Below are 56,877 nucleotides of genomic sequence, written 5' to 3'. Positions count from 1 at the left end.
ACCTGCTCGTGGCTCCGGTCACGCACGCCGGAGCCGTCTCCCGACGGGTCTACCTGCCCGCCGGGGCGCGGTGGACGGAGCTCTCGACGGGCGCCGAGCACGAGGGCGGGCAGTGGATCGTCGCCGACGCGCCCCTGGCCGTCATCCCGGTCTTCGCGCGCGACGGTCGGCAGGCGCACCTCGTCGGGCAGCTCTGAGCGGAGGCTCCCCGCTGACCGGCGGGTTCCGCCGCGAGGAGCGCCCCGCGTCAGCCCGTCCCCGCGAGCCAGAAGTCGACCGCGTCGGGGGACGGGCGCCCGGCGACCCGGACGACGTCGCCGAACTCGAGCACGCTGTCCGGATCCTCCTGGACGGCCGGCCACCGCTCGCGGCCGGCGGCGTCCGGATCGCCGTGGGAGACGAATGCGAGCCAGCGCGCGGTCATCTCCTGCTCGAGCCGGCGGTCGACGTCCGTGTAGTCGGCGTCGCCGTCCGCCCCGAGGTTCCCGTACGCGTACATCACCTCGGCGCCGTGGTACGCGCCGAACCGCTCGAGTCCGCTCTCCGGGGGAGTGCGCGTGAAGATGTAGGCGTGGACGCCCGCCCGCCCGGTCCGGGCGGCCGTCAGCGCCCAGAGCCGCATCGGGGCGGTCATCGTCCGGTCGCTGCCGGCGCGCAGCCGGGAGTCGACGACCTGATCCTCGACGGCACCCGGGTACAGCGCGAGGAATCGGTCCGCGTCGTCTCCGTGCTCCCGGCGCACCTCCTGCTCGTAGGCGTCCGGATCCGAGTCGACGCCTCCCAGCAGATCGAGCGAGGTCTCGTCGGAGTTGCTGCCGAGCAGGAGGGGGACGTCGTTCTGCCGACCGGCCTCGTAGACGGCGAGCGGCGTGTCGGGGAGGACGACGCCGTCGATCGAGGGCCACCAGTGCTGCGAGAGGCCCGCGGCGGCCGAGACGATGCGCTCGGCCGGCAGGGCCCTCATCTCGGCGAAGCTCGCCCCGCCGAGCGCCTTGCTCAGGCGCGCAGCCGCCTCCCGTGCGGTGGCGGCGTCGTCGTAGAGGTCGCCGTCCTCGCGATCTCCCGCCGACCCCAGGCATCCTCCGCTCTCCCCGATGATCCCGTGGAGGAGGCCGGCCGCGAGGGGCGAGGCCCCGAGGATGCAGGCGCTGCCGGAGCCGGCGGACTGGCCGGCGACCGTCACCCGCCCCGGGTCCCCGCCGAAAGCGGCGATGTTGTCCTGCACCCACTGCAGAGCGGCGACCTGGTCGAGCAGTCCCTGATTCCCCGGGGTGCCGCCGCCGAGCACATCACCGGCGAGGAATCCGAGGACGCCCAGACGGTAGGCGACGGTGACGACCACCGCGCCCCGGGAGGCGAGCGCCGCGCCGTCGTAGGCGGGGAGGGCGCCGGACCCCGAGACGAACGCGCCGCCGTGGAGGTAGACGAGGACCGGGCTGGAGTCGCCCGCCCCGCCGGCCGGCGTCCAGATGTTCAGGCGGAGGCTGTCCTCGTCCGTCGCGTACCCGCCGAGGAGCGTCTCCTCCAGCGGCAGGTCGAGCACGCGGGTCGCCGCTCGGGAGAGGAACGTCGGCTCCGGCTGAACGGCGGAGGGGCCGAAGTCGTCGGCCACGAGGGTCGCCGACCGCTGCGGGGCCGGGCGGGGCGCCTCCCAACGCAGCGGGCCGACCGGGGGAGCGGCGTAGGGGATCCCCGCGAAGGCGTCGACCCCGGCCGCGGCGTCGTGCACACCGACGACGTCGCCCTGCCGGGTCGTGACCGGGGCGGTGTGCGGACCGGCGAGCGTCCGCGTCGCCGGGAGAGGACCCGCGGCGAGGGCGACGGCTCCGACGAGCCCTGCGGACGCGACCCAGGCCGCCGTACGCAGCATCCAGTGCCGGTGCCGCCAGCTCCTCGAGACGGCCGCGATCAGGACCGCGGCCGCCGCGACGACGAGCCACCCCCACCACTCCACCCGGTTCAGCCAGGCGAGGACCGCCCCGATGAGCACGACGGTCGCGGCCGGCAGCCACCGGGACCGTCGCCGACGCGGTGCGGGCGTCTCGGTATTCGATACGGTATGCATTGAAAACGAAACGTACTGAAAAGGCTCACCCTGCGCAAGGATCCGCCTAGGCTGGTGGCGTGGTCACAGGCGAGCAGGCTCCGGTCCGGCGGAGGAGCGAGACGCGACGACGTCTCCTCGCCGCGGCCGCCGAGCTCTTCGAGAGCACGGGCACCATCGGCCAGCGCGTCGAGGACATCTGCGCGCAGGCGGGCTTCACCCGCGGCGCGTTCTACTCGAACTTCGCCGGTGTCGACCAGCTCTTCCTCGCACTCCACGAGGAGCAGGCCGCGAGAGTGTGGGGGAGCCTGCAGGAGGCCCTCGACGTCCAGCTGCAGGAGGAGCACCGCGCGGCGACCCTCGACGGCGCCGTACGCTCCCTCCTCGACGCGCTCCCGTCCAGCCGCGAGTGGTTCTCCCTGCGGTCGGTGCTCCTGGCACGCGCTGCCGCGGACCCGGAGTTCGCCGAGCGGATGATGATCGACGACGACCGCGTCTCGCGCGAGCTGGGCGAGCGCTTCGCCGCCCTCGCCGCCGTGCACGGCCGCGTCCCCGCCGTCGAGTCCGCCGTCCTGGCGAAGGCGGTCGTCGCGGCGCACGTCGGGTCGGTGAGCCAGTGGCCCGTGGACACCAGCGCCGCGCTCACGCAGCGCCTGGTCGTCGCCGCGGTGATCCGAGGTCTCACCGTTGAAGCGCCCGGTCTGTCACCGGAGCCCGACGGCGATCGATGACGTCCTGGCGCAGGAGCGATGAGAGGAGCCGATCGCCATCCCTACAGAACGGGACTTCGGTCGAACTGACATAATGTGCATTATCGGATAACGGCGGAAGGGCCGGACGGACCGGGACCGAGGCCGCCCGACGGTCCGGCACGTCATCAGCGGACAGGCGAATGCTCCACCCACGGCTCGACGTCCTCGTACCAGCACGTCTCGGTTGGAGTGTCGAAGCGCGTGACCAGCCGCAGCTGCGGATCGACGGTCATCGTGCCGCGGACGCCGTCGTCGGCCTGGTCCTCTCGGGCGCCCGCCGGAACGAGCGTCAGAGGTCCTGCGAGCGCTCCCGCAGGTTCACCATCACCGCGGCTGCATCGAGAAGGATGCTCACGACGCCCCGGTGTCCGCCGACGGACGGACTGCGCCCACGACGGCATCGGACTCCCCTGATGCCGGTCCGCTGCCGTCGACCGGGGTCATCCGTCGAGGAGCGCAGACCCGTGCGCCGGCGTCAGCCCCTGGTGAGGATCAGGCGAAGTCGGAGATGTCGCCGACGAGGCGGGTGTTGTCCGCGGGGATCGGCTCGACGGCCGCCAGAGCGACCTCGGCCGCGAACTCCTGCACGTTGTAGAGCTTCCCGGCCGACTCGCGACGCGAGCTGATCGCGCCCGGGTTCGCACGCTCCAGCAGGGTCGCGGTGATGGTGCCCTCGATCATGTCGCCCGAGACGACGACGAACTCGATCCCGCGCTCGGCGAGCTCACCGATCCGCTCGCGCAGGGCGTCCTCGCCGGCGCGCTTGGAGAGCGCGACGGGCTCGTACTCGGGCATCGTGGGCGTGGTCCGGATGAAGTGCGCCTGGTGGCTCGTGACGAACACGACACGGGAGCCCTCGGAGAGCAGCGGCAGCGCCGCCTCGAGCACGGCGACCTGCGAGTCGCGGTTGAGGACCATCGCGTAGTCCTCCCCCATGTTGCTCTCCATGCCGCCGGAGGCGTTCAGGACGAGCACGTCCAGACCTCCGTACTCCTTCTCGATGCGCGAGAAGAGCTCGGCGCGCGACTCGGCGTCGGTGAGATCGGCGCCGACGGCGATGGCGGTGCCGCCGGCTTCGACGATCTGCGCGACGAGCTTGTCGGCGCGCGGCGCCTTCGAGCGGTAGTTGACGACGACGCGGGCTCCGGCCTCGGCCAGGTAGCGGACCGTGTCGGCGCCGATGCCGCGGGACGACCCGGTGACGAGAGCGCGCTTGCCGTCGAAGGAGCCGGGGGCGAGGGGATTGGACACGGGTATTCCTCCAGAACGCCGGCTCGGAGACCGGATCGGGCACGATGACGGGCCACGGCCCGACGGAGGAGTCTACCAAGGGCCCCGAGACGGTCGGCGCACCCGCTCTCCCAGCCCTCGTCCGGGGGGCGTTGATAGCCTGGGAATGCTCGTCGAGGGGAAGGAGCACACAGCATGGACGCTGTCACCCAGTACGCGTGGATCCTCTGGCTCGCGCTGATCCTCATCTTCGTGATCGTCGAGATGATCACTCTCGAGTTCACCTTCCTGATGCTCGCCGTCGGCAGCATCGGCGGACTGCTGACCGGTCTGGTCGGGGCTCCCTTCTGGGTTCAGGTGCCCGCCGCGGCCGTCCTCGCCGCCCTCCTGCTGTTCACCGTCCGTCCGCCGCTGCTGCGGCTGCTGAAACGGGGCGGCGATCCCACCCCCAGCGGTGCGGACGCTCTCCTCGGGCTCTCCGGCAGCGTCGTCCTCGCCGGCCCCGGAGCCGGCCAGGTCAAGCTCGCCAACGGCGAGACCTGGACCGTCCGCCTGTCCCCGCTCGTCGAGGACCGCACACTCGGAGTCGGCGAGAGAGTCGTCGTCACCGCCATCGAGGGCGCGACCGCGGTCGTCGTCCCCGCCGAAAGGAGCACACCGTGACACCGTCCTCCGTCGTGACGATCGTCGTCGTCGCCGCCGTCGTCCTCTTCGCCCTGGTCGTCCTCTTCCGAGCGGTCCGCATCATCCCCCAGGCCACCGCCGGGGTCGTGGAGCGCCTCGGCAAGTACCACAAGACCCTGCTGCCGGGCCTCAATCTCGTCGTGCCGTTCATCGACCGGGTCCGCCCGCTGATCGATCTGCGCGAGCAGGTCGTCTCGTTCCCGCCCCAGCCCGTGATCACGGAGGACAATCTCGTCGTCTCGATCGACACGGTCGTCTACTTCCAGGTGACGGACGCCCGCGCGGCGACCTACGAGATCGCCAACTACCTCGGCGCGGTCGAGCAGCTGACCACCACCACGCTCCGCAACGTCGTCGGCGGCCTGAACCTCGAGGAGGCGCTGACCTCCCGCGACAACATCAACGGGCAGCTGCGCATCGTCCTCGACGAGGCCACCGGCAAGTGGGGCATCCGCGTCGGACGCGTGGAGCTCAAGGCCATCGACCCGCCCCTCTCCATCCAGGACTCGATGGAGAAGCAGATGCGCGCCGAGCGCGACCGTCGAGCCGTGATCCTCACCGCCGAGGGCACCAAGCAGTCCCAGATCCTGAACGCCGAGGGTCAGCGCCAGGCCGCGATCCTCGCTGCGGAGGGCCAGGCGAAGGCGGCGGTCCTGCGGGCCGAGGGTGAGGCCAAGGCGATCACCACCGTCTTCCACGCCATCCACGAGGGCCGCCCCGACAGCGAGCTCCTCGCGTACCAGTACCTCCAGACACTCCCCAAGATCGCCGAGGGCAGCGCGAACAAGCTCTGGGTCATCCCGAGCGAGCTCACCGAGGCGCTGAAGGGCATCGGAGGCGCGCTCGGCCAGCGCGGCCAGTCCGCCCCGGCGGTCCGCCCGCAGGACGCGGCACCCCCGTCGGCGCCTGCGGCGTCCGCGCCTGCCGCATCCGGGTCCGTCGGCTCCACTCCTGTCGAGCCCGGATCCGACACGTCCGCCCCCGTGGCGCCCGCGACGACCGACGGAGCCCCCGGCTCGGCGCCCACTCCCCCGCCGCCGGCCGTCTAGCCGCGGACCCGGTCCGCGATGCGCACCCCTGAGCGACCCCTCGCCCTGAGCGGGCCGACCCCCCGGGTGATCGCGCATCGCGGGTTCGGCCCGCAGGCCGAGGGCAACACGCTCGCCGCCTTCGAACGCGCCCTCGCCGCGGGTGCGGACCTCCTCGAGACGGACGCGCGCGCCTCCCTCGACGGGGTCGCCGTGCTCGTCCACGACGCCGAGGTGATCGACCGCTCCGGCCGCCGCCACGTCGTCGCCGCCACCCGGTGGGAGGAGCTCGCCGACCTCCGACTGGTGGGCGGCGCCCGGCTCGCCTCTCTCGAGCAGGCCCTCGCCGCACTCCCCCGCGCGCACTTCAACATCGACGTGAAGTCGCGGGACGCGATCGACCCGGTCGTCGTGGCGGTGTCCGGCGCCGCCGCCGCGGAGCGCGTCCTGATCACCTCGTTCTCCGAGATCCGTCGAGCAGCGGCCCTCCGCCGTCTTCCCGGCGCCGCGACCTCGGCGTCGGCGGTCCGCTTCGTCGTCGCCCTGGTCGCCGCCCACCTCGGCGCCGCCCTCCCCGTGCGTCTCGCTCTCCGCGGCATCGACGCGCTCCAGGTGCCCGAGCGCGCGCTCGGCCTCCGCGTCGCGGAGCCGCGGATCCTCGCCCGGCTGCGGGTGACCGGCTGCGAGATCCACCTCTGGACCATCGACGATCCGGAGCGGATGGAGCAGCTCCTCGCACTCGGGATCGACGGGCTCGTGACCGACCGCACCGACCTCGCCCGAGCGGCCGTCGACGCCTTCCTCAGCGCCCGTCAGCCACGCCCTCAGGAACCGCGGAATACGCCTCCGACCTGAGGATTCTCTGGCAATGGCAGGGACGGGAAGACCACCTCCAGGTACGACGTTGACACTGGGGAAGCACAGCGAGAGGAGACCACACAATGGCAGATCGAAGCCTGCGAGGAATGCGGCTCGGATCCCAGAGCCTGCAGAGCGAAGAAGGCGTCGTCTTCTCCCCGCGATCGACGTACGAGTACCACTGCGCGAACTGCGGCCACGACACCGACATGGTGTTCTCGGCCGATGCGGAAGCGCCGGAGACCTGGGAGTGCCGCTCCTGCGGTCACGAGGCCACTCTGATGGTGGACTCGAAGCCGGTCGTCGTGGACAAGGGCGAGCAGAAGGCTCCGCGCACCCACTGGGACATGCTGCTCGAGCGCCGGACCCGCGCGGAGCTGGAGGAGCTGCTCGAGGAGCGGCTCGCCTATCTGCGCGCCAGGCGCGGCGAGCACAAGATCGGCGCGTAGCGCCGGTCAGCGGGAACGGCGTCGCGGCTCGCGCGTCCTGAGGACGAACGAGACCATGCCGATGAGACCGGCGGCCAGGAAGTACCAGCCGAGGTCTCGCGCCCACACCAGAGCCGGGGTCGTGGTGGAGCTGAGGGGGACCTCGTCCACCATGGCACCCGGCTCGAACCATGTCAGGGAGTCGATCGTCCCGCCGTCCGGCCCGATGATCGCACTCGTCCCGACGGTCGAGATGTTGACCACGCTGCGCCCGGTCTCGATGGCCCGCAGGCGGGCGATGGCGAGCTGCTGGACGCTCTCGTCGGTCCGGCCGAAGTCGGCGTTGTTGGTCTGCCCGAGGATGACCTGGGCTCCCCCGTCGACCATCGCGTTCGTCAGCGCGTCGTCCGAGATGTCGAAGCAGATCGCGATGCCTGCGAGGACGCCGTTCACGTCGAAGACGTTGGGACGGGTGCCGATCGAGTAGTCGCGGCTCACCAGGTCGACCAGGTCCGGAGCGAACATCCGCCAGAACGCCCGGTCCGGCATGTATTCGGCGAACGGCACGGGATGCACCTTGTCGTAGACCTGCGTCGCCCCCTCCCCCGCCTTCCAGAGCAGCGAGCTGTTGTAGAAGACGTCGTCCGAGGGGTTCGTGATCGTGCCCACGATGAACGGCGCGTCCATCGTCCGGCTGAGGTAGTCGAGGACGGCGGCCGACTGGGCGTTCCGGGTCGGATCGATGTCGACGCCGTTCTCGGGCCACACCACCATGTCGACGTCCTGGTCGAGGATCGGCAGCGTCGCCGAGGTGTGGTCCTCGAGGATCTGCCCGCGGTAGCTCTGCGAGAAGAGGCCCGCATCGGAGTCGCCCTGGACGGCGGCGATCCGGGTCGTGCCCTCCGTCGGTGCCGGCCAGGCGGGGAACACCAGCGCCACGATCGCGAAGCCCGCGAGAGCGCTGACCCGGGCGGAGGCCGGGACGGACGTCTCGCGGACGGCCTGCGCGAGCACGGCGGCGAGGAACGCGACCACGAAGCCGAGGCCGGCGAAGCCGATCCACGCCGCGAGACCGGCGAGCGGGCCGAGGGACTGCGAGATCGCGAGGCGGCCCCAGGCGAAGCCGCCGTAGGGCCAGACGCTGGTGATCGACTCGCGCCCGATCCAGAGCGCCGCCAGGAGGACGGGGAGGCCGACCATCCGGCCGAGCGGTCCCGTCCAGACGCGGTGGCCGCGCGTGGAGACGACCGCCATCAGCCCCGCCGAGAACGCGAAGAAGATCGCCTGCAGGCCGGCGAGGGCCGCCCACGGGACCGGGCCGAGGTAGAGGGTCAGCCACTCGATGTGGACACCCCAGAAGACCGCTCCACCGACGAGGCCGACGAGGGCCCCGCTCCAGAAGCCGCGCCCCGCCAGCGCGAACAGGATCGCCGCGGCGCCCACGATCGCCAGCGGCCAGACATCGGAGTCGGGGAAGCCGCGGTCGAGCACGGCGCCGCCGAGGGCGGCGAGGGGCAGCGCCACCCACAGCGGAACGGTCCGCCCGTCGGGCGGAGGAGCGACCGGCGTCATGCGACGGTCGAGTACGCGACGATGCCGCGGCGGACCAGGTCGAGGGCGGTCCGGGCCGCGCGGCCGACCTTGCCCTCGGCGACGACGGAGAGCTGGTCGAGGAGGTCGATGGTCTGCTTCGCCCAGCGCACGAAGTCGCCGGCGGCCATGTCGGACTCGCGGAGCACCATGTCGAGCGGCATGCCCTTGGCCCACATGTTCATCGACAGCGCCAGGCTCGTCGAGATCGGGTTGCTGCCCGGCAGGCGGTGCTCCCGCTCGACGTCGTCGAGCCGGGCCCACAGAAGCTGGGTCCTCTCCAGCGCCTCGGGGAACGCGCCGCGGGGCAGGAACTGCTCGCCGAGCGTCCCCTCCTCGCGTCGCGGCTCGAAGACCAGGCAGCACGCCATCGCCGCGAGGCCGGCCGGATCGAGCTCCGTCCACGCCTGCTTCCGGAGGCACTCGGCGACGAGCAGGTCCCGCTCCCCGTAGATCCGGCGGAGCGTGCGACCGTTGGGCGTCAGCGAGAGCTCGCCGACCTCGTCCCGGCGGAAGTAGCCGAGCTCGAGCAGCACGTCCGTGATGTGGTCGAAGATGCGGGCGACGGCGCCGGTGCGCGAGCGGATCTGGCGCTCGATCTCGTCGGTCTCGCGGCGCAGCTTCCACCAGCGCTCGGCCCAGCGCGCGTGCTGCTCGCGGTCGGAGCAGGCGTGGCACGGGTGCGCCTTCATCCGGCGCCGCAGGCTCGTGAGCTGTCCCTGGCGCTTCTCGCGCTCGGCGTGGGACGCGGACTCGCCGCGCACCGCGCCCCGGCGCTCGAGGTCGCCGATCTCTCGGCGGATCGCCGCGTACTGCTCGAAGTCGCCCAGGTGGCACTGCATCGCCGTGACGTAGCCCGCCATCGACTCCTCCTGCTGGCGGACCCGGCGGGCGAGATCGACGACGGACCGGTCGGCCTGGAACTGCGCGAACGACGACTCGAGGATCTCGCGCGTGCGCACCCGCCCGAACTGCTCGATCAGGTTCGCGGCCATGTTGTAGCTGGGGCGGAAGCTGGAGTTGAGCGGGTAGGTCCGCCGGGAGGCGAGGGACGCGACCGCCTGGGGGTCCATCCCGCCGCGCCACTGGATCACCGAGTGGCCCTCCACGTCGATGCCGCGACGGCCCGCCCGGCCGGTGAGCTGGGTGTACTCCCCCGGTGTGATCGGGACGCGCGCCTCGCCGTTGAACTTCTCAAGCTTCTCGAGGACGACCGTGCGGGCGGGCATGTTGATGCCGAGCGCGAGCGTCTCGGTCGCGAAGACCACGCGCACGAGCCGGCGCAGGAACAGCTCCTCCACGACCTCCTTGAAGGCGGGGAGCATCCCGGCGTGGTGGGCGGCGACGCCCCGCTGGAGTCCGTCGAGCCACTCCCAGTAGCCGAGTACCGCGAGGTCCTCGTCGCGGATCGTCCGGCACCGCTCCTCGACGATCGCGCGGATCTCGTCGCGCTCGTGGCGCTCGGTGAGGCGCACGCCCGACCGCAGCACCTGGCGCACGGCCTGGTCGCAGCCCGCACGGCTGAAGACGAAGAAGATCGCGGGGAGGAGGTTCTTGCCGCGGAGGATCTCGACGACCTCCGAGCGCAACACGAGCTCCTCGGTGCGCTGCTCCGGGTAGCGGCCGCGACCGCCTCGGCCGTTGCGGCCGCCCCTGCCGCCGCGCTCGACCCGGGAGCCGCCCTGGGCCATGCGGGCGAGCTCGGGGTTCACCCGGTTCGTCGCCGCCCGACCGGAGGAGTCGAAGAGGTCGACCAGCTTGCCGCCCACCAGGACGTGCTGGTCGAGCGGGACGGGCCGCTCCTCGGAGACAATGACCTCGGTCTCGCCCCGGACGGTCTGGAGCCAGTCGCCGAACTCTTCGGCGTTCGACACGGTCGCGCTGAGCGAGACCAGCCGCACGCGCTGCGGGAGGTGGATGATGACCTCCTCCCAGACGGCGCCGCGGAAGCGGTCGGCGAGGTAGTGCACCTCGTCCATCACGACGTAGGCGAGGTCGCGCAGGAGGTCCGAGTCGGCGTACAGCATGTTGCGCAGCACCTCGGTCGTCATCACGACGATGCGGGCGCGCGCGTTGACGTTGGAGTCGCCGGTCAGCAGACCGACCTCGGAGGCTCCGTAGTCCTCGACGAACTCCTGGAACTTCTGGTTGCTCAGCGCCTTCATCGGCGTCGTGTAGAAGACCTTGGCCGTCGGGTCCTGCATGGCCAGGTGGATCGCGAACTCGGCCACCGCCGTCTTGCCGGCGCCGGTGGGCGCGGCGACGAGGACGCTGTGGCCGTCGTCGAGAGCGCTGCAGGCCTCGTACTGGAAGGGGTCGAGGTCGAACGCGAGGGTCGAGCGGAACGCCTCGACCCTCGCGTGGCCCTGGCGCGTCCGGAACGCGGCGAACCGCTCGGCGGGAGACGGTCCAGTCACGCGGGCAGGTCGGAGGGGCTGCCGTCGAACACCAGCTGGCGCTTGGCGGCGCGCCGGTCGTGCAGGATCGCGATCCCGCAGGCGAGGAAGAACAGGAAGATGATCGGGATGGCCAGGAGGAACATCGAGATCGGGTCGGCCGCGGGGGTCGCGATCGCCGTGAAGAGCACGATCGCCATGATCGCGATGCGCCACGACTTGAGGATCAGCATGCCGGGGAGGATGCCGAGGAAGTTGAGGAGCACCAGGAAGACGGGCAGCACGAAGGCGATGCCGACGACCAGCACGAGCTTGAGAACGAACTCGTAGTAGATCTTGGCGTCGAGGAAGCTCGCCGCGTTGCTGCCGGTGAAGCTCGTCAGGAGCTCCACGATGTGCGGGAACACGAACCAGCCGGCCGCACAGCCCGCGAAGAACAGCGGGATGGCGGTGAGGATGAAGCCGAGGCCGTACCGCATCTCCTTGCGGGTCAGGCCCGGGACGAGGAACGCCCAGATCTGGTAGAGCCAGACCGGGCTCGCCAGGACGATGCCCACCGTGATGGCGATCTGCAGCCGCAGGTCGAAGGCACCGGCGATCGTCGGGAAGTTGAGGATCGCCTCCTTCCCCTGGGTGGAGGCCACCTCGGAGATCGGAGCCTTGAGGGCCTCGAAGACCCACTCCGAGACGAACCATCCCGCGACGCACGCGATGACGATCGCGATCGCCGACTTGAAGAGCCTGTTGCGAAGCTCGACGAGGTGCGCCCCGAGCGACATGCGCCCGTCGGGGTTCTTCGTCCGCTTCGTCCGTGGCTTCTTCGGTGCCACGGACGTCATTACTTGAGCGGGGACTCGGGCGGCGTGGTGGTGCCGGTGCCGGTGGTCGTGCCGGTGGATCCGGCGACGGTGCCGGTGGTCCCCTCGGTCGACTCACGGCGCTCGGTGCCGTCCTCGTCCTTCATGGTCTTGACCTCGCTCTTGAAGATCCGCATCGACTGCCCGACACTGCGGGCCAGCTGCGGGAGCTTGGGCGCACCGAACAGGAGGAGGATCACGGCGAGGATGATGAGGAGGTGCCACCCCTGGAGGCCAGCGAACATTGCAGACTCACTTCACTTGTCGGTTGCGGTGTACGAGGAGCTTACCCCGTTCGACCCGTCCTGACCGGCGGAGATCGATCCTGTCGCGACGTGCGTCACGCCGGCCCTCGTGCGCACGCCTCACGTCGTCGCGATCGGCGAACAGCGACGAGGGCGGACGGTGCGGCAGGTCGTCCGTCACTCCAGGACTCAGTGTCTCGAGTTTCGCGGTGACCTCGGACAGCTGTCCGAGGAGCACCTTCCCCTTGCGCCAGTAGGAGAGGGCGAAGAGGACCAGCATCGCCAGAGCGCCCAGCGCGAGGCCGAGCCAGATCAGGATCCACGACCACCAGGTCACGACGGCTCCCCCTCGTTCGCGGCGAGCGCGGAGGCCGCCCAGTGCGCGACCGCGGTGCGCGCCTCGGGGGGTGCCACCACGGTGACGAGACCCGCCAACGACGCCACCAGGCGCGTCAGTCCCTCCAGATGGGCGACGCGGAGACGGACGAGGACACCGTGGTCCTCCTCCCCCGGCACGGGATCGGGGAACTCGGCGTCGGCCGCGTAGTCGCCCAGCAGCACGACGGCGCTGGGAGCGACGCGCAGGTCCACGACGAGATCGGAGGCGGAGGCCTCGAAGAGCCGTTCCGAGAGGGTCACCTCGTTGCGGCGCCGGACGATCGGCGTCCCCGTGTCGCGGAGGGAGCGCATCCTGTCGACCCGGAACGTCCTGACGCCCTCGCGGAGGTGGTCCCATCCGCGCAGGTACCAGTCCCGGTCGACCGATTCGAGCACGAAGGGGTCGACGAGCCGGGACTCGGTCTCGCCGCGGGCGCTGCGGTAGTCGAAAGCGACCTGCGTCGCCGAGCCCATCGCTGTCCGCAGGAGCGCCACAGCGCTGTCCGCGCCCGTGCCGCGCGAGACCGCGACCGCGCTCGGGGCCGAGGAGGCGCCGCGCGCGAGCTTCCCCATCAGCGAGGCGATCCGGTCGTTGCCCTGGTTCTCGGGCAGCGCTGCGAGGTACTGCATGCCGGCGATGAGGGCGGCGGCCTCCCGCGCCGAGAACCTCGGCGAGTCGTCGATCGCGACCTGGTGGGTGAGGACGACGTGGTCGTTCTCCTCGAAGTCGTCCCAGCCGATGTCGAAGAGGTCGTTCGCCTGGTACTGCGCGGTCTCGCCGGGGATGCCCGAGACGGCGATGAGGCGCACCGCGCGGCGCACCTCCTCCTCCGGGATCTCGAAGTGCGCGGCGACCTCGGCGACGGAGACGCGACCCCGGTCGAGCAGGTAGGGAACGAGGGAGAGGAGGACGGCCAGTCGGTCGCGCGCCTGCAGGGAGCGGGGTCTAGCCACGGGGATCCCCTCCATGGTCGTCCAGGGTGCGGCGGAGGCGGTCGAGGACGCGGCGGCGGAGCTCCTCCGGCTCGAGCACCCGCACCTCAGGACCGTGACCGGCGAGCTCGTCCGCGAGCACGTCCGGGTCGGTGTAGTGCAGGCGCAGCAGGCCCTGGCCCTCGCCCTCTGCCTCGGCACGCCCGCCGAGACGGAGGGCGGCGTCGGAGTCGGGGGCGACGCGCAGGAGCGCGCTGTTGCGCTGCAGGATCTCGTCGAGCTGGGCGAGAGCGGTCGCCGCGTGGTCCCCCTCCGCGGGAGGCGCGGTGCGGCCGGTGGACGCGACCGGCCCGACGATCCGCGACAGGAGGAAGGTCCGCGTGCCCTCGGCGCCCTCGTCCCAGCCGTGGAGGTGCCAGCGCCCCTGGTGGTTCACCAGGGCGCGGGGCTGCACGGTGCGCACGCGCGGCTCCTCGCCGCCTGGCTTCAGGTAGGGGAAGCGGACGACCTGGCCGCGGTCGAGCGCGGCGTTGAGCGGCTCGAACGAGGCCTCGCGGACCCGGATCGAGGGGCTGATGCCGATGACGGGGTCGACGGACTCGACCCCTATCGAGCGCAGCTTGATCAGCGCGCGCCGCGACTCCGCCGAGAGCGTCCCCTCGCGCCAGACCGCCCCGGCCAGGCGGAGCAGCGCGAGCTCCTCCGGATCGAAGGTCAGGTCGGCCGGGAGGTCGTAGCTGCGCTTCGCGATGCGGTACCGGACGGTCTGGGTGTTGCCCGGGTCGCCCGGGGCGTCGACCGTCTCGATCGGGATGCCCAGCTCGCGCAGGTCGTCCTTGTCGCGCTCGAACTGGCGCTCGAGCGAGGTCCGGTCGCCCCGGCCCACCCGCTGCCGGTAGCCCTGCACCGTCGAGAGGACGTCGGCCTTCGTCAGTCCGTTCTCGGCCGCGACGAGCGCGAGCACGAGGTTGAACAGACGCTCCTCGGCCGGGACGCGGCTCGAGGACGGGGCGTCGGAAGGCACGCCCTCCAGTCTAGGGCCGGGCCCGGTCAGACCTTTCCGAGGATGTCGGCGACGAAGATCAGCGTCGCGCCGCCGGGGATCCCGCCCTGGGGGGAGCCCTGGTCGCCGTAGCCCTGGTCGGGCGGGATGACCGCGATGACCTGGGATCCGACGGGCTGGCCGATGAGGGCGTCGGCGAATCCGGCGATGACTCCGCCCTGGGTCGTCGAGCCGTCGGCGGCCGTGAAGACGGCGGGAGCGCCCTTCTCCCAGCTGGAGTCGAACACCTTCCCGTCGCTCCACTGCCAGCCGGTGTAGGCCACGACGACCTGGTCGCCCTCGGCGACGACGTCGCCGTCGCCCTTCTTGAGCTGGGCGATGCGGAGGTCGGTCGGCGCGTCGCCGGAGGGCTTCGCGAGCCCCGGGCGTCCGTCGTCGCCGAGCGTCACCGTCGGGAAGCCGTCGGGCGCGGGCTGGGCGGCGCCGTTCGCTCGGGCCAGGGAGGCCTCGCGGACGTCCGCGACGAGCACGAGCGTGTCGTCCTCCGAGATGCCGAGCTGCGACGAGGACTGGCCGAAGCCGTCCTCGGGGGCGATCGCGATGGCGACGCGCGAGCCGACCTGCGTGCAGAGGAGGCCCTCGTTCAGGCCGACGAGCCCGGCTCCGCCGACGCCGAAGCGGGCGGTGCTCGACCCGTCGTAGGGCGAGGTCTCGAGGACCGTGCCGTCCGCGCCGTTGACCAGGGTGTAGTCGATGGTGACGAGCTGGCCCTTCTCGAGCGGTGCGCCCGAGCCCTCGATGAGGGTGCTGACCTGCGTGCCGTCCGCCTTCAGCGGTGTCGGGACGCTGACGTCCGGCTTCGCTCCGAAGTCGCCCGTGGCGCTGACCGCCGCCGAGGAGTCGCCGGAGGAGAAAGGAGCGTCGCAGTCCGCCTGCGAGGAGGACGCGGTGCATCCGGTGAGAGCGGCGACGATGCCGATGCCGGCGATGAGCGCGGTGGTCCTGCGCACGGGTCCTCGATTCGAGAGAAGGGGAGCGGTGACGCCCGGGGTGGAGACGGCCCGGAGGCCGGGAACAGCTTAGAGGATGCCCTCGTCGTCGGGCTCCGCGGTCTCCTCGCCGAACCCGCGGGCCCGGGAGAGCTCGGCGCTGGTAGCGGACTCGCGGACCCGCTTGCGCAGGCTCTTGGGGCTCACGGCGCGCTCGCCGAGCGCGCCGGGGGTCCAGGCCTCCACGTCCTCGTCGCTGAAGTCCGTCTTCGACGGGCGGCGCTTGAGCTCGGGGAGCACGGTGTCCGGAGCGAGCCGGCGAGCGGTGATGAGGAAGCCGGTGTGGCCGATCATCCGGTGGTCCGGCCGGACCGCGAGGCCCTCGACGTGCCAGCCGCGGACCATGGTCTCGTTCGACGACGGGTTCGTGAACAGGCCCGAGGCGCGGATCGCCTCCGCCGTCCGCGAGAGCTGCGTGACGGTCGCCACGTAGCAGAGGAGCACTCCCCCGGGCGTGAGCGCCTCGGCGGCGACGTCGAGGCACTCCCAGGGCGCGAGCATGTCGAGCACGACGCGGTCGGCTTCGCCGGACGGGACCGTGCCGGGCAGCGCCTCGACGAGGTCGCCGACGGTGACGCTCCAGTTGTCGGGCGTGTAGCCGAGGAAGGTCTCGATGTTCGCCCGTGCGACATCCGCGAACTCCTCGCGCCGCTCGAACGACGACAGCCGGCCGGTCGGACCCACCGCCCGCAGCAGCCAGAGCGAGAGCGCGCCGGAGCCGACACCGGCCTCGACCACGCGGGCGCCGGGGAAGACGTCGGCGAGGGCGAGGATCTGGGCCGCGTCCTTCGGGTACACGATCGCCGCGCCGCGGGGCATCGACATCACGAAGTCGGCGAGGAGAGGGCGCAGCGCGAGGTGCTCGACGCCGACGGTGTTGGTCACCACCGAGCCGTCGGGCAGCCCGATCACCGTGTCGTGCTCGATGCCGCCCCGGTGCGTGTGGAACACCTTGCCGGGAACGAGCGTGATGGTGTTCATCCGCCCCTTGGGTCCCGTCAGCTGGACGCGGTCCCCCGCGCGGAAGGGTCCGGAATGCTGCAGTGCCTCACCGGTCATCGGCGGGCCTCCGTCTCGGTCGTGGCCGGGCCGGAGCCGCGGTGCTCGGAGGACACCGTCGCGAGGTCCGCGACGGTGCGGCCCGCGAGAGTGGGCCAGAGGGCGTAGGGGGCGGCGGGGTCCAGCTCCAGCTGGTGCGGGACGCCGATCGCCGCGGCTCCGGAGGCGACGGCCGCGCCGAGGCCCGTGAGGGAGTCCTCGATCGCGACGCAGGCGGCGATGTCGACGCCGAGGGTGCTCGCGGCGAGGAGGTACGCCTCGGGGTGGGGCTTGCTGCGCTCGACCATGTCGCCGCTGACGACGGCGGCGAAGGCGGGGAACGGGATCCGGTCCACGACGGCCGCGGCCATCCGCGAGATCGACATCGTGACCAGCGCCTGCGGCACTCCCGCCTCGGACACCGCGCGCAGCAGCTCGAGCGCGCCCGGTCGCCACGGGATGCTCACGGCCAGCTGGTCTACGACCTCGTCGGTCATCCGGTCGATGATCGCGTCGACGGAGAGGTCGACGCCCTTGCCCTGCAGGATGCGGGCGGCGGCGGGCAGGCCCGAGCCGACGAGTCCCATCGCGTCCTCGTGGGTCCACACTCCGCCGAAGGAGGAGACGAGCGCGTGCTCCGACGCCATCCAGTACGGCTCGGTGTCGACGAGCGTCCCGTCCATGTCCCAGAGGACGGCGGCGGGGGCGGACGCTCCTCCGAGCGGCTCGGAGGACAGCGGCCGGGCGGAGGTCTCGGGAGTCACGAGCGACCATGGTACCGGCAGGGCCGCGCCCTTCCCCGGCCGCGGGCCGAGAGCGAACAGGGCGGCCGATCCCGCCGGACGGGACGGGCGGGGCCGGGGGCGGTCCTATCCTGGTCGGAGGGACAGGCGCGGTGTGCGCTCCCCGCACATCGAGCCGAACGCGGAGATCCTGCCTATGAACGTGATCACGGGGAACGTCCTGGTCGTGGCCTTCGAGGGCTGGAACGACGCCGGGGACGCCGCCAGCGGCGCGCTGCGGCTGGTCAAGGACGCCGGGGAGTACGTGCCCCTCTTCGCCGTCGACGCCGAGCAGTACTACGACTTCCAGTACACCCGCCCCATGCTCTCGATCGGCGAGGACGGCCGCCGCAGCCTCGCCTGGCCCGGCACCCAGATCTTCGGCCCGGCCGACACCTCGGTCGACGCCGAGAGCGCGCTGTACCTCATGATCGGCACCGAGCCCTCGCGCAGCTGGAAGAGCTTCGCCGCCGAGGTCGTCGACGCCATGCTCGCGATCGACATCTCCGCCGTCGTCTTCCTCGGCGCGATGCTCGCCGACGTCCCGCACACCCGGCCGATCTCGATCTTCGCCTCGAGCGAGAACGCGGAGCTGCGGAGCTCGTTCGAGCTCGAGCGCTCCAGCTACGAGGGGCCGGTCGGCATCCTCAGCGTGATCGGCGAGGCCGCGCAGAAGGTCGGCATCCCCGCCGTCTCGATCTGGGCCTCCGTCCCGCACTACGTGCACAACGCGCCCTCGCCCAAGGCGATGCTGGCGCTGCTCGAGAAGCTCGAGGAGGTCGTCGGCCTGGCGATCCCCCGCGGCGACCTCGTCGAGGAGGCGGAGGAGTGGGAGCGCGGCATCGACGCCCTCGCCGCCGAGGACGAGGAGATGGCGTCGTACATCGCCCAGCTCGAGCAGGCGCGCGACACCGTCGACTCGCCGGAGGCGAGCGGCGAGGCGATCGCCCAGGAGTTCGAGCGCTACCTGCGCCGCCGCGGCGACGGCCGCTCCGGCGAGGAGCCCTGGCGGCCGTAGCCTCCACCGGCGCCCGCTCGTCCGAGACGGTCGTCGATCACTGGACTGTTCCCGACCGATGACACTCCGGGCCGCCCTGACGGGACCCTGACGGGACTCGAGCCGTACGGGACTCGAGCCGGACGGGACTCGAGCCTTAAGGGGTTCAGGCCGGGCGCACCCCGAGCAGGGCGTCGACCGCGTCGCGCAGGAGCGACGGGTCGTCCACGCCCTCGGTCAGTGCGGCGTCGACGACGGCGAGGGCGGCCGGAGTGCCGAGGTCGTCGGCCAGCGCCTCGCGCAGCTGCGCCAGCACCTCGAGCGCCGAGCGCGGTCCCACGGCGGCGAGGGCCGCCTCCCAGCGCACCAGGCGCGCCTCGGCCGACGGCAGGTCCTCGGGCAGCCACTCCCAGTCGGAGCGGTAGTGGTGCGCGAGGAGCGCGAGGCGGATCGCCCGCGGGTCCGCGCCCTCGCTCCGCAGACGGGAGACCAGCACCAGGTTCCCGAGCGACTTGCTCATCTTCTCGCCCTGGTAGGCGACCATCCCGGCGTGCGCGTAGGCGCGGGCCAGAGGACGGCCGGACAGCGAAGCGGCGTGGCCGGCGCTGAACTCGTGGTGCGGGAAGACCAGGTCGCTGCCGCCGCCCTGCAGGGTGAACTCGGGTCCGAGCCGGTCGAGGGCGATCACCGAGCACTCGATGTGCCAGCCCGGACGGCCGCGGCCGACCTCGGCGTCCCAGGCGGGCTCGTCGGCGCGCTCGGCCCGCCAGAGCAGCGGATCGAGGGGGTCGCGCTTGCCGGCGCGCTCCGGGTCGCCCCCGCGCAGCGCCGAGAGGCGGGCCATCGACTCCGCGTCGAGCCGGCTCTCGCTGCCCAGGTGCCAGACGGCGCTCTCGGCTGCGGCGATGTCGTAGTAGAGGTCGCTCGCGCCCTCCTCCGCCGCGTCCGGAGCAGCGACGCGGTAGGCGACGCCGTCGCGCTCCAGGCGGGCGACCGCTTCCGCGATGGGATCCACGGTCTCGGTGACTCCGACGTAGTGCTGCGGAGGCAGGACGCGCAGGGCGGCCATGTCGCCGCGGAACAGCTCGACCTGCTCCTCGGCGAGGTCGCGCCAGTCGACGCAGGTGGCCGTCGCACGCTCGAGCAGCGGGTCGTCGACATCGGTCACGTTCTGGGCGTACTCGACCGTGTAGCCCGCGTCGAGCCAGACGCGCTGGACCGTGTCGAAGGCGAGGTAGGTCGACGCGTGCCCGAGGTGGGTGGCGTCGTAGGGCGTGATGCCGCAGACGTAGAGGCTCGCGACTCCGCTGGGCGCGTCGAGCTCGACGGGGCCGGCGGTCGCGGTGTCGTGCAGGAGCGGTGCGCTCCCCCGGCCGGGCAGGGCGGGGACGTCGGCGGCGGTCCAGGCGCGCATCTAGGCGGCGATCAGGCCGGTGGCGAGCGCGACCATCAGGACGACGCCGAGGACGATGCGGTACACGACGAACGGGAGGAAGCTGCGGCGGGAGATGTAGCTCATGAAGAACGCGATCACGACGAAGCCGACCACGAACGCGACGATGGTCGCCACGAGGGTCTCGAGCCCGCCGACCTGGACCTGGTTCGGGAGCACGACCGGGTCGCTGATGCTCTTGTACAGCTGGTAGAGACCGCTGCCGAACACCGCGGGGATCGCGAGGAGGAAGGAGTAGCGCGCCGCCGCCTTGCGCTCGTAGCCGAGGAAGAGGCCGGCGGTGATGGTGCCTCCCGAGCGCGAGACGCCGGGGATCAGGGCGAGCGCCTGCGCGCCTCCGAAGATCAGGCCGTCGCGGACTCCCAGGTCGCGCAGGCGGCGCTTCTTCGCGCCGACCGCGTCGGCGATGCCGAGCAGGATGCCGAAGAGGATGAGGGTGGTGGCCACCACCCACAGGGAGCGGAGGGTCGTCTCGATCGCGTCCTGGAAGACGAGGCCGAGGACGATGATCGGGAGGCTGCCCAGGATGATGAGCCAGCCCATGCGGGCGTCCGGGTCCGAGCGCGGGATCCGGCCGACGAGGGAGCGCGCCCAGTGCGACACGATCCGCACGATGTCGCGCCAGAAGTAGATGATGACGGCGGTCTCGGTGCCCAGCTGCGTGATCGCGGTGAACGCGGCTCCGGTGTCGCGGCCGCCGAGACCGGGCAGCAGCTCGCTGACGATCCGGAGGTGGGCGCTGGAGGAGATGGGGAGGAATTCGGTCAGACCCTGGACGAGTCCCAGGATCAGCGCGTCGAGCAGGCCCATGCGTCACTTTCGAGGAGGGCTGGGGCGTCGTCGGCCAGCAGTCGGTCGGGATCGGTCGGTGCTGACCCCGTCCGCGGCGCCGTCAGGAGCTCAGCAGGAGATCGGTCAGGACCTTCCTGCCAAACACTAGTGCGTCCAGTGGAACGCGCTCGTCGACCCCGTGGAACAGCGCCGGGAAGTCCAGGGAAGACGGCAGCTGGAGCGGCGCGAACCCGTATCCGGTGATGCCGAGCGTCGAGAGCGCCTTGTTGTCGGTGCCTCCGGAGAGCAGGTACGGGAGGACCTCGGCGCCCGGATCGAACCGGCGGATCGAGGCGGCCATGCTCTCGACGAGGGGGCCGGCGAAGGGCACCTCGAGTCCGATGTCGCGGTGCTGGACGAGGATCTCGACGTGCTCGCCCGCGAGGACCTTCAGCCGCTCGAGCACCGCATCCTCCTCGCCGGGGAGGACGCGCACGTCGATGGTGGCCTCCGCGGTGTCCGGGATGACGTTGGCCTTGTAGCCGGCCGACAGCATCGACGGATTGGCGGTGGTGCGCAGCGTCGCGGCGATGAAGCGCGAGGCGGTGCCGGTGGCGAGTGCCAGCTCCTCCGGAGTGCTGCGCTGGGGGTCGTGGCCGAGCAGGCGGGCGACCTCGTCGAGCAGCTCGCGCGTGGTGTCGGTGAGGCGCGTGGGCCACTCCTCGCTGCCGATGCGGGCGATCGCCTGCGCCAGCCGGGTGACGGCGTTCTCGGAGTTGATCTGCGAGCCGTGCCCCGCCGTGCCGTGCGCGCGGAGGGTCAGCCACATCAGCGCCTTCTCGCCCGTCTGCACGAGGTAGGCGCGCTTGCCGGCCAGCTCGATCGAGTAGCCGCCGACCTCGCTGATCGCCTCGGTCGCTCCGGCGAACAGCTCGGGCCGCTCACGGGCCAGGAATCCCGATCCCCGCACGCCGCCCGCCTCCTCGTCGGCGAAGAAGGCGATGACGAGGTCGCGGGAGGGGCGCCGCCCCTCGCGGAGGATGTCGCCGAGCGAGGCGAGGATCATCGCGTCCATGTTCTTCATGTCGACCGCGCCGCGGCCCCAGAGCATGCCGTCCTTGATCTCGCCGCCGAACGGGTCGACGCTCCAGTTGTCGGCGACGGCGGGCACCACGTCGAGGTGCCCGTGGACGACGAGGGCGCCGCGCTCGCGGTCCTCCCCCGCGACCCGCGCCACGACGCTCGTGCGTCCCGGGTCGGAGTCGATCAGCTCCGGCTCGAGGCCGAGGTCGCGCAGCTTCGCCGCGACGTACTCCGCGGCCGGGCGCTCCGGCTCCGCCTTCCCGTCGCCGTAGTTGCTGGTGTCGAAGCGGATGAGATCGCGCGCGATGAGCGCCGTCTCGTCGAGGGTGCTGTCGGTCACGGGCGCGCTGTCGATGCTGTCGGACATGCGGGCAACGGTACCGGCGCGGGCTCGACGGCGCGCGGAGGCCGGTGGGCCGCGAGGTGGCGTGAGAGGCTCCGGAACCGTGCTAATGTCTTCTTCGGCCGCGGAAACGCAGGTCAAAGGAAACACTCGTCCGGGTGGCGGAAATGGCAGACGCGCTAGCTTGAGGTGCTAGTGCCCGTATAGGGCGTGGGGGTTCAAGTCCCCCCTCGGACACACTGATCGGAACCCCTCGTCTCTCCTCGGAGAGGCGGGGGGTTCCGTCGTTACCGGCACCGTCCCCTCCTCGCGCCGGCGGGAGGGATGCTGTGGGCGGAGTGTGCAGACGCCCCGGCTCCTCACGAGGAGACGGGGCGGCTGCTGCATCGGACGGGCGCTTCTGCAGCGGACGGGCGCTCCTGCACCGCAGGGCCCTCCCGCACGGACCGAGCCTCGGTGTCAGACGCCCACTGCTGCCGGCGACCAGCCGAGAGCCGGAGCGATCGATTCCACGACAGTGCGCAGGAGCCGCGCGTTGTACTCGACCCCGAGCTGGTTGGGAACGGTGAGCAGCAGCGTGTCCGCCTCCTGCACGGCGGCGTCCGCAGCGAGCTCGGCGGCGACGGCGTCCGGCTCGCCCGTGTAGCTGCGGCCGAAGCGGGCGCGGACGCCCCCGAGGGTGGCGACCTGGTCCTGCTCACCGCGGCCGCCGAAGTACAGACGGTCGAGATCGCTCGTGATCGGGAGGACGCTGCGCGAGACGGAGACGCGCGGGGTGCGCGCCCAGCCCGCCTCGCTCCACGCGGCGCGGTACTCGCGGATCTGGCGGGCCTGCAGCTCGTCGAAGGGCACGCCCTCCTCCTCCAGCAGCAGCGTCGACGACTGCAGGTTCATGCCCTGCTCGGCCGCCCAGCGCGCGGTCGCGAAGCTGCCGGCACCCCACCAGATCCGGTCCTCGAGGCCGGGCGAGCGCGGCTCGATCGAGAGCGGGAGCGACTGGCGCGTCATCGCCGGATCCGACTGCGCGACGGGTGCCCCGGCGAGCGCCTCCCGGAGGATGCGCACCTTCTGCCGGGCGAGGTCGGCGTCGGTCATCCCCTCCGGGGGGACGAAGCCGAACGTTTCGGACCCGCGCAGGGCGGTCTCGGGCGATCCCCGGCTGACCCCGAGCTCGAGCCGGCCGTCGGAGATCAGGTCGGTGGCGGCCGCCTCCTCCGCCATGTAGAGCGGGTTCTCGTAGCGCATGTCGATGACCCCGGTGCCGATCTCGATGCGGCGGGTGCGCGCGGCGATCGCCGCCAGCAGCGGGAACGGCGAGGCGAGCTGCGGCGCGAAGTGGTGCACGCGGACGTAGGCGCCGTCGATGCCGATCTCCTCCGCCGCCTCCGCGAGCTCGATCGTCTGGAGGAGGACGTCGCGAGCCGAGCGGGTCTGAGACCCGGGGACCGACTGGTAGTGGCCGAAGGAGAGGAAGCCGATACGCGAGACCATGCCTGCCTCAGCGCTCGGGGGTCCCCCGCTATTCCCGGGTGGTGTGCACGGCGGACCCCGAACCGCGACAGAGCTCCCGAGGAGTCCTCAATACACGTATGGTGGTCGCGTGCCCGCTGATCGGGGCGGAGGGGGTCGTCGTGGAGCGGATGGTCGGTCGCCTCGGGGCGACTCTCGGGGTCGCCATGCAGACGATCAGCGGGTCGCAGGTGCAGGCAGGCGCTCTCCGTCCGCAGCGGAACCGGGCGCCCGGTCGCGTCTCCGCGTCAGTGCGCCTCGAAGTCGGCGGAGACCGAGGCGGTGACCTCGATGTCCTCCGGCTTGAGGGCCAACGGCTCCTCAGGAGAGGAGAACGCCTTGGCGCGGCTCATCATCGCCGAGCCGCCCTCGATGCGCGTGTGCGGCCGCAGTCCCGGCTCGAAGAGGGTCAGCACCCGCACCTCGGTCAGGCCGAGAGCCGCCGCATAGGCCTCGGCCCGCTCGCGCGCGTCGCGGACGGCAGCGGTGCGGACCTCGCGCTCGATGCCCGAACGTCGTGCCGCCGTCACGTCCCAGTCGACCCCCGAGATCTGGATCCCCGGCACCTCCGAGATCGAGCCGACCCAGCGCCCGAGAGCCGCGAAGTCCCGGTACTTCACCCGGACCCCGGCGGCCGCGACATGGAACAGCTGCGTGACGTCCGAGTCCTTGATGTACCGGCGGATCGAGGAGACCGAGATCTGATCGGAGGACCACCAGGTGGCGGCGCCGGACGCCTGCTCGGCGGCCGCCTCCTCACGGACCCGCGCGTGCAGGGCGGTGACCTCGGCGAGCGCCTGGGGCCGGGATCGCGACTCGCGCCGGATCTCGAGGCGGACGGTGCCCCGCTCGGCGGGGTGGAAGTGCTGGGCGAGACCGGCGACGGTGATGGTGACCATGGCCCCATCGTGCCGTACGCACCCCGTCAGCTCCGAGCGGCGAGCATCTCCCGGATGCGGTCGGCGAGGGCCCGCTCCGTCGTCAGGTTGCTGACCAGCTGGGCTCGGTGCCCCCCGCAGGCGCCTGGGAGGGGAGCTCCGCTGCTCGGGTCGACCCGGCCCAGCAGTGCCCGCTCCCCCTGGGCGATCGAGGCCTCGAGCAGGGCGAGCCGCCGCTCGAGCCTCTCGGTCTCGAAGCTCTCGGGCGTGATGTCGGACTCGCGGAAGTGGCCGGCTGTGGAAGTGGGGACGCTCATCGATGATCCGTTCCGTCGGGGGCGCCCAGGAGCGGCGCCATCACCAGGAAGACACCGGAGAACGGCGATCATGACGCGAAGGCGCGAAATGCACTGAGAAGTGGCGCGCCACCGGCGGTCAGGAGCGGAAGACGGCCAGGTTCTCGTTCTCCACGATGGCGAGGGTGCGGACGAGGCGGGTGTAGCGCTCGACGAGCTCGCCCTCCCCCGCGCCCTGTCCCAGCAGGGCCGAGATGCTCTCGGCGGGGAAGAGGGAGACGATCTCCATCGCGACGGCCCGCGCGTGCTCGGAGGAGAGAGTGCGCGCGTACTCCAGAGCGCGGGTCAGCTGCGGCCTCTCCTCCCCCTCCGGACTCGCCGACGGCGCCGTCGTGGCGGCATGCCCGAGGACCGCCACGAAGACGCGGGCGATCTCGTCGACCCGGAGTGCGCGGACCAGGGTCAGCAGACGCGAGGAGACGCGGGAGACGCCGCGCGCGAGGAGCTCTCCGCTGAGGGCGCGCACCTCGATCACGTCGCCGCCGCCGAACTCGCCGGAGACGCGCTTGATGCCCGAGGCGAACAGGCTCGAGCCGGCTCCGATGCTCCGCTCGGCCTCGAGGTTGATCTCGACGCGGCCGCGGCCGGTGGCCACTCCGGAGATCCAGCGCTGCTCCACGGGCGGATGCGCGTGCACGGCGCGGACGAGGGTGCCCGGGCCCGGCCCTCCCAGGGCGCCCAGGATGACCTCGGGGGTGCGCGCCCCGGCGATCCTGGTCGAGACGCCGTTGTGCGCGGCGAGCTCGGCGGCCCGCAGCTTGGAGCGGATGCCCCCTCGGCCGGTACCGCCCTTCTGCACGCCGATGCGGCGCAGCTCCGAGATGCCCAGCTCCTCGAGGTGCACGCCCTCGGCGATGCTGCCGGCGAAGACGCCGGGGACGTCGGTGAGCAGCAGCAGCAGGTCCGCGCCGAGGAGCATCGCCAATCCGCCGGCGACGCCGTCGTTGTCCGAGCCGGCGGAGTCGATCGTGTCGTTGCCGTTGACCACGGGCACGACTCCGGCGTCGAGGGCGTGGCGGATCGCCTCGGCGACGTGTGCCATCTGCCGGGGAGAGGCGAGGTCGGACTCGCCGATGAGGATCTGCGCGACCAGGGCGCCCGAGAGCTCGGCCACCGAGCGGTAGAAGCCCATCAGGACGGTCTGGCCCACCGCTGCCGCCAGGCGGGCGCTGATCGGCTCCTCCTGCGAGCGGGCGAAGAGCGCCCGGCCCGAGGACACGGCGCCGGAGGAGACCAGCACGACGTCCCAGCCCAGCGCGCGGGCGGCGAAGGCGCTCTCGAGCGCGCTGGCCAGGAGAACGGGATCCGGACCCGACTGCTTGGTGACCGAGCTGGACCCCATCTTGACCACGAGGGTCCTTCTGCGCGGCGCGGCCGGGGCGGTGGCGTCGGAGTCGGCGTGGTCGGGCAGGGCGTCGGACATGGCTCCCATGGTAGAGGCGCGGCAGGAGGCCCTCCCTCGCCGAGACCCGGTGCAGAACGCCCCCGGACGGGGATGTCGGAGGCGGATGCGAGACTGACCGGGACGTCTGGAACCTCCTCCTCAGTGCGCCTCGCCGGGCGGTCGCGGAGGGGTCCGAGCGGCTCGCCGGTGGATGTCGGTGGCGATTGACATACTCGAACACATGTTCGAACATGGGCAGATGAGCCCCCCTTCACCCCTCGTCTCCGCGGAGACGGCCGAGGCCGCAGAGCCCCTTCTGCGGCAGCTCGCGTCGGTGAAGGAGCTGCAGTCCCGCATCCGGGACATGCAGGCGACCACTCTCGAGACCAGGAGCCTCGCCACCCTGCCGGCCTTCTCCTCCGTGCTCCCGGGCGGCTCGCTCAAGCAGGGTGCCGCCTACTCGGTGGAGGGCTCGATGAGTCTGGCGATGGGGCTGCTCGCCGGCCCGTCCGCCGAGGGCTCGTGGTGCGGCGTGGTGGGCGTCCCGGAGTTCGGGGCCGAGGCCGCGGCCGGCATGGGGATCGACCTCGAGCGCCTGGTGCTCGTGCCCGCACCGGCCGAGCACTGGCTCACCGTCACCGCCGCTCTGGTCGATGTGCTGACCGTCGTGCTCACCCGTCCGCCCGCCTCCGTCTCCTCGGCCGACGTCTCGCGTCTGGGAGCACGACTGCGCCAGCGGGGTGCCGCGCTCGTGGTCCTCGGCGAGTGGCCCCAGGCCGAGGCGCGGCTCAGCATCCGCAGCAGCCGCTGGGAGGGGCTCGGCGACGGCCACGGCTACCTGCGCTCCCGGGAGGCGATGGTCGATGTGGTCGGCCGGGCCGGCACCCGGGTGCGCACGGTGCGGATGAGCATGCCCGGCGTCGAGAGCGCCTTCGGCTCCCGGGTCGAGCACGGCCGCCTGCACGAGCGGGCGGTCTGAGATGGCGAGCGCACCCGAGCTGCGGCGGACGATCCTCGTCTGGTGCCCCGACTGGCCCCTCCTCGCGGCCGCCGCCGACGCCGGCCTCAGCGACGAGCACCCCCTGGCCCTCACGGAGAAGAGCCTGGTCTTCGCCTCCTCCCCCGCTGCCCGGGCGGAGGGGGTCCGGCGGGGCATGCGCGTGCGCGAGGCGCAGTCCCGTTGCACGGGTCTCGCCGTCCTCCCGTACGACCCGGTGCTCGACCACCGGGCGTTCGAGCCGCTCATCCAGGCGCTCGAGGAGATCACCCCGGGCGTCCAGCTGATCAGGCCCGGTCTGTGCGCGATCCGCGCCCGCGGTCCGCGCCGCTACTACGGGAGCGAGCAGAGCGCGGCCGAGGCGATCCTGCAGCGGCTGGCCGAGCTGGGTCTCCCCGACGCCCGCATCGGGATCGCCGACGGGCTCTTCGCCTCCGAGCTCGCCGCGAAGCACTCCGGCCGCCCCGTCGCCGTCGTGCCCCCAGGAGCAGCGGCAGGCTTCCTCGCTCCTCTCCCGCTCGACGCCCTCGAGACCGAGTCCGTCGCAGCCCCTGCACGTGCTCCCCGCCGGGGGGACGACCTGGTGGCGCTCCTGCGCAGACTCGGCGTCCGCACCCTCGGCGCCTTCGCCGCCCTCCCTCGCGAGGACGTCGCCGCCCGGTTCGGACCGGACGGCGCCCACGCGCACCTCCTCGCCGCCGGTGCGGAGTCGGAGACGGTGGTGCCCCGGCTCCCGCCGGAGCGCCTCGACCGGGCGATGGAGTTCGAGCCCCCTCTGGACCGCATCGACCAGGCCGCCTTCGCCTTCCGCGTCCCCGCGGAGGAGTTCGTCGCCGGGCTCACCCGCGCACAGCTGGTCGCGACCGCCATCCGCATCGAGGTCGTCAGCGAGCGCGGTGAGGTCTCCTCCCGGAGCTGGCTGCACCCGAGATGGTTCACCCCGGGCGACGTGCTCGACCGGGTCCGCTGGCAGCTGCAGGGCAGCGGGGAGATCGACACCGGTCTCGGAGCGCCGATCTCGCGGCTGTGCGTCGAGCCCGAGGCGGTCGACGCGATCGGCAACCACGAGCAGGGTCTCTGGGGCACCGCTCCGGAGGAGCGCGTCCACCACGGGCTGAGCCGCGTGCAGAGCATGCTCGGGCACGAGGCCGTGATGACCGCGTCGATCGGAGGGGGTCGATCCCTCCGCGACCGCCAGCACCTGATCCCCTGGGGCGACCGGGAGCCGGGCGACGCACGGCCGAGGACCCTGCCCTGGCCCGGCTCCCTGCCGCCGCCCCTCCCGCCGACGGTCTTCGCGGAGCCCGCGGCCGTGCTGGTCCGCGGACCGAGGGGCGAACCCGTCGCGGTCGACGAGCGCGGCGCCCTCAGCTCCGTGCCCGCCTACTTCACCCCCGGGACCTCTCAGGCACGCCTGGAGCCCCTCGCCGGATGGGCGGGTCCCTGGCCGATCGACGAGCGCTGGTGGGATCCGAGCACCGCCGTCCGCTACGACCGCTTCCAGGTGGTCGACGCCGCCGGTGTCGCCTGGCTGCTGCTCTGCCTCGACGGGGTCTGGGCAGCAGAGGCCCGCTACGACTGAACCGGAGCATCCCTCCACCACCGCGAACGAGCACCGAAGGAGCCCCGATGGGCTGGAACAACCCGCCGATCCCCTGGTCGGAGTTCGAGCGCCGCCTCTCCAGCGGCAAGCGCGCCGACGGCACGGTCATCCGGGGCGACGGCGGCGACAGTCCGGCCTGGTCGCACAAGCGCCCCGCCTACGTGGCCGGGGACGACGTCCGGCCGCCGGCTCATCCGGTGCCCTACGCCGAGCTGCACGCCCACTCCCACTTCAGCTTCCTCGACGGGGCGAGCAAGCCGGAGCAGCTGGTCGAGGAGGCGGTCCGGCTCGGCATCGACACTCTCGCGCTCACCGACCACGACGGCCTCTACGGCATCGTGAGGATGGCCGAGGCCGCGCAGGGGCACGCCGTCCGCACGGCCTTCGGAGCCGAGCTCTCGATCGGGCTCACCTCGCCTCAGAACGGGGTCGCCGATCCGGAGGGGACCCACCTGCTCGTCCTCGCGCGCCGCGAGGAGGGCTACCACCGCCTCGCCCGTGCGATCACCACCGCCCAGCTCGCCGGAGCCGAGAAGGGCAAGCCGAGCTACGACCTCGAGGAGCTCGCGCGCGCCGCCGACGGCCACTGGATCGTGCTGACGGGCTGCCGCAAGGGAGCGGTCCGTCACGCGCTCGCCGCCGCAGGAGTGGCCGCGGCCGAGCAGGAGGTCCGCGAGCTCGTCCGGCTCTTCGGTCCCGCCAACGTCCTCGTGGAGCTGTACGACCACGGGGATCCCCTCGCCTCGCGCGCCAACGACCAGCTGGCGACGATCGCCGAGAAGCTCCGGCTGCGGACGGTCGCCACCGGGAACGTGCACTACGCCCGGCCGGAGGAGCGCCCCCTCCAGACGGCCCTCGCCGCGGTCAGAGCACGCCGGAGCCTCGACGAGATGGACGGCTGGCTCCCCGCAGCGGGCGGCGCCCACCTGCGCTCCGGCGCCGAGATGGCCGAGCGCTTCGGCCGCTACCCCGGCTCCGTGGAGAACACGGTGCGCGTCGCCGACGAGATCGCCTTCGAGCTCGGCCGAGTCCGGCCCCGGCTGCCGCGCCAGGAGGTCCCCGAGGGGCACACCTCGATGAGCTGGCTGCGCGAGCTCGTGCGCGAGGCCGTGCCGGCCAAGTACCCCCGCGCCGACGCCGACGTCCTCGCGCGCCTCGAGAAGGAGCTCGCGGTGATCGAGCAGAAGGACTTCCCGGGCTACTTCCTGATCGTCCACGACATCGTCCACTACGCCAAGCGGAACGGCATCCTCTGCCAGGGACGCGGCTCGGCCGCCAACTCGGCGGTCTGCTACGTCCTGGGCATCACGGCGGTCGACTCGATCTTCTACGACCTGCCGTTCGAGCGGTTCCTCTCCAGCATCCGCGACGAGGAGCCCGACATCGACGTCGACTTCGACTCGGAGCGGCGCGAGGAGGTGATCCAGTACGTCTACCGGAAGTACGGACGTCTGAACGCGGCCCAGGTCGCCAACGTCATCACCTACCGGCCCAAGTTCGCCGTGCGCGACATGGCCAAGGCCCTCGGATACAGCGCCGGGCAGCAGGACGGCTGGTCGAAGCAGGTCGAGCGGTGGGGGTCCGTCACCGAGAGCACCGACCACGACATCCCCGAGGACGTGGTCGCCCTGACCACCCGGGTGCTGGGCACGCCCCGGCACCTGGGCATCCACTCCGGCGGCATGGTGCTGACCGACCGGCCCGTGGGCGAGGTCTGCCCGATCGAGCCCGCCCGGATGGAGGACCGCACCGTCCTGCAGTGGGACAAGGACGACTGCGCCTGGATGGGCCTGGTCAAGTTCGACCTCCTCGGGCTCGGGATGCTCGCCGCCCTGCAGTACACGTTCGACCTCGTCGCCGAGCACGTCGGCGAGAAGTGGGACCTCTCCACCCTCCCCCGGGAGGAGAAGGGCGTCTACGACCAGCTCTGCCGCGCCGATTCGATCGGGGTGTTCCAGGTCGAGAGCCGGGCGCAGATGGGCACCCTCCCCCGGCTGCAGCCGCGCCGCTTCTACGATCTGGTGATCGAGGTCGCGCTCATCCGCCCCGGCCCCATCCAGGGCGGTGCGGTCCACCCCTACATCCGCCGCAAGCTCGGCGAGGAGCCGGTGACGTACCAGCACCCCCTCCTCGTGACGCCGCTCAAGCGCACCCTCGGCGTGCCGCTCTTCCAGGAGCAGCTCATGCAGGTGGCCGTGGCCGTCGGCGACTGCAACGCGGAGGACGCCGACCTGCTGCGCCGGGCGATGGGGTCCAAGCGCGGGACCGAGAAGATCGAGACCCTCCGCGAGCGGCTCTACCAGGGGATGGCCCGCAACGGCATCACGGGCGAGGTCGCGGACGACATCTACCTCCGGATCCAGGCCTTCGCGAACTTCGGCTTCGCCGAGAGCCATGCGATCAGCTTCGCCCTGCTGGTCTACGCGAGCGCCTGGCTCCGCCTGCACTACCCCGCCGCGTTCACCGCCGCGCTGCTGAGGGCGCAGCCCATGGGCTTCTACGCCCCGCACACCCTGGTCGCCGATGCCCGGCGTCACGGAGTGGAGGTCGTCTCGCCCGACGTCAACCGCTCCCTGGCGCCTCCCGGGCTCGAGGCGAAGGAGGACGCCCCCGCACGCCGGAGGGGCGGCGCCGCCTACGGGAGCGACGACTGCCTCCGCGCCGATCAGCCGCCCACGGGACTGTTCGACCGCACCGAGCACTTCCACACGGACGACCACAGGCGCGACAGCGGCTTCGTGATCCGGCTCGGGCTGGCAGGGGTGAAGGGCATCGGCACCGCGCTCGCCGAGCACATCGTCGCCGAGCGCGAACGCGGCGGACCCTACGCGAGCATGGCCGACCTCTCGCGTCGGGTCGGCACGACCGCGGCTCAGCTGGAGGCCCTCGGCGCCGCGGGCGCCTTCGACTCGCTCGGTCTGCAGCGTCGGCAGGCGCTCTGGGAGGCCGGCACCGCCGCAGGCGACCGCGAGGAGTTCCTCGCCGGCTCCACGGTCGTCGTGCAGCCCCCGCTCCTGCCGATGCTCTCCCCTCAGGAGCGCGTGGTCTTCGACTTCTGGGCCACCGGCATCTCGCCCGACGACCATCCGCTGCGCCACCTCCGCGAGGGGCTCGCTCGCCGCGGCGCCCGCTCCTCGGCCGATCTCCCCGCCATCCCCTCGGGGACCCGGATCGAGGTCGGCGGGGTCGTGATCCACCGCCAACGTCCCTCCACAGCCGGTGGAGTGACCTTCCTCAACCTCGAGGACGAGCACGGGATCCTCAACGTGATCTGCTCCGTCGGAGTATGGAACCGCTACCGCCGCGTGGCCCGCGAGGCACCCGCCCTGCTGGTCAGGGGGATCCTCGAGCGCTCCGACGAGGGGGTGACGAACCTCCTCGCCGACAGGTTCGAGACCCTCACGGTCGGCGCTCGCACCACCTCCCGCAACTTCCGATGACCCCTCAGCGGCACCGCCCGCTCGCCCCACGAGAAAGCGACACCATGACCACTCTCGACCACGCCGCTCCCGCTCCGCACCTCGATGCGCCGCTCCTGAACGACCGCGAGCTGCGCGAGCGCGTCTCCTCGCTGATCGGACCGGCCTACCGCCGGGCCCTGTGGCCGATCTTCCTCGACCGCGACGGCGTGCAGCTGCCGATCCTCTACCCGGTGGACGGACTCCCCGTGCACCCCGACGAGGAGAAGACCGAGCGGATCGTCGCCACCCTCGCCAAGGCCGTGGCGCACCAGGACGTGGGCTCGCTCGCCTTCGCCCTGGAACGTCCCGGGCGCGCCTTCCTCGGCGAGACCGACCGGGTCCTCGCCCGTCACCTGGCGGCGGCGTGCCACAAGCGGGCCATCCCCCTCCGCGCGCTCCTGCTCGTCCACGACGAGGGAGTGCGGGTCGTGACCGCGACGGAGTACGCCGCGGTCGCGCTCTGAGCGCTCGGGCCCGAGGCGGCCGTTCAGGACAGCGGCGGCCGGCCACCTGAACAGCCGGCCGCCACGGACCTCAGGCGCTCAGGCGCTCAGCGTCACCAGCAGCGAGGAACCGCCGAGATCCACCTCGGTGTCCCCGGGCTGCACCGCGTACTCCCCGACGCCGAGCAGCGTCTCCGCCACCTCCGGCAGGGCGATGCGGGCGGCGGACTCGCCGACGTTGATCGCCACGGTCACCCGACCGCGGCCGAGAGTCAGCCAGCGGGCCTCCTCGTCGAACTCCACGCGGAGCGACCCGAAGCGCGGGTCCGTCAGCTCGGGGTAGCGGCGGCGGATCACCGCCAGCTCGCGGTACACCTCGAGGGTGCGGGCGTGACGCCCCTCCCCGACCTCAGACCAGTCGAGCCGCGAGCGCAGGAACGTCTCCGGGTCCTGCGGGTCGGGCACGACCTCCGGGTCCCAGCCCATCTTCGCGAACTCCTCGATGCGGCCCTTCGCCGTCGCCTCGCCCAGATCCTTCTCCGGGTGCGAGGTGAAGAACTGCCACGGGGTCGACGCCGCCCACTCCTCCCCCATGAACAGCATGGGAGTGAAAGGGCCCAGCAGCGTCAGAGCCGCGGCGATCGCGAGGCGCCCCTCGTCGAGGGTCGCCGTCAGACGGTCGCCGACCGCCCGGTTGCCGATCTGGTCGTGGTTCTGGCTGCAGACCACCAGGCGCCAGGTCGGCATGTGCTCGGTGTCCACCGGACGGCCGTGGTGGCGGCCGCGGAAGGTCGAGAGGGTGCCGTCATGGAAGAAGCCCCGCGTCAGCACCTTCGCGAGGGCGCCGAGCGGCGCGAAGTCCTCGTAGTAGCCCGTGGTCTCCCCGGTCAGCGCGACGTGGACCGCGTGGTGGAAGTCGTCGCTCCACTGCGCGTCGAGCCCGTAGCCGTGCGCCTCCCGCGGAGTGATCAGCGTCGGGTCGTTGAGGTCGGACTCGGCGATCAGCGTCAGAGGGCGCCCGACGTGGGCCGACAGCACGGCCACCTCGCTCGCCATCTCCTCGAGCACGTGCACGGCCCGCTCGTCCGAGAGGGCGTGCACCGCGTCCAGGCGCAGGGCGTCGACGTGGTAGTCGCGCAGCCACATCAGAGCGTTGTCGATGATGTACCCGCGAACGGTGTCCGAACCCTCGCCGTCCAGGTTGATCGAGCTGCCCCAGGTGTTGGCCTTCTCGTTCTTGAGGTACGGGCCGAACTCCGGCAGGTAGTTGCCGCTCGGGCCGAGGTGGTTGTAGACGACGTCCTGGACCACGCCGAGGCCGGCGCGGTGGGCGGCGTCCACGAAGCGCTGGTACGCCTCGGGTCCGCCGTACGGCTCGTGCACGGCGTACCAGAGGACGCCGTCGTAGCCCCAGTTGTGCGTTCCGTTCACCGCGTTGACCGGCAGCAGCTCGATGAAGTCCACGCCGATCGAGCGCAGGTGCTCGAAGCGCTCCGCCGCCGCGTCCAGGGTGCCCTCGGGTGTGAACGTGCCGAGGTGCAGCTCGTAGATGACGGCGCCGGCGAGCTCGCGCCCGGTCCAGGCGGAGTCGCCCCACTCGTGCGCCGAGGGGTCGAACGTGCGCGAGAGCTCGTGCACGCCCTTCGGCTGGCGGCGCGAGCGGGGGTCCGGCAGCGGACCGCTGCCGTCCACCCGGTACCCGTAGTCGACCTCGCCGGTGGCCGGGGCCGACGCGGGCGCCCGCCACCATCCGTCGTCTCCGTGGCGGGTCATCGTCAGCGACGAGTCGTCACCGAGAAGGAGCTCGACCGTCGAGGCCTCGGGGGCCCAGACGTCGAACCGCTCGGGCCCGGTCGTCGGGAGTGCGTAGCGGTAGGGAGTCGTGCTGATCACTGCTGTCTCCAGGAGGGGTCGTATCGGTCTGCGGTGCGGTGGCGGAACCGGTCAGGAGACCGGGGCGAGCAGTGCCACGGGGAAGTCGGCGAGGATCTCGGCGACCGGAGTCACTCCTCCCGCGAAGGTGCGGCCGGTGAGGACGTCCTCCATCGGGTGCCCGGGCAGGACCACGACCGTGCCGTTCCACCCGCCCGAAGCGGCGAGGCCCTCGGGGAGCCGGGTCGCGACGGTCAGCGCGCCGCCGCGGTCGAAGGCGATCGCGTGCTCGGCGGCGGGCCCGATCGCAGGGACGGCGGTGTAGCGGGTGAACAGCTCGGGGCGGTCGCGGCGGAGCCGGAGGGCGCGCGAGGTGACGAGGAGCTTCGCGGCTCCCTCGGCGTCGATCGCGGGCTTCCAGCCGCCGTCGATCCGCTCCAGCAGCGCTCGACGCTGCCCGAAGTCGACCTCGCGGCGGTTGTCCGGGTCGACGAGGGAGGTCTCCCAGAGCTCGCTGCCCTGGTAGACGTCCGGGATGCCCGGGGCGGTGATCTGCACGAGCTTCGCGGCGAGGCCGTTCGACCAGCCGGCGGCCGACACCCGCTCGACGGTCTGCTCGACCAGCCGGCGGACGGCGGGCTCGTCGAACGCCGCGTCGATCGCCGCGTGCATCCGCTTCTCGAACTGCTCGTCAGGAGCGGTCCAGTGCGTCGAGTCGTCGGCCTCGCGCGACGCCTTCTCGGCGTAGGCGTGCAGGCGCTCGCGGCTCGCGGGCCAGGTCCCCACGACGGCCTCCCAGAGCAGGTGCTCGATCGGGCCGTCGCCGAAGCCGACGAGGGCGTGGAGCTCGCGGAGCGTCGCCGCCCACGCCTCCGGGTCCTCGGCCAGTGCGGTGATGCGGGCACGGGTGTCCTCGCCGCGCTTCGTGTCGTGGGTCGAGAGCGTGGTGAGCGAGGCGGGGAACGAGGCCTGGCGCACGGCCTGGCGGCGGTGGAACTCGACCAGGTCGATCGCGAACTCGTCCGGGTCCGCTCCGACCTCGTTCAGCGAGGTGAGGCGGCTGAAGCGGTAGAACGCCGTGTCCTCGACGCCCTTCGCCATCACCATGCCGGAGGTCTGCTGGAAGCGCACGGACACCGGCGTGCCGGTCTCGCCGAGCGCCGCGGCGACCTCGTCGATGGTCGCGCGGATCTCGGGACGGCGGCGCACGGCGTCGACGCGGGCGTGCTCGAGGTGCTCCGCTCCGTAGGGGAGGTAGCTGCGGTAGACCGGGTAGGTCGCCAGGAGCTCCGCCAGCGCGTCGTCCGCTCCCTCGATGCCGGGGATCAGGCGGGCCAGCCGCAGGACCTCGGAGCGGAGGATCCCGTCCGCGATGCCGCGCTTGGTGTCGTGGATGAGGTCGGCCCACTGCAGCGGGGCGCCCTTCCCCGTGAGCTCGGCGTCGAGGCCCTCCAGCACGGGGCGGGCGTCGGGGTCGACCAGGATGCGGTCGACGTCGGCCAGGGCGTCGTAGCCCGTGGTGCCGACGGTCGCCCAGTGCGGCGGGAGCTCCTCGTCGCCCTCGAGGATCTTCTCGACCCAGATCGGCGCGCCGCCGATCGCGCGGGCCAGGTCGTCGAGGTATCCGCCCGGGTCGGCCAGGCCGTCCGGGTGGTCGACGCGCAGGCCGTCAGCGAGCCCCTCGGTGAACCAGCGGACGATCTCGGCGTGCGAGGCGTCGAACACCTCGGGCCGCTCGACCGTGATGGCGGCGAGGGTGTTCACCGCGAAGAAGCGGCGGTAGTTCAGCTCGGCGTCGGCGCGGCGCCAGTTCACGAGCTCGTAGCTCTGGCGCTCGTGCACCGTGCGGCCGGAGTCGCCGGGCTCGGCGGTGCCGGGCGCGATCGGCAGGCGGTTCTCGTAGTAGTGCAGCTCGTCGCCGACGACCTCGAGCGCGTCGAGCTCGCTGTCGCTGTCTCCCTCGCTCGCACCGTCGCCGAGGATCGGCACGCGCAGCTTCCCGCCCCCCGCCTCCCAGTCGATGTCGAAGGCGGTGGCGTAGCGGGAGGACTTCCCGTTCCTCAGCAGGTCCCACCACCACGAGTTCTCGCTCGGGGTCGCGACGCCCATGTGGTTGGGGACGATGTCGATGAGGACGCCGAGGCCCTCCGCCCGCGCCGCGGCCGAGGCGTTCGCCAGGCCGGCCGCGCCACCGCGGTCGGGATCGACCTCGGTGTGGTCCACCACGTCGTAGCCGTGGTCCGAGCCGGGCTCGGCCTTCAGCAGCGGCGAGAAGTACAGCCAGTCCGCTCCGAGCGCGCGCACGTAGTCGGCGACGCTGGCGGCGTCGTCGAGGTCGAACGCCGACCGGATCTGGAGGCGGTAGGTGGAGGCGGGCAGACGCACGTCAGGCTCCTGTCGAGGGTGCGGTCGCGGAGTCGGTCGACTCGGCGTGGGGGCTGGTGGGTCCCGTCGAGGAGACGATCGGGATGGCCGAGGTGGCGGCCAGGGACGCGAGCGAGGCGGCGACCGAGTGGTCGACCTCGGGCTCGGGGGTGCTGTGCTCCTGGAGGATGACGAGAGACTTCGCCTGGACGGTGAGCATCGCCCCCGCCGGACGCGGGATCGAGTCCGCCTCGGCGCCGGCGGTGTCGACGAGGACGCTCCACTCGAGCGCGTACTCGTCGCTCGGGATCGCGAACTCGACGTCGACGTCGTCGGCGTTGAAGTACAGGAGGAAGCTGTCGTCGGTGACGGGGCGCCCGCGCTGGTCGCGCTCGCGGATCCCGTTGCCGTTGAGGTAGATGCCCACCGATCGGCCGAGACCGGAGTCCCAGTCGGACGGGGACATCTCGGTGCCGGCAGCGGTGAACCAGACGATGTCGGGCAGGGGCTCGCCGTCGCCGCGCAGGACGGGGCGGCCGTCGAAGAAGCGCATGCGTCGGAAGGTCGGGTGCTCGGCGCGCAGGCGGATGAGCGCCGCGGTGAACTCGAGCAGCGGCCGGTCGGCGTGCGCCCAGTCGATCCAGGTCAGCTCGCTGTCCTGGGCGTAGGTGTTGTTGTTGCCGTTCTGGGTCCGGCCCAGCTCGTCGCCGTGGAGGATCATCGGGACGCCCTGGGAGATCAGCATCGTCGCGAGGAAGTTCCGCTGCTGGCGTGCCCGGAGCGCGAGCACCCGCGGGTCGTCCGTGGGGCCCTCCACTCCGTGGTTCCAGGAGCGGTTGTGCGACTCCCCGTCGTTGCCGTCCTCGCCGTTGGCGTCGTTGTGCTTCTCGTTGTACGACACCAGGTCCCGGAGGGTGAAGCCGTCGTGCGCCGTGACGAAGTTGATCGAGGCGACCGGGTAGCGGCCCGAGTGCGCGTACAGGTCGGCCGAGCCGGTGAGGCGCGAGGCGAACTCCCCCAGCGTCGACGGCTCGCCGCGCCAGAAGTCGCGGACCGTGTCGCGGTACTTGCCGTTCCACTCCGTCCACTGGGGCGGGAAGTTTCCCACCTGGTAGCCGCCCGGCCCGACGTCCCACGGCTCGGCGATCAGCTTCACCTGCGAGACCACCGGGTCCTGCTGGACGAGCTCGAAGAAGGTGGAGAGCCGGTCGACGTCGTAGAACTCGCGTGCCAGCGCCGAGGCGAGGTCGAAGCGGAAGCCGTCGACGCGCATCTCCGTCACCCAGTAGCGCAGCGAGTCCATGATCAGCTGGAGCGAGTGCGGGTGGCGCACGTTCAGGGTGTTCCCGGTGCCGGTGTAGTCCATGTAGTAGCGCTTGTCGTCGTCGACGAGGCGGTAGTAGGCCTCGTTGTCGATGCCGCGGAACGACAGCGTGGGGCCGAGGTGGTTGCCCTCCGCCGTGTGGTTGTAGACCACGTCGAGGATGACCTCGATGCCGGCCGCGTGGAGCGCCTTCACCATGCTCTTGAACTCCTGGACCTGCTGGCCCTGGTCGCCCGTGGAGGAGTAGGTGTTCTGCGGAGCGAAGAAGCCGATCGTGTTGTAGCCCCAGTAGTTCGAGAGGCCCTTGTCCATCAGCGTCGAGTCGTTCACGAACTGGTGCACGGGCATGAGCTCGATCGCCGAGACGCCCAGGTGCTTGAGGTGGTCGATCACCGCGGGGTGGGCGACTCCGGCGTAGGTGCCGCGGAGCTCCTCCGGCACGTCGGGGTGCGTCTTGGTGAGCCCCTTCACGTGCGCCTCGTAGATCACGGTGCTGTCGTAGGAGGTGCGCGGGCGGCGGTCACCGGCCCAGTCGAAGAAGGGGTTGATGACGACGCCCATCATCATGTGCGGCGCCGAGTCCTCGTCGTTCGTCGAGTCCGGGTCGCCGAAGGTGTACGAGAAGAGGGACTGGTCCCAGTCGATCTCCCCCGAGATCGCCTTCGCGTAGGGGTCCAGCAGCAGCTTGTTCGGGTTGCAGCGGTGGCCGGCATCGGGGTCGTACGGTCCGTGGATGCGGAAGCCGTAGCGCTGGCCCGGCTGGACCTGCGGGAGGTAGCAGTGCCAGACGTAGGCGTCCGACTCCTGGATCTCGACGCGCGTCTCGGTGCCGTCCTCCTCGAAGAGGCACAGCTCGACGCGCTCGGCGATCTCGCTGAACAGGGCGAAGTTCGTGCCGCTTCCGTCGAACGTCGCGCCCAACGGGTAGGCGGTTCCGGGCCAGGTCTCCACGAGACTCCTCAGGGGATTGTTCTCGGGCAGTCCGGGAGACGCCGATGTGCGGTCTGCGGATGCCCGACGTCGGGGGTGATGGTCCGTCACTTCCGCGACGGACCGACTGCTCAGCTTAGCGAGCGTGTCTCGAGCATTCCCCTGACGGTCAGCGCTCATCGCGCGGTCCTCCTCCGGTGGTCACGACCGGCGGCCGGAACCGCCGTCCGGTTCGTCCTGCGGGCGCATGAGCGGGCAGGTCGTTCCGGTGGGTCACGCTCGAACAGTACGGTCGCGCCCGGTCCGCCGGGGAGGGCTGGCGCCGCGCCGGGTGCATCGGCTAGAACGCGCCGGAGGGACTGTCCGGCGCACGCGGAGGGGCCGGCCGGGCTGGGCGGGAGCAGCGATCGGCTCCGTCGTCGAGAGTGCGGCGCCACGTACCGGCGCGCCTCACCGCGATCAGTGCGAGCCGAGCCTGCGCCGCAGGAGATCGATCCGCGCCTGCAGCTGGGTCACGCTCGCCTGCGCCACCGCGGGTCCGCCGCAGAGCCGGCGCAGCTCGGTGTGCACCTGGCCGTGCGACTCGCCCGTCCCCCGTGCCCACAGGCCGACCAGGGAGTTGAGCAGGCTGCGCTGCTCCTTGAGCGTGCGGTAGAGCGGTGCCGGGATCTCGCTCGCCGGCTCGGCCGGGGCCGCCGCCCCCGCGCGGCTGCCGGCGCGCTTGGCCTGCCGCTGCTGCCGGTGCTGGAGCAGCTCCCGCACCTGGTCGGGCTCGAGGAGCCCCGGCAGTCCGATGAAGTCGAGCTCCTCCTCGCTCTCGACCTCGACCTCCATCCCGAACTCGGCGCCCTCGTAGACGACGCGGTCGAAGGTGGCGGCCGAGCCGATCGACTCGAAGCGGCCCTCCTCCAGGAGATCCGAGGACGCCTTCTCGCTGCGCTCGGCGTCGGCCATCAGATCGGCCTCGGGGTACTCCTCGTCGTCGGAGGTCCTGCGGTCGAGGGCGTGATCGCGCTGCAGCTCCATCGAGCCCGCCAGCGCGAGCAGGCCGGGCACGTTCGGGAGGAACACCGAGGCGGTCTCGCCGCGGCGCCGCGCGCGCACGAAGCGGCCGATCGCCTGGGCGAAGAACAGCGGAGTCGACGCCGATGTCGCGTAGACACCGACGGCGAGCCTCGGCACGTCGACGCCCTCGGAGACCATGCGGACCGCGACCATCCAGCGACTGGTGTCCTTCGCGAACTCCTCGATCCGGTCGCTCGCCTCCTTCTCGTCGGAGAGCACGACGGTGACGGTCTCGCCGCTGATCTCGCGGAGCATCGCGGCGTAGGCGCGCGCGGTGTAGTGGTCGGTCGCGATGACCAGGCCGCCGGCGTCGGGCACGGCGCGCCGCACCTCGGTGAGGCGGGTGTTCGCGGCGCGGAGGACCGAGGGGATCCAGTCGCCCTTCGGGTCCAGCGCGGTCCGCCAGGCCTGCGAGGTGATGTCCTTGGTGTTGCCCTCGCCGAGCCGCGCCTCCATCTCGTCGCCGGCCTTCGACTTCCAGCGCATCTGCCCGGCGTAGACCATGAACAGCACCGGCCGGACGACGCCGTCCGCGAGCGCGCGGCCGTAGCCGTAGGCGTAGTCGGTGAGCGAGGTGCGGATGCCCTCCTCGTCCGGCAGGTAGCTGACGAACGGGATCGCCGCCGTGTCCGAGCGGAACGGCGTCCCGGTCAGCGAGAGCCGGCGGACGGCGGGCTCGAAGGCCTCGCGCACCGCGTCGCCCCAGCTGAGGGCGTCGCCGGCGTGGTGCACCTCGTCGAGGATGACGAGGGTGCGGCCGGACAGGGTGAGCTCGCGGTGGAGCTCGGCGCGGACGGCGACCTGCGCGTAGGTGACGGCGACGCCGTGGTAGTGGCGGGCGTGGCGGCCCATGCGGTTGGTGAAGGTCGGGTCCAGGCGGATGCCGACGCGGTGCGCGGCCTCGGCCCACTGGCGCTTGAGGTGCTCCGTCGGCGCGACCACGGTGATCCGGTCGACCGTGCGGTTGTGCAGCAGCTCGGCGGCCAGCCGCAGCGCGAAGGTGGTCTTGCCCGCGCCCGGGGTCGCGGCGGCCAGGAAGTCGCGCGGCTCGTGCTGGAAGTAGGCCTCGAGCGCCTCCGCCTGCCAGGCGCGGAGCTTGTTCGCGGTACCCCACGGCGCCCTGCCCGGGAACGACGGGGACAGGTGCTCAGCGGCGGAGGTGCCGACCTGATGACCGAAGCTCGAGGGACTGTTCACGTGGACCGAATCTAGCCGACGCCTCCGACAGCGGCTCGGTCTCCGCGGCCCGCCGGGAGGCGCACGGCGTGTCGCGCCGTGCCACCGGCGGCCGGGTGCGGAGCATGATGGAGGGATGGTCGAGCAGCGTCATCCGTGGTCCCGCTACGTCGCCCTGGGCGACTCCTTCACCGAGGGGATCGGCGATCCCGAGCCCGGCAGCCCCGGCGGGCACCGCGGCTGGGCGGACCGCGTGGCGGAGGTCCTGGGCAGCCAGAACGAGGACTTCGCCTACGCCAACCTGGCGGTGCGCGGCCGCCTCCTGCAGCAGATCGTCGACGAGCAGGTCGAGCCCGCCCTGGAGCTGCGCCCCGACCTCATCACCATCTCCGCGGGCGGGAACGACGTCATCCGCCCGGGGACCGACCCCGACGACATCGCGTCCCGCTTCGAGTCGGGCCTCGCCCGGCTCCGCTCCGACGGGGCGACCGTCGTCCTCTTCACCGGAGTGGACGTGGGCTTCTCCCCCGTGTTCGGGCGGATCCGCGGGAAGGTCGCGATCTACAACGAGAACCTGCGGGCGCTGGCCAAGCGGTACGACTGCATCGTCGCCGACCAGTGGTCCCTCCAGGAGATCCAGGACGTGCGGATGTGGGCGCCGGACCGCCTGCACCTCAACCCGCACGGCCACCACGAGGTCGCGCGCATGGTTCTCGAGTCGCTGAACGTCGAGAACGACCTGCGCCCCCTCGCCCCGGAGCCGCTGCACGCCCGCACGTGGCGTGCCGCCCGCACGGAGGACATCCAGTGGGCGCGGGAGTACCTCGTGCCGTGGGTGCTGCGCCGCGTCCGCCACCAGTCCTCCGGCGACTTCATCACCGCCAAGCGGCCCTCCGCCGAGCGCTGGAGCACCGATCCCGCGGCCTCGGAGCCGGGCTCGGTCGTGCCGGGCAACGCGACGCCGGAGGAGGTCGCCGAGGACATCGCGACCGCCGGCGTGCGGATCGTCGGCGACCGGGCCGCGGATCCCCTGGCCTGATCCGCTCCCGGGAGGCGGCGGCTCGCCCCGCGCTCAGCCGAACAGCTCGGCCGGGTGGCCGAGGCGCCAGGCGAAGCCCGGGTCCTCGATCGACCCGTCGGCGACGAGGGGAAGCTCGTACGAGGTGCCGTTGACGTCGACGGTCGCGGTCCCCACGCGCTCGCCGTCGGCGACGGTCTCGAGCGGATCGAGGGCGACCGTGGTCGACGTCGAGACCGCGCCCCAGACGAGCACGGACCGCGCCTCCACGGTCTCGGCCGTCGCCGTCTCCCCCCACGCGCTCGTGAGAGTGCCGTAGTCCTGCCCCTCGACGGTCAGCGGGACGGTCCGGAAGCCCGCCTCGACGGTCGGGACGAGGGTCAGCACGTCCGCGGCGAGCTGCGGGTGCGTGCGCGCGCCCACCACCACGCCGACGAGGGTGACCGGCCGGCCCTCGACGGTCGCGTCGAGCGAGAACAGCAGACACGAGCCCGCCTCGTCGGTCGTCCCCGTCTTGATACCGTCCACTCCCGAGCGGCCGAGGAGCGAGTTGGTGTTGTCGACCTCGCCGACCCCCGGGATGACCGCGGTCGGCGTCGCGACGATCGGAGCGAGCACCGGGTCCGCGATCAGCAGCTCGCCCAGGCGCACCATCTCGGCCGTCGTGCTGACCGTCGCCGGCGAGAGCCCGCTGGTGTCGGCGAGGGAGGTCCGCTCGAGCCCCTGCCCGTCGAGCCAGCCGCGCGCCGCGGCGAGGAAGGCGTCCTCCGAGCCGTACGCCCAGATCGCGAGCGACTTCGCGTAGTTGTTCGCGGACGGGAGCATCATGGCGGTCAGCGCCTCCCGCTCGGTCAGCTGCAGACCCGCGGTGACCGGAGCGTTCGAGCCGTTCTCGGCCAGGGTGTCGTTGTAGTACTGCACATCCGCGCTCGTGAAGGTGATGGTCTCCCCGTCCGTCCCCTCTGCGATCGGCTTCGCCGCGAGGACGACGAGAGCGGTGACGACCTTGGCGATGCTCCCCGTCGGCACGGTTCCGGTGGAGCCGTAGCGGGCGAGCAGCCCGTCCTCCTCCGTCCCGTCGATGCCCACGGCCGCCACGGCGCCGGAGCCGTAGGCCGGCCAGGCCAGAGCGGGCGCGTCGACGGCGCTCGAGACGGGGTCCACCGCGACGGCGCTCGCCGTCGGCAGCTCCGCGGTCGCCGCGTTGGTCGCGTAGGCACCGCCTCCGCCGACCAGCACGGTCGCGGCGACGAGACCGGCGACGACCGCCCCGCGCCGTCGACGCGGTCGCGGCTCCGGCGCGGCGGGCTCCCCGAACAGGTCGAGGGCGTCGTCGGATCGGGTCGGGGAGGTCACCCCGTCATCGTACGGGCGGGCCTCTCACCCGTCCCGGACGCCGCCCCGTCGTCGTACGCGGCGGGTGACGCGCGGCACCGACCCCGATCCCGCGTCGCGAGCGCCAGCGGCGGGTCACCGCGGGGCCGCCGAGCGCCGGAGCCTGGCGGTCAGCGCCCGCGGGTCAGCGCCCACAGTGCGACGGCGCTCGCCGAGGCCACGTTGAGCGAGTCGACGCCGTGCAGCATCGGGATGGTGACGACGGTGTCCGAGGCGTCCAGCGCCGCGCGGCTGAGGCCGTCCCCCTCGGCGCCCAGGACGATCGCGACGCGCTCGGGGCGAGCCGCCGCGTACTCGTCGAGCGGCACTGCGTCCGGAGCGAGCGCCAGCGCGGCGACCGAGAACCCGGCCTCCTCCAGAGCGCGGCGAGCCGGTGCCCACTCGGGGGTGCGCGTCCACGGCACCTGCAGGACCGTGCCCATGCTCACCCGGACGCTGCGCCGGTACAGGGGGTCCGCACAGCGCGGCGTCACAAGGACCGCGTCCGCGCCCATGCCGGCCGCGGCGCGGAAGACGGCGCCGACGTTGGTGTGGTCGACCAGGTCCTCCAGGATCACGACGAGGCGCGCGCCCTCCAGCAGCTCGGCCATCGGCCGCAGCGGCGGACGGTGCATCGAGGCGAGCGCTCCGCGGTGGAGGTGGAACCCGGTCAGCTCCTCGATCAGCGGATCCGGCGCCACGAAGACGGGCACCTCGGGGTGACGCTCGAGCACCCCGGCCGCGTCCGGCAGCCGCTTCTCCTGCACCAGGACCGAGCGGGGACGGTGCCCGGCGTCGAGCGCCCGCTCGATCACCTTGGCGGACTCGGCGATGTACAGACCGCCCTCCGGCTCCAGCACCCGCCGCAGCGCCACGTCGGTGAGGCGGTGGTAGTCGGCGAGGAGCGGGTGGTCGAGGTCGGTGATGTGCACGATCGGCATCCCGGCAATCTAGGGCACGGCGCGGACTAAACTCGTCCAGGGGCCGCTCGAACGGCCCTCGAAGGAGGCGCGGATGGAGTCGAGTCCGACACCGGTCGCCGAGGGCCCCGAGGCGCTCGCGGTCGAGCAGGCCGTCGAACTCCTCAGCGGGCGCCGCATCGCCGCCGTCACCGGCGCGGGCATGAGCACCGACTCGGGCATCCCCGACTACCGCGGAGCCGGGGCACCGGTGCGCAGCCCGATGACCTACTCCCAGTTCGTCGCCGATCCCGACTACCGCCGCCGGTACTGGGCCGGCAGCCAGCTCGGCTGGCGCCGCTTCACCAGCACGCGCCCCAACGACGGCCACCGTGCCCTGGCCCGGCTCGAGGAGCGCGGCCTGCTCACGGGCGTCGTCACGCAGAACGTCGACGGCCTGCACGTCCGAGCCGGCTCGCGCCGCGTGGTGGATCTGCACGGCTCGGCGGACCGTGTGCGCTGCATGACCTGCGGCCAGTACTTCGCCCGCGACGCGGTGGCCGAGCGGATCGAGGCGCTCAACCCCTGGCTCGACGACCCCGACGTCTCCTCCCTCAACCCCGACGGCGACGCCGAGGTCCACGACGTCTCGGCGATGACCGTCCCCGAGTGCACGGTCTGCGGCGGGATTCTGAAGCCGGACATCGTCTTCTTCGGCGAGTTCATCCCGACCGAGCGGTTCGAGGAGGCGCGCGCCATCGTCGCGGGCGCCGACGCCCTGCTCGTGGCCGGCTCGTCGCTCGTGGTCAACTCCGGCATCCGCTTCCTCGAGATCGCCCGTCGCGCCCGGATGCCGATCGTGATCGTCAACCGCGGCACCACCAAGGGCGACTCGCGCGCGAGCATCAAGATCGACGGCGGCACCAGCGAGGTGCTCCGCGAGCTCGCCGAGCGCCTGCCCGCGCGCCGCACCGCCGCCCTCTGAGCTCCCGCCCGCTCCGCACCCGACCTCCCGAGAGGCCCCTGTGACCCAGCTCACCCTCGTCCGCCACGGCCAGACCGACTGGAACGCCGCCCGGCGCATCCAGGGCAGGAGCGACATCCCGCTCAACGCGACCGGGCGCGCCCAGGCACGGGCGGCGGCGCGGCTGCTGGCCGACCGGCGCTTCGACGCGGTGGTCGCCAGTCCGCTGCAGCGCGCCTTCGACACCGGAGCGATCATCGCGCGCGGTCTCGGACTCGACGAGCCGCTGGCGGTGCCGGGCCTGGCCGAGCGCGCCTACGGCGAGGCGGAGGGGATGACCGGTCCCGAGCTCGCCGAGCGCTTCCCCGGAGGCATCGAGCGCGCGCCGATCCCCGGCTGCGAGACCCGCGCCGAGGTCGTCGAGCGGGCGACCGCCGCGCTGCTCGAGGTGGCCGAGCGCTTCCCCGACGCGTCCGTCGTCGTCGCCACGCACGGTGCGGTCATCGGCAGCCTGATCCGCGCGCTCAGCAGCGAGGACCTCCCCGTGCACGGCGTCTCGGTCGGCAACGGCTCCCGGCACGACTTCGCGATCGTCGACGGGGCACTGCGCATCGTCGGCGTCGACGACTCCGGCGACGTGGTCGTGGCGGACGTCGACCTCGACGACGTGCTCAGCCCGGCCCCGGGAGCCTGACGGCCCGCCTGCCGGAGGCGGTCCGACCGCCGGACCGCGTCAGCGCCGGCCGAGGTCCTGCAGGAGCCCGAAGAGCACCCGGGCGGAGTCGCGCCAGGAGAAGGCCGCGGCCCGCTCCCTCGCCCGGGCCGAGTGCGTCCGCCACACGGCGCCGTCCTCGAGCGACCGCACACCGTCCGCGATGCCCTTCGCGCTCGACGGGTCGACGTACACGGCGGCGTCCTGGGCGATCTCGCGGAAGATCGGGATGTCGCTCACCACGACCGGCGTCCCGAGCGCCATCGCCTCGACCAGCGGGATCCCGAAGCCCTCGTCCCTGCTCGCCGTCACGAGAGCGGTCGCCCGCGCGAGCACCGCGCGGTACTCCGCGTCCGGCGCCCCCTGGTGGAACACCAGCTTCGCGGTCGGCGCCAGGGCCCGGAGCGTCTCGACGGTCTCGTCGCTCGCCCGGCTCATCAGGTGCAGCTCGTAGTCGGGCAGCAGCCGCATCGCGCGAGCGAGCGTCTCGACGTTCTTGTAGGGCATGAACGAGCCCATGTAGACGAGCGAGCGCGCGGCCGACCGGTCGGGCAGCGATCCCGCCAGAGCGGCGCTCGCCTCGTCGGGCTCGGTCGCCGCGTTCGGGACGACGACCACCGGCCGGGTGGTGAGGCGGTGGGAGCGGATCAGGTCGCGGGTCGTCTCCGAGACGGTGACCACCGCGTCGGCGCGCTGGAGGAGCCTCCGCTGCGGCCACCAGGCGAGGTGGTAGAGCCGCCAGAGCGCGCGCACGGGAGCGGCCAGGTCGCGCGGCGGGGTGCGGTGGCGGTAGTAGATGAGGTCGTGCACGGTCAGGACGAGCCGGTAGCGGCGGCCGAGCGAGCCCATGGTCTGCATCGGCGAGAAGACCACGTCGGGCCGCAGCCGGTTCACCAGCAGCGCGACGAACGGCTCGAACGGGCTGGTCGGCCCGGTCACGCGCTCCCACGGGAGCGACGGGAGCATCGCGAGCTGGCGGCGGTCGCTGATCAGCATGGTCACGTCGTGCAGCTTCGCGAGCTCGCGGACGAGCTCCGCGGTGTAGCGGCTGATCCCGTCGTGCCGCTCGAGCCGGGTGTACCGGCAGTCGACGACGATCCTCATCGGTCGATCCCCTCCTCGAGGGCCGTCCGCAGCACGGCGGCGGCCTCGTCCGGCGTCTCGTAGTGGATCAGGTGGCCGACTCCGTCGATGACGTGCAGGCGGGCGTGCGGCAGCCTCTCGAGCAGGCGGTACTGCGCCGGGAGCGGAGTGATGTCGTCCTGCGCCGCGGCGATCAGCTGGGTCGGCACGCCGATCCGGGAGGCGTACTCGCCGACGTCGTGCGAGACGGAGGCGCGGAACGCCTCGAGGACCGTGTCGCGGGAGGCGAAGGCGCTGAAGTACCGGTCGTGCTGGTCGTGCACGAAGCGTCGCAGCGCCGGCTCCTTCGTCTTCACCATCGCCAGGCTCATCACCCGCACGATCAGCGGGTCGCTGAGCAGGCGGCGTCCGAGGGGCCCCGGCAGGAGCGCGCCGAGCCGGTAGTAGAGGACGGCGAGCCTGGTCAGGACTCCGCGGGGACCCTGCAGGGCGGGCGCGCCGATCGGGTTGACCAGCACCAGGAGCGGAGCGGGGAGCCCGTCGGCGACGGCCGCGGCCGCGACGATCGAGCCGAAGGAGTGGCCGAGGACGGACGCCTCACCGCGGAGCCCCAGCGCGTCGAGGAAGGAGCCGAGCCAGGAGGCGTAGCCGTCCACGTCGTGCGGCAGGCGCGTCATCGGGGTCGAGGCGCCGAAGCCGGGCAGGTCGGGAGCGACGACCCGCACGTCCGCGCCCCCGGCGAGCAGACGGGCGACGACGGGCTCGAGGCCGTGGTGCTCGCCGCGGAACCCGTGCACCAGCACGAGGACGGTCGAGGCGTCCGGAGCGCCGTAGGTCCAGTAGGCGGTGCGGGATCCGGCGACGTCCACCGCGGCCTCGCGGACGGGGACACGGCCGAGATCGGAGGCGTAGGGAGAGGGAGTGGTCATCGCGTTCCTTATCGTAGGGAAAGCCCGTCGAAGATCTGGCCGCAACGCCTTGCGTGGCCTCGATCCGAGCCGGGAGCATGATCACGCGCTCGCAACACGGCGCACCGCCCACCCGTCTCGCGAGACGGTCATCCGCTCAGGCAGCAGCAGAAGGAGCACCGTGAGCTTCACGTCGCCGATCCAACTCCCCGGACTCGCCCTCGACCCCCAGTGGTACCGCCGGGCAGTGTTCTACGAGGTGATGATCCGGTCGTACTACGACTCCAACGGCGACGGCGCCGGCGACATCAACGGGCTCGCCTCCAAGCTCGACTATCTGCAGTGGCTCGGGATCGACGCCCTCTGGCTCCCGCCGTTCTACATGTCGCCTCTGCGCGACGGCGGCTACGACGTCTCCGACTTCAAGGCGATCCTCCCCGAGTTCGGCACGATGGAGGACTTCCGCGACCTCGTCCGGAAGGCCCACGAGCGCAACATGCGCATCGTGATGGACTTCCCGCTCAACCACACCAGCGACCAGCACGAGTGGTTCCAGCAGTCCCGCTCCGACCCCGAGGGGCCCTACGGCGACTTCTACGTCTGGAACGACACCGACGACAAGTGGCCGGACATCCGCATCATCTTCGTCGACACGGAGGACTCGAACTGGGCCTTCGACGCCGAGCGCCGCCAGTTCTACTTCCACCGCTTCTTCTCGCACCAGCCGGACCTCAACTTCGAGAACCCCGCCGTGCACGAGGCGATCCACGACGTGGTCAAGTTCTGGCTCGACCTCGGCGTCGACGGCATCCGGCTCGACGCGATCCCCTACCTCTACGAGTCCGACGAGGGCAACGGAGAGGGCGAGCCGCCGACCCACGAGTTCATCAAGAACCTCCGCACCATGGTCGACCGCGACTACCCCGGCCGCATCCTGATCGCCGAGGCGAACCAGTGGCCGCGGGAGGTCGCCGCGTTCTTCGGCACGGAGGAGGAGCCCGAGTGCCACATGGCGTTCGACTTCCCGGTCATGCCGCGAATCTTCTACTCCCTCCGCGCGCAGACGGCGAACGAGCTGAAGAAGGTGCTCTCCGAGACGTTCGACATCCCCAGCGGCGCCGCCTGGGGCGTGTTCCTCCGCAACCACGACGAGCTCACGCTCGAGATGGTGTCCGAGGAGTACCGCCAGGCCATGTACGGCTGGTACGCCTACGACCCGCGGATGCGCTCCAACATCGGCATCCGCCGCAGGCTCGCGCCGCTGCTGGACAACTCGCGCGCCGAGCTCGAGCTGATCAACGCCCTGCTCTTCTCCCTCGCCGGCAGCCCGTTCCTGTACTACGGCGACGAGATCGGCATGGGCGACAACATCTGGCTCAACGACCGCGACGCGTCGCGCACGCCGATGCAGTGGACGCCCGACCGCAACGCCGGCTTCTCGGCCGCCGACCCCGGCAAGCTCGTGCAGCCGATCGTCCAGTCGCTCGTCTACCACTACAACCAGGTCAACGTGGAGGCGCAGCTGGCGCAGTCCCGCTCCCTGCTGCACTGGATGCGGAACGTCCTGCACGTGCGCCGCGGCCACCCGGCGTTCGGCCTGGGGTCGATGCGCGTCCTCGAGACGGACCACGAGTCGGTGCTCGCCTTCGTGCGGGACTACGCCGGCTCGGGCTCCGAGATGGGCGACCAGCCCGAGGAGGTGCTCTGCGTCTTCAGCTTCAACCACAACCCGGTCTCGGTCACGATCACGGACCCGGAGAACCCCGGATCGACGCTCAGCGACCTGTTCGGCGGCGGCCGCTTCCCCGGATTCTCGGACGACGGCACGCTGACGATGACACTCGGCACGCAGGGCTTCTTCTGGCTCCACGTCGCCAAGGCGCACGAGGCCCGCTGACCCGGCAGCACGCCGAGGGGCCTCCGGCCGATGTCGGAGGCCCCCTTTAGGCTGTCGGCGTGAGCACCACCGGAGCGACCGAGACGCAGACCGAGCCGACGCTGTTCGACGACGCCGAGCAGGAGCTCGTTCCCTCCGAAGGGGCGCGGTGGTTCGATCTGCTGGCCGTGTTCGACCTCGAGACCACCGGCATCGACGTCCGCACGAGCCGCATCGTCACCGCGCACGTCGGCGTGATCGACGCGGCGGGCGAGCCGATCGAGGGCACGACCTGGCTCGCCGATCCCGGGGTCGAGATCCCGGCCGGCGCCTCCGCCGTCCACGGGATCAGCACCGAGCACGCCCGCGCGCACGGCCGCCCCGCCGGCGAGGTCGTGGCCGAGATCTCCGAGGCGCTGCGCTCGCTCCTCGCCCGCGGCATCCCGGTCGTCGTCTACAACGCCCCCTACGACCTCTCGCTCCTCGCCCACGAGGCGCGCCGCTGGGGCGTGCCCGTGCTGCTCGACCCGAGCCCCGTCGTCGATCCGCTCGTGATCGACAAGGCGGTGGACCGCTACCGCAAGGGCAAGCGCACCCTGACCCTCGCCGCCGAGCACTACGGCGTCGCCCTCACCGAGGCGCACGACGCGGGCGCGGACGCGATCGCGGCGGGCCGCGTCGCCCAGGCGCTGGGCCGCGCCTTCGCCGACGAGCTCGGAGTCGGCGCGAAGGCCCTGCACGCGCTCCAGGTCGACTGGTGCCGCACCCAGGCCGAGTCCTTCCAGGAGTACATGCGCCGCGTCCGCGACGAGTCCTTCGTCGCCGACGGGGGCTGGCCGGTCCGCCACTGACCCCTCAGGTCAGCGTGCGCCCCTCGCGCAGGAGCGCCACGTACTCCGCGATCCGCCGCTCCCGCGTCGCCGCCCGCTTCAGCTGCGAGAGGCGGAAGAGGAACGCGAAGCGCTTCTGCCCGCCGACGGTCGCGAAGAAGGCCAGGGCCTGCGGATCCGCGTCGAGCGCCCGCTGGAAGTCGTCCGGCACCTCCGCATCGCGCTGCCGGTAGGCCGCGTCCCAGCGCCCGTCGGCGCGTGCCCGCTCGACCTCGGCCAGCCCGCCCGGCAGCATCCGGCCCTCCGCCAGCAGCCGTGCGACGTGATCGCGATTGACCTTGGACCACGGGCTAGCGCGACGCCGCGGGGTGAAGGCCTGGAGCTTGAACTGCTCGTCGAAGGCTCCCGCCTGACCGTCGATCCAGCCGTGGCAGAGCGCGATGTCGAGCGCCTCGGCGTAGGTGATCCCCGGATCGACGGCGGCCTTCTTCCGCAGCTTCAGCCGGACTCCGTCCGGGTCGGGCTCGCCGCGGAGGTAGGCGTCCCACTCTTCAGGAGTCGTGAACGGCAGGATCGGCTTGTCGGCGAAGGACACCATGCCGGGACGCTACCGCGCCGGCTCCCCGACGGCCACGGCCCGCCCGTCGGCGCAAGCCCTCGCTCCGCGGACCGCGGCGCTGTGGGATCGGGTGAGCACGTGTTCCCCCTCCCCCCCCTCTCGCAAGGAGAAGTCATGCCCACGATCCGCACGGTCACCGTCCTCGGCAGCGGAGTGCTCGGCTCCCAGATCGCCTTCCAGTCGTCCTTCCACGGCTTCGCCGTCACCGTCTACGACCTCTCCGACGACGTCCTCGAGTCGGCGCGCGAGCGGCTCCGCGGTCTCGCGGGCGTCTACGAGTCGGTGCCCGGCGGCGTCGCCGGCGGACCGCAGCAGGCGCTCGACTCCCTCCGCCTCACCTCCGACCTCGCGGAGGCTGTCGCCGACGCCGACCTCGTGATCGAGGCCGTCCCCGAGGACCTGGGCCTGAAGCAGGAGCTGTACGGCCGCCTGGGTGCGCTCGCTCCCGAGCGCACGGTCTTCGCGACCAACTCGTCCACGCTGCTCCCCAGCGACCTGAAGGCCTCGACCGGCCGACCCGACCGGTTCCTCGCGCTGCACTACGCCAACCACGTCTGGGCGCAGAACACGGCCGAGATCATGGGGACGGCGGACACGGACCCCGCCGTGGTCGACGCCGTCGTGGAGTTCGCCGTCTCCAGCGGCCTCGAGCCCATCAGGCTGCAGAAGGAGAAGGCCGGCTACGTCCTGAACTCGCTGCTGGTGCCGCTCCTCAACGCCGCGTCGGGTCTGCTCATGGGCGGCTACGCCGACCACGAGACCATCGACAAGACCTGGAGGATCGGCACCGGCGCCCCTCTCGGACCCTTCCAGATCTTCGACGTCGTCGGTCTGCGGACCGCCTACAACATCGCCGCCGCGGCCCCGGACGAGGCCTCCCAGGCGTTCGCCGCCCACCTGAAGACGGAGTACCTCGATCGCGGCCGCCTCGGAACGGCCACCGGAGAGGGCTTCTACCGCTACTGAGGACCGCCCCGCGGGAACGACGAAGGGCCCCCGACCGTGAGGTCGAGGGCCCTTCGAGGAGTGCTACTTGCCGAAGTTCTTGTAGCGGCTGTTGAACTTCTCGACGCGGCCGGCCGAGTCCATGATGCGCTGCTTGCCCGTGTAGAACGGGTGCGAGGCGGAGGAGATCTCGACGTCGATGACGGGGTAGGTCACGCCGTCGAGCTCGATCGTCTTGCTGCTCTTCGCGGTCGAGCGGGTGAGGAAGGTCTCACCGGACGCGAGGTCGCGGAAGACGATCGCGGAGTACTCGGGGTGGATGTCGGTCTTCATGGTCGTGTCCTGTCGTCGATGGTCCTGAACCGCACCTGTCGTCGACGGGAACGGGTGGATGAGGGCGGGCGCACCGCGAACGGGCCCGAACCAGCTACCGAGAATACCAGACCGGCAGCGCGCGCAGAAGTCGCGCCGCGCCCGGACCCCGGAGCCGGGGTCAGCCGCGGGCGCGGGCCGAGAAGCGCCCGTTCTCGCGGGTGAGAGCGATGTCGAGCCCGAAGGTCTCGGCGAGCGTCGCCTCGGTCAGGGACTCGGCCAGCGGGCCCGCCGCCACCACCGCTCCGTCGCGGAGGAGCAGGGCGTGGGTGAAGCCGTCGGGGATCTCCTCGACGTGGTGGGTCACCATCACGATCGCGGGCGACGCCGGGTCCTTCGCGAAGCCGCCCAGCAGCTGGACGAGCTCCTCGCGGGCGCCGAGGTCGAGGCTCGCGGCCGGCTCGTCGAGCAGGAGCAGCTCGGGGTCGGTCATGATCGCACGGGCGATCTGGACGCGCTTCTGCTCGCCGTCCGAGAGCGTCCCGAAGGTGCGCTCGGCGAGGTGCTCGAGCTTCCACTCGGACAGCACTCGGCGGGCTCGGCGCTCGTCGATCGCGTCGTAGCCCTCGTTCCAGCGGCCGGTGACGGCGTAGGCGGCGGTCATCACGACGTCGAGCACGGTCTCGCCGGCCGGGAGGCGGCGGGCCATCGCGGTCGAGGCGTAGCCGATGCGCGGGCGCAGCTCGAACACGTCGACGCGGCCGAGGGTCTCCTCGAGCAGGTGCGCGGCACCGGTCGAGGGGTAGTTCTGCGCGGCGGCGATCTGCAGGATCGAGGTCTTGCCCGCCCCGTTGGGGCCGAGGATCACCCAGCGCTCGTCCTCGGCCACGTCCCACGACACGTGGTCGAGGATCCGCTTGCCGTTCCGGACGAAGGACACATCGACGAACGAGACAACGCTGGGCATGGGAGCCATTCTAAAGGAGGCGGCCGGGAGGCTCAGACGAGCGAGTCGTAGATCGCCCGGGTGTCCCGCGCGATCTGCGTCCAGCTGAAGTGGCTCTGCGCGCGCTCGCGGCCCGCGGCGCCCATCCGCTTCGCCGTCTCCGGGTCGGCGACGACCTCGGCGAGGACGGCGGCCAGGTCGGCGACGTAGCGCTCCGGGTCCACGGGGGTGCCGGTGCCGTCGGTGACCTGCTCGATCGGGACGAGACGGCCGGTCACGCCGTCGTCGACGACCTCCGGGATGCCGCCGGTCGCCGTCCCGACGACCGCCGCGCCGCAGGCCATCGCCTCGAGGTTGACGATGCCGAGGGGCTCGTAGATCGAGGGGCAGACGAACGTGGTCGCGTTCGTCAGGACCGCGGAGAGCTGGTGGCGCGGCAGGTGCCGGTCGATCCAGACGACGCCGGTGCGCTCCTCCTGGAGGCTGCGGACGAGGGAGGTGACCTCGGCCATGATCTCGGGGGTGTCGGGGGCGCCCGCGCAGAGCACGAGCTGCACCTCGGGAGGCAGGGTCGCCGCGGCGCGGAGCAGGTAGGGCAGGCCCTTCTGCCGGGTGATGCGGCCGACGAAGACCACGGAGGGGCGCGAGGGGTCGATGCCCAGCTCGGCGAGGACGGCCTCGTCCTCGACCGGGTGCCAGGCGTCGAGGTCGATGCCGTTGTAGACCACGTGGACCTTCGCCGGGTCCAGGGCCGGGTAGGAGCGGAGGATGTCCTCGCGCATGCCGCCGGACACCGCGATCACGGCGTCGGCGTTCTCGTACGCCTCCCGCTCGATCCAGCTCGAGACGCGGTAGCCGCCGCCGAGCTGCTCGGCCTTCCACGGACGCAGCGGCTCGAGGCTGTGCGCCGAGACCACGTGCGGGATGCCGTGCAGGAGCTGGGCGAGACGCCCCGCGGCGTTGGCATACCAGGTGTGGGAGTGGACCAGGTCGGCCCCCGCCGCGTCCTGCGCGATCTGCAGGTCGACCCCGAGGGTCTGCAGCGCGCCGTTCGCCTCGGCGAGCTCCGCGGGGACGGAGTACGCGAACGTGCCCTCCTCCTCGCGCGGCGCGCCGAAGCAGCGCACCACGACCTCCAGGTCGCTGCGCAGCGCCTTGGTGAGCTCGGCCACGTGGACACCGGCTCCCCCGTACACCTCGGGCGGGTATTCCTTGGTCAGCAGATCGACTCGCACCCCCGAACCGTAGTACAGGGCGCTCCCCCGGCGACAGCCGGGGTCCACGGGGAAGCCCGAGCCCCTACTGTGGTGCCATGCAGTCAAAGAAGATCTTCGGCATCGTCCTCGCCGGCGGCGAGGGAAAGCGCCTCATGCCCCTCACGGCGGACCGGGCCAAGCCCGCGGTGCCGTTCGGCGGGCAGTACCGGCTGATCGACTTCGCGCTGTCCAACCTGATCAACTCCGGTCTCACTCAGATCGTCGTGCTGACGCAGTACAAGTCGCACTCGCTCGACCGCCACGTCTCGCAGACCTGGCGCCTCTCCGGGCTCCTGAACTCCTACGTCGCCTCGGTCCCCGCGCAGCAGCGCCTGGGCAAGCGCTGGTTCAGCGGCTCGGCCGACGCGATCCTGCAGAGCCTCAACCTGATCCGCGACGAGAAGCCCGACATCGTCGTCGTGGTCGGCGCCGACCACGTCTACCGCATGGACTTCTCGCAGATGATCGACGCGCACATCACGTCCGGTGCGAAGGCGACCGTCGCGGCCATCCGCCAGCCGATCGAGCTCGCGGACCAGTTCGGCGTCATCCAGCTCGCCGGTGACGAGGCGGGCGACGGCATCGTCCCGACGATGATCTCCGAGTTCCTCGAGAAGCCCAAGGACGCCGTCGGCCTGGCCGACTCCCCGCACGAGGTCCTCGCCTCGATGGGCAACTACGTCTTCGACGCGGACGCCCTGATCGACGCGGTCATCCGCGACGGCGAGTCCTCCACGTCGGACCACGACATGGGCGGCGACATCATCCCCGACTTCGTCGCGCGCGGCGAGGCCGGCGTCTACGACCTCAAGCTCAACGACGTCCCCGGCTCGACCGACCGCGACCGCTACTACTGGCGGGACGTCGGCACCATCGACTCCTTCTTCGAGGCCCACCAGGACCTCATCTCGGCGCTGCCGGTCTTCAACCTCTACAACCAGCAGTGGCCGATCTTCTCGTCGCAGCTGAACTCCCCTCCCGCCAAGATCGTCCGCGACGGCAAGGGCAACATGGGATCGACGGTCGACTCGGTCGTCTCGCTCGGCACCGTGATCTCGGGCGCGCACATCGAGCGCAGCGTCGTCGGGCCCTGGACGGTCATCGAGTCGAACGCGACGGTCACCGACTCGGTGGTCTTCGACAAGGTCCGCATCGGCCCGGACGCGCTGGTCGTCCGCGCTATCCTCGACAAGGACGTCGTCGTCGAGCCCGGTGCTCGAGTCGGCGTGGACCACGACCGCGATCGCGAGCGCGGGTTCACCGTCACCGAGTCGGGCATCACCGTCGTCGGCAAGGGCGTCGTCGTCCACCCGTAGCACCCCCGCGGGTCGAGCTCTGCGCCCCGGCGCGCCCACCCGACCGATCGGACCGGCCCATGAGTGAGCGTCCTGTGACGCCTGCCCGCTTCCTCGTCGTCCTCGACGCGGACTCCACCCTCCTCCAGGACGAGGTGATCGAGCTCCTCGCGGTGCACGCCGGCTCCGAGGAGCGCGTCGCCGCCGTCACGGAGCGGGCGATGCGCGGCGAGCTCGACTTCGGCGAGAGCCTCCGCGAGCGGGTCGCCACTCTCGCCGGGGTCCCGGAGTCGGTGCTCCCCGGTGTGAGCTCGGGCGTCCGCGTCACGCCCGGCGCCGCCGAGCTCGTGGCCGGCGTCCACGCCGCCGGCGGCCGCATCGGTGTGGTGTCCGGCGGGTTCCACGAGGTCCTCGACCCGGTCGCCGGTGCGCTCGGCCTCGACTTCGTCCGGGCCAACCGCCTCTGCTGCGGGGACGGCCTGCTGACCGGAGCGGTCGACGGGGCGGTCATCGACGCCGCGGCCAAGGCGGAGGCG

The 56,877-nt window shown here is 72.1% G+C and carries 50 protein-coding genes and 1 tRNA gene (2 of these 51 cut by a window edge); 20 read left to right on the top strand and 31 right to left on the bottom strand.

What is annotated here, in order from left to right; all coding sequences use genetic code 11:
• Positions 1-197, top strand: partial view of a TIM-barrel domain-containing protein gene (locus C5D66_RS03070; RefSeq protein ID WP_104255043.1) — the 3' end only. It extends 1,831 nt beyond the left edge of the window; only the last 197 of its 2,028 coding nucleotides appear in the window; its start codon lies off the left edge, out of view; its stop codon occupies positions 195-197.
• A 50-nt stretch (positions 198-247) separates the two neighbouring features.
• Here the strand turns inward: C5D66_RS03070 and C5D66_RS03065 are convergent, their stop codons facing one another.
• Positions 248-2,065 carry a carboxylesterase/lipase family protein gene (locus C5D66_RS03065; RefSeq protein ID WP_104255009.1) on the bottom strand — a complete coding sequence of 606 codons (1,818 nt, stop codon included), beginning with the start codon at positions 2,063-2,065 and terminating at the stop codon, positions 248-250.
• Between the two features lie 59 nt (positions 2,066-2,124).
• On the opposite strand from C5D66_RS03065, the gene C5D66_RS03060 reads away from it, so the two are divergent.
• A complete protein-coding gene (locus tag C5D66_RS03060; RefSeq protein WP_104255008.1) occupies positions 2,125-2,775 on the top strand; it encodes a TetR/AcrR family transcriptional regulator in 651 nt (216 codons plus the stop codon).
• Between the two features lie 513 nt (positions 2,776-3,288).
• Here C5D66_RS03060 and C5D66_RS03055 read toward each other — a convergent pair.
• Positions 3,289-4,047, bottom strand: a complete 759-nt coding sequence (locus C5D66_RS03055) for an SDR family oxidoreductase (RefSeq protein WP_104246827.1) — start codon at positions 4,045-4,047, stop codon at positions 3,289-3,291.
• 174 nt (positions 4,048-4,221) lie between these two features.
• Here C5D66_RS03055 and C5D66_RS03050 point away from each other — a divergent pair, with 174 nt between their 5' ends.
• The 4 genes from C5D66_RS03050 to C5D66_RS03035 all read left to right on the top strand — a co-directional run bounded on the left by C5D66_RS03050 (position 4,222) and on the right by C5D66_RS03035 (position 7,045).
• Positions 4,222-4,689, top strand: coding sequence for an NfeD family protein (locus C5D66_RS03050; protein WP_104255007.1), 468 nt, complete (start codon positions 4,222-4,224; stop codon positions 4,687-4,689).
• A gap of 14 nt (positions 4,690-4,703) precedes the next feature.
• Positions 4,704-5,759, top strand: coding sequence for an SPFH domain-containing protein (locus tag C5D66_RS03045; protein ID WP_374952912.1), 1,056 nt, complete (start codon positions 4,704-4,706; stop codon positions 5,757-5,759).
• An 18-nt stretch (positions 5,760-5,777) separates the two neighbouring features.
• Entirely contained in the window at positions 5,778-6,593 is an 816-nt protein-coding gene (locus tag C5D66_RS03040; protein ID WP_104255005.1) for a glycerophosphodiester phosphodiesterase family protein, read from the top strand.
• 86 nt (positions 6,594-6,679) lie between these two features.
• Positions 6,680-7,045: an RNA polymerase-binding protein RbpA gene (locus C5D66_RS03035; protein WP_068207052.1), complete on the top strand. Its 366-nt coding sequence runs from the start codon at positions 6,680-6,682 to the stop codon at positions 7,043-7,045.
• Between the two features lie 6 nt (positions 7,046-7,051).
• On the opposite strand, the gene lnt is transcribed toward C5D66_RS03035, so the two are convergent.
• The 10 genes from lnt to C5D66_RS02985 all read right to left on the bottom strand — a co-directional run bounded on the left by lnt (position 7,052) and on the right by C5D66_RS02985 (position 17,277).
• Positions 7,052-8,596: an apolipoprotein N-acyltransferase gene (gene lnt, locus C5D66_RS03030; RefSeq protein WP_104255004.1), complete on the bottom strand. Its 1,545-nt coding sequence runs from the start codon at positions 8,594-8,596 to the stop codon at positions 7,052-7,054.
• The gene (locus C5D66_RS03025; protein ID WP_104222026.1) at positions 8,593-11,031 is read right to left on the bottom strand and encodes an RNA helicase; all 2,439 of its coding nucleotides are present in this window, start codon (positions 11,029-11,031) and stop codon (positions 8,593-8,595) included. The genes lnt and C5D66_RS03025 overlap by 4 nt, the downstream gene beginning before the upstream one ends.
• Positions 11,028-11,849, bottom strand: a complete 822-nt coding sequence (gene tatC / locus C5D66_RS03020; RefSeq protein WP_374952911.1) for a twin-arginine translocase subunit TatC — start codon at positions 11,847-11,849, stop codon at positions 11,028-11,030. The genes C5D66_RS03025 and tatC overlap by 4 nt, the downstream gene beginning before the upstream one ends.
• Positions 11,849-12,112 carry a Sec-independent protein translocase subunit TatA gene (gene tatA / locus C5D66_RS03015; protein WP_104222022.1) on the bottom strand — a complete coding sequence of 88 codons (264 nt, stop codon included), beginning with the start codon at positions 12,110-12,112 and terminating at the stop codon, positions 11,849-11,851. Before tatA ends, tatC begins: the two co-directional genes overlap by 1 nt.
• A gap of 7 nt (positions 12,113-12,119) precedes the next feature.
• Positions 12,120-12,449 (bottom strand): hypothetical protein, encoded by a 330-nt coding sequence (locus C5D66_RS03010; RefSeq protein WP_104255003.1) that lies wholly within the window; start codon positions 12,447-12,449, stop codon positions 12,120-12,122.
• Complete coding sequence (locus tag C5D66_RS03005; protein ID WP_104283651.1) at positions 12,446-13,444, bottom strand: YafY family protein; 999 nt, start codon at positions 13,442-13,444, stop codon at positions 12,446-12,448. Before C5D66_RS03005 ends, C5D66_RS03010 begins: the two co-directional genes overlap by 4 nt.
• Entirely contained in the window at positions 13,437-14,447 is a 1,011-nt protein-coding gene (locus C5D66_RS03000; protein ID WP_104255002.1) for a YafY family protein, read from the bottom strand. The genes C5D66_RS03005 and C5D66_RS03000 overlap by 8 nt, the downstream gene beginning before the upstream one ends.
• Before the next feature lie 26 nt (positions 14,448-14,473).
• On the bottom strand, positions 14,474-15,436 hold the full coding sequence (locus C5D66_RS02995; RefSeq protein WP_104222014.1) for an FKBP-type peptidyl-prolyl cis-trans isomerase: 963 nt from the start codon (positions 15,434-15,436) through the stop codon (positions 14,474-14,476).
• Positions 15,437-15,505: 69 nt separating this feature from the next.
• Positions 15,506-16,534: a tRNA (adenine-N1)-methyltransferase gene (locus C5D66_RS02990; protein WP_104222012.1), complete on the bottom strand. Its 1,029-nt coding sequence runs from the start codon at positions 16,532-16,534 to the stop codon at positions 15,506-15,508.
• Entirely contained in the window at positions 16,531-17,277 is a 747-nt protein-coding gene (locus C5D66_RS02985; protein ID WP_258060432.1) for an HAD family phosphatase, read from the bottom strand. The genes C5D66_RS02990 and C5D66_RS02985 overlap by 4 nt, the downstream gene beginning before the upstream one ends.
• A gap of 175 nt (positions 17,278-17,452) precedes the next feature.
• Between C5D66_RS02985 and C5D66_RS02980 the strand changes: the two genes are divergently transcribed.
• Complete coding sequence (locus C5D66_RS02980) at positions 17,453-18,313, top strand: proteasome assembly chaperone family protein (RefSeq protein WP_104222142.1); 861 nt, start codon at positions 17,453-17,455, stop codon at positions 18,311-18,313.
• 145 nt (positions 18,314-18,458) lie between these two features.
• On the opposite strand, the gene mshC is transcribed toward C5D66_RS02980, so the two are convergent.
• The 3 genes from mshC to C5D66_RS02965 form a co-directional block, all read right to left on the bottom strand.
• Positions 18,459-19,706 (bottom strand): cysteine--1-D-myo-inosityl 2-amino-2-deoxy-alpha-D-glucopyranoside ligase, encoded by a 1,248-nt coding sequence (mshC, locus tag C5D66_RS02975; protein WP_104255001.1) that lies wholly within the window; start codon positions 19,704-19,706, stop codon positions 18,459-18,461.
• A complete protein-coding gene (locus C5D66_RS02970) occupies positions 19,707-20,555 on the bottom strand; it encodes an undecaprenyl-diphosphate phosphatase (protein ID WP_104222008.1) in 849 nt (282 codons plus the stop codon). It abuts the gene before it with no gap.
• 82 nt (positions 20,556-20,637) lie between these two features.
• Complete coding sequence (locus C5D66_RS02965) at positions 20,638-21,966, bottom strand: M20/M25/M40 family metallo-hydrolase (protein ID WP_181028722.1); 1,329 nt, start codon at positions 21,964-21,966, stop codon at positions 20,638-20,640.
• A 128-nt stretch (positions 21,967-22,094) separates the two neighbouring features.
• Here C5D66_RS02965 and C5D66_RS02960 point away from each other — a divergent pair.
• Positions 22,095-22,179 (top strand) — tRNA-Leu (locus C5D66_RS02960).
• A gap of 222 nt (positions 22,180-22,401) precedes the next feature.
• Here the strand turns inward: C5D66_RS02960 and C5D66_RS02955 are convergent.
• From C5D66_RS02955 to proB, 4 genes are all read right to left on the bottom strand, one after another.
• Positions 22,402-23,433: an LLM class flavin-dependent oxidoreductase gene (locus C5D66_RS02955; RefSeq protein WP_104326782.1), complete on the bottom strand. Its 1,032-nt coding sequence runs from the start codon at positions 23,431-23,433 to the stop codon at positions 22,402-22,404.
• Positions 23,434-23,699: 266 nt separating this feature from the next.
• Positions 23,700-24,350 (bottom strand): SIMPL domain-containing protein, encoded by a 651-nt coding sequence (locus tag C5D66_RS02950; RefSeq protein WP_104254999.1) that lies wholly within the window; start codon positions 24,348-24,350, stop codon positions 23,700-23,702.
• Between the two features lie 26 nt (positions 24,351-24,376).
• On the bottom strand, positions 24,377-24,646 hold the full coding sequence (locus C5D66_RS02945; RefSeq protein WP_104254998.1) for a hypothetical protein: 270 nt from the start codon (positions 24,644-24,646) through the stop codon (positions 24,377-24,379).
• A gap of 118 nt (positions 24,647-24,764) precedes the next feature.
• Complete coding sequence (gene proB, locus C5D66_RS02940) at positions 24,765-26,108, bottom strand: glutamate 5-kinase (protein ID WP_181028721.1); 1,344 nt, start codon at positions 26,106-26,108, stop codon at positions 24,765-24,767.
• A gap of 220 nt (positions 26,109-26,328) precedes the next feature.
• Between proB and C5D66_RS02935 the strand changes: the two genes are divergently transcribed.
• Genes C5D66_RS02935 through C5D66_RS02920 form a run of 4 tightly spaced genes read left to right on the top strand, consistent with a single transcriptional unit; the run spans position 26,329 to position 32,594 of the window.
• The gene (locus tag C5D66_RS02935; protein ID WP_104225270.1) at positions 26,329-27,048 is read left to right on the top strand and encodes a hypothetical protein; all 720 of its coding nucleotides are present in this window, start codon (positions 26,329-26,331) and stop codon (positions 27,046-27,048) included.
• A 1-nt stretch (position 27,049) separates the two neighbouring features.
• Positions 27,050-28,648, top strand: a complete 1,599-nt coding sequence (locus tag C5D66_RS02930; protein WP_104254996.1) for a DNA polymerase Y family protein — start codon at positions 27,050-27,052, stop codon at positions 28,646-28,648.
• Positions 28,649-28,695: 47 nt separating this feature from the next.
• On the top strand, positions 28,696-32,109 hold the full coding sequence (locus C5D66_RS02925) for an error-prone DNA polymerase (RefSeq protein WP_104254995.1): 3,414 nt from the start codon (positions 28,696-28,698) through the stop codon (positions 32,107-32,109).
• Between the two features lie 44 nt (positions 32,110-32,153).
• Positions 32,154-32,594 (top strand): hypothetical protein, encoded by a 441-nt coding sequence (locus C5D66_RS02920; protein WP_104232613.1) that lies wholly within the window; start codon positions 32,154-32,156, stop codon positions 32,592-32,594.
• Between the two features lie 78 nt (positions 32,595-32,672).
• Here the strand turns inward: C5D66_RS02920 and treZ are convergent, their stop codons facing one another.
• From treZ to C5D66_RS02900, 4 genes are all read right to left on the bottom strand, one after another.
• Positions 32,673-34,466 carry a malto-oligosyltrehalose trehalohydrolase gene (treZ, locus tag C5D66_RS02915; protein WP_258063884.1) on the bottom strand — a complete coding sequence of 598 codons (1,794 nt, stop codon included), beginning with the start codon at positions 34,464-34,466 and terminating at the stop codon, positions 32,673-32,675.
• A 51-nt stretch (positions 34,467-34,517) separates the two neighbouring features.
• On the bottom strand, positions 34,518-36,830 hold the full coding sequence (gene treY, locus C5D66_RS02910; protein WP_104254994.1) for a malto-oligosyltrehalose synthase: 2,313 nt from the start codon (positions 36,828-36,830) through the stop codon (positions 34,518-34,520).
• Between the two features lies 1 nt (position 36,831).
• Complete coding sequence (gene glgX, locus C5D66_RS02905; protein ID WP_104237465.1) at positions 36,832-39,084, bottom strand: glycogen debranching protein GlgX; 2,253 nt, start codon at positions 39,082-39,084, stop codon at positions 36,832-36,834.
• A 438-nt stretch (positions 39,085-39,522) separates the two neighbouring features.
• On the bottom strand, positions 39,523-41,325 hold the full coding sequence (locus C5D66_RS02900; protein ID WP_104254993.1) for a DEAD/DEAH box helicase: 1,803 nt from the start codon (positions 41,323-41,325) through the stop codon (positions 39,523-39,525).
• 115 nt (positions 41,326-41,440) lie between these two features.
• On the opposite strand from C5D66_RS02900, the gene C5D66_RS02895 reads away from it, so the two are divergent.
• Positions 41,441-42,343, top strand: a complete 903-nt coding sequence (locus tag C5D66_RS02895) for an SGNH/GDSL hydrolase family protein (RefSeq protein ID WP_104254992.1) — start codon at positions 41,441-41,443, stop codon at positions 42,341-42,343.
• A gap of 33 nt (positions 42,344-42,376) precedes the next feature.
• Here C5D66_RS02895 and C5D66_RS02890 read toward each other — a convergent pair whose 3' ends face one another.
• Positions 42,377-43,678: a D-alanyl-D-alanine carboxypeptidase family protein gene (locus C5D66_RS02890; protein WP_104254991.1), complete on the bottom strand. Its 1,302-nt coding sequence runs from the start codon at positions 43,676-43,678 to the stop codon at positions 42,377-42,379.
• A 149-nt stretch (positions 43,679-43,827) separates the two neighbouring features.
• Positions 43,828-44,637, bottom strand: coding sequence for an RNA methyltransferase (locus C5D66_RS02885; RefSeq protein ID WP_104232619.1), 810 nt, complete (start codon positions 44,635-44,637; stop codon positions 43,828-43,830).
• Positions 44,638-44,710: 73 nt separating this feature from the next.
• Here C5D66_RS02885 and C5D66_RS02880 point away from each other — a divergent pair, with 73 nt between their 5' ends.
• Entirely contained in the window at positions 44,711-45,580 is an 870-nt protein-coding gene (locus C5D66_RS02880) for a Sir2 family NAD-dependent protein deacetylase (RefSeq protein ID WP_104221978.1), read from the top strand.
• Between the two features lie 40 nt (positions 45,581-45,620).
• Entirely contained in the window at positions 45,621-46,253 is a 633-nt protein-coding gene (locus C5D66_RS02875) for a histidine phosphatase family protein (protein ID WP_104232621.1), read from the top strand.
• A 39-nt stretch (positions 46,254-46,292) separates the two neighbouring features.
• Here C5D66_RS02875 and C5D66_RS02870 read toward each other — a convergent pair whose 3' ends face one another.
• Both C5D66_RS02870 and C5D66_RS02865 read right to left on the bottom strand, forming a co-directional pair.
• Complete coding sequence (locus C5D66_RS02870; protein WP_104225279.1) at positions 46,293-47,375, bottom strand: glycosyltransferase family 1 protein; 1,083 nt, start codon at positions 47,373-47,375, stop codon at positions 46,293-46,295.
• Positions 47,372-48,283, bottom strand: a complete 912-nt coding sequence (locus C5D66_RS02865) for an alpha/beta fold hydrolase (protein ID WP_104254990.1) — start codon at positions 48,281-48,283, stop codon at positions 47,372-47,374. Before C5D66_RS02865 ends, C5D66_RS02870 begins: the two co-directional genes overlap by 4 nt.
• Positions 48,284-48,443: 160 nt before the next feature.
• Here C5D66_RS02865 and treS point away from each other — a divergent pair, with 160 nt between their 5' ends.
• Both treS and C5D66_RS02855 read left to right on the top strand, forming a co-directional pair.
• A complete protein-coding gene (gene treS / locus C5D66_RS02860) occupies positions 48,444-50,159 on the top strand; it encodes a maltose alpha-D-glucosyltransferase (RefSeq protein WP_104221970.1) in 1,716 nt (571 codons plus the stop codon).
• Positions 50,160-50,260: 101 nt separating this feature from the next.
• Positions 50,261-50,989 carry a 3'-5' exonuclease gene (locus C5D66_RS02855; protein WP_181067904.1) on the top strand — a complete coding sequence of 243 codons (729 nt, stop codon included), beginning with the start codon at positions 50,261-50,263 and terminating at the stop codon, positions 50,987-50,989.
• A gap of 4 nt (positions 50,990-50,993) precedes the next feature.
• Here C5D66_RS02855 and C5D66_RS02850 read toward each other — a convergent pair whose 3' ends face one another.
• Positions 50,994-51,566, bottom strand: a complete 573-nt coding sequence (locus tag C5D66_RS02850; RefSeq protein ID WP_104232624.1) for a YdeI family protein — start codon at positions 51,564-51,566, stop codon at positions 50,994-50,996.
• A gap of 135 nt (positions 51,567-51,701) precedes the next feature.
• On the opposite strand from C5D66_RS02850, the gene C5D66_RS02845 reads away from it, so the two are divergent.
• Positions 51,702-52,553: a 3-hydroxyacyl-CoA dehydrogenase gene (locus tag C5D66_RS02845; protein WP_104254988.1), complete on the top strand. Its 852-nt coding sequence runs from the start codon at positions 51,702-51,704 to the stop codon at positions 52,551-52,553.
• Between the two features lie 63 nt (positions 52,554-52,616).
• Here C5D66_RS02845 and C5D66_RS02840 read toward each other — a convergent pair whose 3' ends face one another.
• From C5D66_RS02840 to glgA, 3 genes are all read right to left on the bottom strand, one after another.
• On the bottom strand, positions 52,617-52,865 hold the full coding sequence (locus tag C5D66_RS02840; protein ID WP_068253003.1) for a type B 50S ribosomal protein L31: 249 nt from the start codon (positions 52,863-52,865) through the stop codon (positions 52,617-52,619).
• Positions 52,866-53,025: 160 nt separating this feature from the next.
• On the bottom strand, positions 53,026-53,811 hold the full coding sequence (locus C5D66_RS02835) for an ABC transporter ATP-binding protein (protein WP_104232626.1): 786 nt from the start codon (positions 53,809-53,811) through the stop codon (positions 53,026-53,028).
• A 32-nt stretch (positions 53,812-53,843) separates the two neighbouring features.
• Positions 53,844-55,025, bottom strand: a complete 1,182-nt coding sequence (gene glgA / locus C5D66_RS02830; RefSeq protein WP_104221962.1) for a glycogen synthase — start codon at positions 55,023-55,025, stop codon at positions 53,844-53,846.
• Positions 55,026-55,102: 77 nt separating this feature from the next.
• Here glgA and C5D66_RS02825 point away from each other — a divergent pair, with 77 nt between their 5' ends.
• Both C5D66_RS02825 and serB read left to right on the top strand, forming a co-directional pair.
• Positions 55,103-56,362: a glucose-1-phosphate adenylyltransferase gene (locus C5D66_RS02825; RefSeq protein ID WP_104221960.1), complete on the top strand. Its 1,260-nt coding sequence runs from the start codon at positions 55,103-55,105 to the stop codon at positions 56,360-56,362.
• Positions 56,363-56,421: 59 nt separating this feature from the next.
• Positions 56,422-56,877, top strand: partial view of a phosphoserine phosphatase SerB gene (gene serB / locus C5D66_RS02820; protein WP_104254987.1) — the 5' portion only. It continues 204 nt past the right edge of the window; the window shows 456 of its 660 coding nt (coding positions 1-456); the start codon lies at positions 56,422-56,424; its stop codon lies off the right edge, out of view.

Source organism: Rathayibacter sp. AY1B4, from assembly GCF_002932815.1.
In the GTDB taxonomy this organism is placed as follows: domain Bacteria; phylum Actinomycetota; class Actinomycetes; order Actinomycetales; family Microbacteriaceae; genus Rathayibacter.
This window is presented reverse-complemented; position numbering and strand designations above follow the sequence as displayed.

Excerpts from the sequence above, each read along its gene's own strand:
- C5D66_RS03065 (WP_104255009.1), bottom strand. The coding sequence starts at position 2,065 with ATGCATACCGTATCGAATACCGAGACGCCCGCACCGCGTCGGCGACGG.
- C5D66_RS03050 (WP_104255007.1), top strand. The coding sequence starts at position 4,222 with ATGGACGCTGTCACCCAGTACGCGTGGATCCTCTGGCTCGCGCTGATC.
- C5D66_RS03040 (WP_104255005.1), top strand. The coding sequence starts at position 5,778 with ATGCGCACCCCTGAGCGACCCCTCGCCCTGAGCGGGCCGACCCCCCGG.
- C5D66_RS03035 (WP_068207052.1), top strand. The coding sequence starts at position 6,680 with ATGGCAGATCGAAGCCTGCGAGGAATGCGGCTCGGATCCCAGAGCCTG.
- lnt (WP_104255004.1), bottom strand. The coding sequence starts at position 8,596 with ATGACGCCGGTCGCTCCTCCGCCCGACGGGCGGACCGTTCCGCTGTGG.
- tatC (WP_374952911.1), bottom strand. The coding sequence starts at position 11,849 with ATGACGTCCGTGGCACCGAAGAAGCCACGGACGAAGCGGACGAAGAAC.
- tatA (WP_104222022.1), bottom strand. The coding sequence starts at position 12,112 with ATGTTCGCTGGCCTCCAGGGGTGGCACCTCCTCATCATCCTCGCCGTG.
- C5D66_RS02990 (WP_104222012.1), bottom strand. The coding sequence starts at position 16,534 with ATGACCGGTGAGGCACTGCAGCATTCCGGACCCTTCCGCGCGGGGGAC.
- C5D66_RS02980 (WP_104222142.1), top strand. The coding sequence starts at position 17,453 with ATGAACGTGATCACGGGGAACGTCCTGGTCGTGGCCTTCGAGGGCTGG.
- mshC (WP_104255001.1), bottom strand. The coding sequence starts at position 19,706 with ATGCGCGCCTGGACCGCCGCCGACGTCCCCGCCCTGCCCGGCCGGGGG.
- C5D66_RS02970 (WP_104222008.1), bottom strand. The coding sequence starts at position 20,555 with ATGGGCCTGCTCGACGCGCTGATCCTGGGACTCGTCCAGGGTCTGACC.
- C5D66_RS02965 (WP_181028722.1), bottom strand. The coding sequence starts at position 21,966 with ATGTCCGACAGCATCGACAGCGCGCCCGTGACCGACAGCACCCTCGAC.
- C5D66_RS02955 (WP_104326782.1), bottom strand. The coding sequence starts at position 23,433 with ATGGTCTCGCGTATCGGCTTCCTCTCCTTCGGCCACTACCAGTCGGTC.
- C5D66_RS02950 (WP_104254999.1), bottom strand. The coding sequence starts at position 24,350 with ATGGTCACCATCACCGTCGCCGGTCTCGCCCAGCACTTCCACCCCGCC.
- C5D66_RS02945 (WP_104254998.1), bottom strand. The coding sequence starts at position 24,646 with ATGAGCGTCCCCACTTCCACAGCCGGCCACTTCCGCGAGTCCGACATC.
- proB (WP_181028721.1), bottom strand. The coding sequence starts at position 26,108 with ATGTCCGACGCCCTGCCCGACCACGCCGACTCCGACGCCACCGCCCCG.
- C5D66_RS02935 (WP_104225270.1), top strand. The coding sequence starts at position 26,329 with ATGAGCCCCCCTTCACCCCTCGTCTCCGCGGAGACGGCCGAGGCCGCA.
- C5D66_RS02930 (WP_104254996.1), top strand. The coding sequence starts at position 27,050 with ATGGCGAGCGCACCCGAGCTGCGGCGGACGATCCTCGTCTGGTGCCCC.
- C5D66_RS02925 (WP_104254995.1), top strand. The coding sequence starts at position 28,696 with ATGGGCTGGAACAACCCGCCGATCCCCTGGTCGGAGTTCGAGCGCCGC.
- C5D66_RS02920 (WP_104232613.1), top strand. The coding sequence starts at position 32,154 with ATGACCACTCTCGACCACGCCGCTCCCGCTCCGCACCTCGATGCGCCG.
- C5D66_RS02895 (WP_104254992.1), top strand. The coding sequence starts at position 41,441 with ATGGTCGAGCAGCGTCATCCGTGGTCCCGCTACGTCGCCCTGGGCGAC.
- C5D66_RS02885 (WP_104232619.1), bottom strand. The coding sequence starts at position 44,637 with ATGCCGATCGTGCACATCACCGACCTCGACCACCCGCTCCTCGCCGAC.
- C5D66_RS02880 (WP_104221978.1), top strand. The coding sequence starts at position 44,711 with ATGGAGTCGAGTCCGACACCGGTCGCCGAGGGCCCCGAGGCGCTCGCG.
- C5D66_RS02870 (WP_104225279.1), bottom strand. The coding sequence starts at position 47,375 with ATGAGGATCGTCGTCGACTGCCGGTACACCCGGCTCGAGCGGCACGAC.
- C5D66_RS02865 (WP_104254990.1), bottom strand. The coding sequence starts at position 48,283 with ATGACCACTCCCTCTCCCTACGCCTCCGATCTCGGCCGTGTCCCCGTC.
- C5D66_RS02850 (WP_104232624.1), bottom strand. The coding sequence starts at position 51,566 with ATGGTGTCCTTCGCCGACAAGCCGATCCTGCCGTTCACGACTCCTGAA.
- C5D66_RS02845 (WP_104254988.1), top strand. The coding sequence starts at position 51,702 with ATGCCCACGATCCGCACGGTCACCGTCCTCGGCAGCGGAGTGCTCGGC.
- C5D66_RS02840 (WP_068253003.1), bottom strand. The coding sequence starts at position 52,865 with ATGAAGACCGACATCCACCCCGAGTACTCCGCGATCGTCTTCCGCGAC.
- C5D66_RS02835 (WP_104232626.1), bottom strand. The coding sequence starts at position 53,811 with ATGCCCAGCGTTGTCTCGTTCGTCGATGTGTCCTTCGTCCGGAACGGC.
- C5D66_RS02825 (WP_104221960.1), top strand. The coding sequence starts at position 55,103 with ATGCAGTCAAAGAAGATCTTCGGCATCGTCCTCGCCGGCGGCGAGGGA.